The sequence below is a fragment of the Pseudomonas sp. C32 genome (assembly GCF_030417915.1).
Classification (GTDB): domain Bacteria; phylum Pseudomonadota; class Gammaproteobacteria; order Pseudomonadales; family Pseudomonadaceae; genus Aquipseudomonas.
The window spans coordinates 57,672-110,065 of sequence record NZ_JAUHUK010000022.1 but is presented as its reverse complement, the minus strand read 5'-3'; the positions used below and the strand labels follow the sequence as shown (position 1 = coordinate 110,065).

The 52,394-nt window shown below is 60.2% G+C and carries 33 protein-coding genes, 1 pseudogene and 2 riboswitches (1 of these 36 only partly in view); of the genes and pseudogenes, 11 read left to right on the top strand and 23 right to left on the bottom strand.

Translation table 11 applies throughout. The features are described from left to right. Positions 1 to 18 precede the first annotated feature (18 nt). Positions 19 to 513 (bottom strand): DUF934 domain-containing protein, encoded by a 495-nt coding sequence (locus tag QYH43_RS22620; RefSeq protein WP_053160900.1) that lies wholly within the window; start codon positions 511 to 513, stop codon positions 19 to 21. Beyond that, positions 497 to 2,155, bottom strand: a complete 1,659-nt coding sequence (locus QYH43_RS22615; protein WP_301158161.1) for a nitrite/sulfite reductase — start codon at positions 2,153 to 2,155, stop codon at positions 497 to 499. The genes QYH43_RS22620 and QYH43_RS22615 overlap by 17 nt, the downstream gene beginning before the upstream one ends. Positions 2,156 to 2,679: 524 nt before the next feature. Here QYH43_RS22615 and QYH43_RS22610 point away from each other — a divergent pair. Continuing rightward, complete coding sequence (locus QYH43_RS22610; RefSeq protein ID WP_301158160.1) at positions 2,680 to 3,765, top strand: ABC transporter substrate-binding protein; 1,086 nt, start codon at positions 2,680 to 2,682, stop codon at positions 3,763 to 3,765. 6 nt (positions 3,766 to 3,771) lie between these two features. On the opposite strand, the gene QYH43_RS22605 is transcribed toward QYH43_RS22610, so the two are convergent. Beyond that, on the bottom strand, positions 3,772 to 3,990 hold the full coding sequence (locus tag QYH43_RS22605) for a DUF2970 domain-containing protein (protein ID WP_095058558.1): 219 nt from the start codon (positions 3,988 to 3,990) through the stop codon (positions 3,772 to 3,774). A gap of 173 nt (positions 3,991 to 4,163) precedes the next feature. Between QYH43_RS22605 and QYH43_RS22600 the strand changes: the two genes are divergently transcribed. Then, the gene (locus QYH43_RS22600) at positions 4,164 to 10,829 is read left to right on the top strand and encodes an NEL-type E3 ubiquitin ligase domain-containing protein (RefSeq protein ID WP_301158159.1); all 6,666 of its coding nucleotides are present in this window, start codon (positions 4,164 to 4,166) and stop codon (positions 10,827 to 10,829) included. Between the two features lie 67 nt (positions 10,830 to 10,896). Here the strand turns inward: QYH43_RS22600 and metH are convergent, their stop codons facing one another. Beyond that, positions 10,897 to 14,607, bottom strand: coding sequence for a methionine synthase (metH, locus tag QYH43_RS22595; protein WP_301158158.1), 3,711 nt, complete (start codon positions 14,605 to 14,607; stop codon positions 10,897 to 10,899). Between the two features lie 156 nt (positions 14,608 to 14,763). Here metH and QYH43_RS22590 point away from each other — a divergent pair, with 156 nt between their 5' ends. Both QYH43_RS22590 and nfuA read left to right on the top strand, forming a co-directional pair. After that, on the top strand, positions 14,764 to 17,049 hold the full coding sequence (locus tag QYH43_RS22590) for a fatty acid cis/trans isomerase (protein WP_095058561.1): 2,286 nt from the start codon (positions 14,764 to 14,766) through the stop codon (positions 17,047 to 17,049). A gap of 197 nt (positions 17,050 to 17,246) precedes the next feature. Next, entirely contained in the window at positions 17,247 to 17,831 is a 585-nt protein-coding gene (nfuA, locus tag QYH43_RS22585; RefSeq protein WP_003225494.1) for a Fe-S biogenesis protein NfuA, read from the top strand. Positions 17,832 to 18,005: 174 nt separating this feature from the next. Here nfuA and cobM read toward each other — a convergent pair whose 3' ends face one another. The 4 genes from cobM to QYH43_RS22565 all read right to left on the bottom strand — a co-directional run bounded on the left by cobM (position 18,006) and on the right by QYH43_RS22565 (position 20,162). Beyond that, complete coding sequence (gene cobM / locus QYH43_RS22580) at positions 18,006 to 18,752, bottom strand: precorrin-4 C(11)-methyltransferase (protein ID WP_095058562.1); 747 nt, start codon at positions 18,750 to 18,752, stop codon at positions 18,006 to 18,008. A gap of 83 nt (positions 18,753 to 18,835) precedes the next feature. Further along, a complete protein-coding gene (locus tag QYH43_RS22575; protein ID WP_095058563.1) occupies positions 18,836 to 19,249 on the bottom strand; it encodes a cobalamin biosynthesis protein in 414 nt (137 codons plus the stop codon). After that, complete coding sequence (locus QYH43_RS22570; protein ID WP_095058564.1) at positions 19,246 to 19,959, bottom strand: CbtA family protein; 714 nt, start codon at positions 19,957 to 19,959, stop codon at positions 19,246 to 19,248. Before QYH43_RS22570 ends, QYH43_RS22575 begins: the two co-directional genes overlap by 4 nt. 11 nt (positions 19,960 to 19,970) lie before the next feature. Beyond that, on the bottom strand, positions 19,971 to 20,162 hold the full coding sequence (locus tag QYH43_RS22565; protein WP_095058565.1) for a CbtB-domain containing protein: 192 nt from the start codon (positions 20,160 to 20,162) through the stop codon (positions 19,971 to 19,973). A gap of 118 nt (positions 20,163 to 20,280) precedes the next feature. Next, a riboswitch (cobalamin riboswitch) is annotated at positions 20,281 to 20,508 on the bottom strand. Between the two features lie 220 nt (positions 20,509 to 20,728). Further along, positions 20,729 to 20,941, top strand: a riboswitch (cobalamin riboswitch). 99 nt (positions 20,942 to 21,040) lie between these two features. Between QYH43_RS22565 and cobW the strand changes: the two genes are divergently transcribed. The 4 genes from cobW (at position 21,041) to QYH43_RS22545 (ending at position 27,827) form a co-directional block, all read left to right on the top strand. Beyond that, positions 21,041 to 22,108 (top strand): cobalamin biosynthesis protein CobW, encoded by a 1,068-nt coding sequence (cobW, locus tag QYH43_RS22560; RefSeq protein WP_301158162.1) that lies wholly within the window; start codon positions 21,041 to 21,043, stop codon positions 22,106 to 22,108. Positions 22,109 to 22,110: 2 nt separating this feature from the next. Continuing rightward, on the top strand, positions 22,111 to 25,953 hold the full coding sequence (cobN, locus tag QYH43_RS22555) for a cobaltochelatase subunit CobN (RefSeq protein WP_301158157.1): 3,843 nt from the start codon (positions 22,111 to 22,113) through the stop codon (positions 25,951 to 25,953). Between the two features lie 204 nt (positions 25,954 to 26,157). After that, a complete protein-coding gene (locus tag QYH43_RS22550) occupies positions 26,158 to 27,162 on the top strand; it encodes an ATP-binding protein (protein ID WP_301158156.1) in 1,005 nt (334 codons plus the stop codon). 119 nt (positions 27,163 to 27,281) lie between these two features. Beyond that, positions 27,282 to 27,827 carry a VWA domain-containing protein gene (locus QYH43_RS22545; RefSeq protein ID WP_177408815.1) on the top strand — a complete coding sequence of 182 codons (546 nt, stop codon included), beginning with the start codon at positions 27,282 to 27,284 and terminating at the stop codon, positions 27,825 to 27,827. Positions 27,828 to 28,626: 799 nt separating this feature from the next. Here QYH43_RS22545 and QYH43_RS22540 read toward each other — a convergent pair. The 6 genes and pseudogenes from QYH43_RS22540 to wecB form a co-directional block, all read right to left on the bottom strand. Beyond that, the gene (locus QYH43_RS22540) at positions 28,627 to 29,850 is read right to left on the bottom strand and encodes an NADH:flavin oxidoreductase/NADH oxidase family protein (RefSeq protein ID WP_301158155.1); all 1,224 of its coding nucleotides are present in this window, start codon (positions 29,848 to 29,850) and stop codon (positions 28,627 to 28,629) included. Between the two features lie 53 nt (positions 29,851 to 29,903). Then, positions 29,904 to 30,226, bottom strand: a pseudogene (locus tag QYH43_RS22535) (diguanylate cyclase); the annotation flags it as partial. Continuing rightward, complete coding sequence (locus QYH43_RS22530) at positions 30,227 to 31,105, bottom strand: DUF4434 family protein (protein WP_301158154.1); 879 nt, start codon at positions 31,103 to 31,105, stop codon at positions 30,227 to 30,229. Beyond that, the gene (locus QYH43_RS22525) at positions 31,105 to 34,269 is read right to left on the bottom strand and encodes a phage receptor (RefSeq protein WP_301158153.1); all 3,165 of its coding nucleotides are present in this window, start codon (positions 34,267 to 34,269) and stop codon (positions 31,105 to 31,107) included. The genes QYH43_RS22530 and QYH43_RS22525 overlap by 1 nt, the downstream gene beginning before the upstream one ends. After that, positions 34,266 to 36,440, bottom strand: a complete 2,175-nt coding sequence (gene nrfB, locus QYH43_RS22520) for a cyclic di-3',5'-guanylate-activated glycosyltransferase NrfB (RefSeq protein WP_301158152.1) — start codon at positions 36,438 to 36,440, stop codon at positions 34,266 to 34,268. The genes QYH43_RS22525 and nrfB overlap by 4 nt, the downstream gene beginning before the upstream one ends. After that, entirely contained in the window at positions 36,437 to 37,591 is a 1,155-nt protein-coding gene (gene wecB, locus QYH43_RS22515) for a non-hydrolyzing UDP-N-acetylglucosamine 2-epimerase (RefSeq protein ID WP_301158151.1), read from the bottom strand. Before wecB ends, nrfB begins: the two co-directional genes overlap by 4 nt. A 333-nt stretch (positions 37,592 to 37,924) precedes the next feature. Between wecB and QYH43_RS22510 the strand changes: the two genes are divergently transcribed. From QYH43_RS22510 to QYH43_RS22500, 3 genes are all read left to right on the top strand, one after another. Further along, the gene (locus QYH43_RS22510) at positions 37,925 to 38,314 is read left to right on the top strand and encodes a RidA family protein (protein WP_301158150.1); all 390 of its coding nucleotides are present in this window, start codon (positions 37,925 to 37,927) and stop codon (positions 38,312 to 38,314) included. A 144-nt stretch (positions 38,315 to 38,458) separates the two neighbouring features. Further along, on the top strand, positions 38,459 to 39,223 hold the full coding sequence (locus QYH43_RS22505; protein WP_301158149.1) for an IclR family transcriptional regulator: 765 nt from the start codon (positions 38,459 to 38,461) through the stop codon (positions 39,221 to 39,223). Positions 39,224 to 39,262: 39 nt separating this feature from the next. Then, a complete protein-coding gene (locus QYH43_RS22500; RefSeq protein WP_301158148.1) occupies positions 39,263 to 40,480 on the top strand; it encodes an amino acid deaminase in 1,218 nt (405 codons plus the stop codon). A 97-nt stretch (positions 40,481 to 40,577) separates the two neighbouring features. Here the strand turns inward: QYH43_RS22500 and QYH43_RS22495 are convergent, their stop codons facing one another. The 9 genes from QYH43_RS22495 to QYH43_RS22455 form a co-directional block, all read right to left on the bottom strand. Continuing rightward, entirely contained in the window at positions 40,578 to 40,853 is a 276-nt protein-coding gene (locus tag QYH43_RS22495) for a peptidylprolyl isomerase (protein ID WP_007898282.1), read from the bottom strand. Positions 40,854 to 40,921: 68 nt separating this feature from the next. Next, complete coding sequence (locus QYH43_RS22490; RefSeq protein WP_301158147.1) at positions 40,922 to 43,459, bottom strand: PAS domain-containing protein; 2,538 nt, start codon at positions 43,457 to 43,459, stop codon at positions 40,922 to 40,924. 190 nt (positions 43,460 to 43,649) lie between these two features. After that, a complete protein-coding gene (locus tag QYH43_RS22485; protein ID WP_301158146.1) occupies positions 43,650 to 45,605 on the bottom strand; it encodes an acetoacetate--CoA ligase in 1,956 nt (651 codons plus the stop codon). 44 nt (positions 45,606 to 45,649) lie between these two features. Further along, positions 45,650 to 46,423, bottom strand: a complete 774-nt coding sequence (locus QYH43_RS22480; RefSeq protein ID WP_301158145.1) for a 3-hydroxybutyrate dehydrogenase — start codon at positions 46,421 to 46,423, stop codon at positions 45,650 to 45,652. A gap of 7 nt (positions 46,424 to 46,430) precedes the next feature. Beyond that, positions 46,431 to 47,822 (bottom strand): GntP family permease, encoded by a 1,392-nt coding sequence (locus tag QYH43_RS22475; RefSeq protein WP_301158144.1) that lies wholly within the window; start codon positions 47,820 to 47,822, stop codon positions 46,431 to 46,433. 286 nt (positions 47,823 to 48,108) lie between these two features. After that, positions 48,109 to 49,524 (bottom strand): sigma-54-dependent Fis family transcriptional regulator, encoded by a 1,416-nt coding sequence (locus QYH43_RS22470; RefSeq protein ID WP_095058114.1) that lies wholly within the window; start codon positions 49,522 to 49,524, stop codon positions 48,109 to 48,111. Between the two features lie 172 nt (positions 49,525 to 49,696). After that, entirely contained in the window at positions 49,697 to 51,274 is a 1,578-nt protein-coding gene (locus QYH43_RS22465; protein ID WP_301158143.1) for an ABC transporter ATP-binding protein, read from the bottom strand. Positions 51,275 to 51,288: 14 nt separating this feature from the next. Beyond that, the gene (locus QYH43_RS22460) at positions 51,289 to 52,311 is read right to left on the bottom strand and encodes an ABC transporter permease (protein WP_301158142.1); all 1,023 of its coding nucleotides are present in this window, start codon (positions 52,309 to 52,311) and stop codon (positions 51,289 to 51,291) included. Continuing rightward, a protein-coding gene (locus QYH43_RS22455; protein ID WP_301158141.1) for a microcin C ABC transporter permease YejB crosses the window boundary here: on the bottom strand, positions 52,311 to 52,394 show its 3' end. 978 nt of this gene lie beyond the right edge of the window; the window shows 84 of its 1,062 coding nt (coding positions 979-1,062); the start codon falls outside the window, past its right edge — the gene reads right to left on this strand; its stop codon occupies positions 52,311 to 52,313. The genes QYH43_RS22460 and QYH43_RS22455 overlap by 1 nt, the downstream gene beginning before the upstream one ends.

The window sequence follows — 52,394 nt, the reverse complement described above, 5'->3', positions numbered from 1 at the left end:
TTTTTTATGCGCTTTTGCTTAGCGGCGACGGAACAGCGGCAGCGGTTCGTCGGTAGCAGCCTGATAAGTCACCGAGAAGTCCTTCAAACCTTCGAGGGCTTCGTACGGGTCTTTATCCGGGCGAATTGCAAAGGCATCGAAACCGCAGCGATGCAGGTAGAACAGCTGATCGCGCAGTACATCACCAATCGCCCGCAATTCGCCTTTGAAACCGTAACGGTCGCGCAGCAGGCGGGCGTTGGAGTAGTTGCGGCCGTCGGTGAAGGCCGGGAAGTTCAGGGCGATGACCTGGAACTGCGCCACGTCTTCACTGATTTCCTCGGCTTCTTCATCGGCATCCAGCCAGATGCCCAAGCCGCCGTCGCGGGCCAGGAGCATGCGGCTGTGTTCGCGCCACAGCTGCAACGGGACAATGTAGTCGTCGCAGTTGGTGATCTCGTCGATGTTGAAATCCTTCGGCAGCAAGTGCCAGGTTTCGTCGACGACTTCGTTGTTCTTAATGATTCGCTGCATAGACGCGTTCCTTGAAGAGGTCGATGCCAATACGCTGGTAGGTGTCGATGAAACGCTCGTCTTCGGTACGTTGTTCGATGTACACGTCGATGAGTTTTTCGATCACGTCAGGCATGGCTTCCTGGGCAAAGGACGGGCCGAGGATCTTGCCCAGGCTGGCGTCACGGCTGGCGCTGCCGCCGAGGGACACCTGGTAGAACTCTTCGCCTTTCTTGTCCACCCCGAGGATGCCGATGTGGCCGACGTGGTGGTGACCACAGGCGTTCATGCAACCGGAGATGTTCAGGTCCAGCTCACCGATGTCGAACAGGTAATCCAGGTCATCGAAACGACGCTGGATCGATTCGGCGATCGGGATCGACTTGGCGTTCGCCAGGGAGCAGAAGTCACCGCCCGGGCAGCAGATGATGTCGGTCAGCAGGCCGATGTTCGGCGTGGCGAAACCTTGCTCGCGCAACTCGCCCCACAGGGTGAACAGCTTGTCCTGCTCGACGTCGGCCAGAATGATGTTCTGCTCGTGGGACGTGCGCAGCTGACCATAGCTGTAACGGTCGGCCAGATCGGCCACGGCGTCGAGCTGTTTGTCGGTGATGTCGCCCGGTGCAACGCCGGTCGGCTTCAGGGACAGGGTCACGGCGACATAGCCCGGCTTCTTGTGGGCCAGGGTGTTGCGCACGCGCCAGCGGGCGAAGCCCGGGTGCTGTTGGTCGAGCTCGGCCAGGGCGACGGACTGGTTGTCCAACGCCTTGTAGTCCGGGTCGACGAAGTGTTTGGCGACACGCTGCACTTCGGCTTCGGTCAATGTGGTCTGGCCACCGCGAAGGTGCTCCATTTCCGCGTCGACTTTTTGCGCGAAGACTTCAGGCGTCAGCGCTTTCACCAGGATCTTGATCCGCGCCTTGTACTTGTTGTCACGACGGCCATAGCGGTTGTAGACCCGCAGGATGGCGTCGAGGTAGCTCAACAGGTCTTGCCACGGCAGGAACTCATTGATGAACGCGCCTACCACCGGTGTACGGCCCAGGCCACCGCCGACCAGCACACGGAAGCCCAGTTCGCCAGCGGCGTTGTGCACCGGCTCAAGGCCGATGTCGTGGACTTCAATGGCGGCACGGTCGGAGGTCGACCCGTTGACGGCGATCTTGAACTTGCGCGGCAGGTAAGCGAATTCCGGGTGGAACGTGGTCCACTGGCGGACGATCTCGCACCATGGGCGCGGATCGATCAGCTCGTCGGCGGCGACACCGGCGAACTGGTCGGTGGTGACGTTGCGCAGGCAGTTGCCGCTGGTCTGGATCGCGTGCATCTGCACGGTCGCCAGTTCAGCGAGAATGTCCGGAATGTCTTCCACGGCAGGCCAGTTGAACTGCACGTTCTGCCGGGTACTGATGTGGGCGTAGCCCTTGTCGTAGTCGCGGGCGATCCTGGCCATCATTCGCATCTGGCGCGAAGTCAGTTGGCCATAAGGCACGGCGACCCGCAACATCGGGGCGAAACGCTGGATATAGAGGCCATTTTGCAGGCGCAGCGGGCGGAACTCTTCTTCGCTCAGCTCCCCTGCCAGATAGCGTCGGGTCTGATCACGGAACTGCTTGACGCGGTCCTCGATGATCCGCTGATCGTAATCGTCGTATACGTACATATAAGTCCTGTTCTCAGGCTTGGGTCGCTCGGATACAGCTGCGTTTTTGTGCTTGCCGGAGTCCGATAAAACCTCTGCAATTCTGCGCGCACGGCCGCGCACTCCCTACGGAGCCGGGGCAAGATACCAGTTTGCAGTTATGCGTAAAAGTGATGTTTGAGCATATGTAAAGAACCAAATCGCCTAATGAGAACCGTTGTTGCAAAGACCCTGTTTGTGGCGCGGGCAATCGTCGTCTTTACTGTGATCGAGTCTTTATGCAATCACCGATAAAACCGACAAGAGGCGATGCAATGAGCAACCCAACCAAAGCACAGAAAAGCGATAGCTCGGTCGATGCCTGGGCGATTTTGTTTTTGATCATTCTGGTCGTGGGGACGGCGATTTTCTGGGTCAGTCACCAGTAGGCGACCCAATCCGGGCCTTGTTCTGACGGTTGTCAGACAAAAACCGGAAAAGGCGGCGTTGTACCGGAGATTCGCTGGCTATAATGCGCGGCGAATTTCCGGGGGTTGCGTCGACACATGTTGAAGGTTCTGAGGGGCGTATTGCTGGCGTTGGGTCTGATCGGGGGACCTTGCGCGCAAGCGGCGTCGGTGTTGTTCCTGAATCCGGGAACCACTCAAGAAGCGTTCTGGGTCAGTTATTCGCAGTTCATGCAAGCCGCGGCCAAAGACCTTGGGATGGATTTGCGCATCCAGTATGCCGACCGCGTTCCTGAAAACATCATCAAGCAGGCCCGTGAAGCGCTCCAGGGACACAACCGTCCCGACTACCTGGTGTTCGTCAACGAGCAATCTGTGGCGCCCGAAGTCCTGCGTCTGGCGCAAGGCAGCGGCGTAAAGCTGTTTCTGGTCAACAACGCCCTGTCAGCAGATCAGGTGAACCTGCTCAGTGCGCAACCGGACAAATACCCTGATTGGGTGGGAAGCCTGGTGCCCAATGACGAGGAGGGCGGCTATCTGATGCTCAAGGAGCTGATCCGCCAACATCCTCCGGTACCCCCTGGACAGACAATCGAGCTGCTGGCCTTTTCCGGCTTGAAGATCACCCCGTCCGCACAACGGCGAGAAAAGGGCATGCGCCGGGCGCTGGCCGAGCATCCGCAAGTCCGGCTCCGGCAGTTGGTGTACGGCGGCTGGACGCGTCAACGCGCCTATGAGCAGGCCAGGCTGTTGTTCAAACGCTATCCCCACACTTCACTCGTTTGGGCGGCCAATGACGAGATGGCATTTGGCGTCATGCAGGCCTATGTCGAAACCGGGGGCGTTCCCGGTAACGGTGCACTGTTCGGCGCCTTCAATAACTCACCGGCCGCATTGCAGGCGCTGTTGGACAATCGCCTGAGCGTGTTGCTGGGTGGGCATTTCAGCCTCGGTGGCTGGGCGTTGGTGCAGTTGCACGACTATGACGAAGGCGTGGACATCAGCCAGTACGGTGGTCGGGATCGGCAGATTCCGTTGCTACAATTGATTGATCGCAAGCAAGCCAAGCGATTGCTGGCGATGAGCGTTACGCAGGATTTTGGCGTGGACTTTCACAAACTGTCGGCCAAAGGGCGGCCGACGTCCTGGCGCTACCCCTTCACCCTGCAGACCTTGATGCACTGAGCCGGATCAGACACCTGCCAGGTGCAGCACCAGCTTCACGATGCCGAACAGCGTCAACGCGAACACCGCCGTGAACACTATCCCCAACACCACAAAATGACTGGGTTTGCCGTGGGTGAAATCCCGGGCACGGTTTTTCCCGCTTTGTACCCCGAACGCCGCCGCCACGACGCTGTGCAGCATTTGCCAGAAGGTCGGCGGCTTGTTGTCGGCCGGATCGTCCATAAATTCCTCGCCTGAAAATAGCTCACCCAAGCATAGTCAATCCGGCGGTTCGCGCCTTGGTTCGCCTGCAATTGAAACTGTCGACATCAGTTGTTGCCATCGCGATAACTATGTACCGCAGGGAAACAGTCCTGAACTGGTGTCCTGATGCTCCATTTATCAGGAGCGAGCCCATGTCCACGTCCCCCCCGACTTCGTCGACCGAGGCGAATCAAAAAACACCATTGCATAAAACGTCGGCTGCCGGAAAAAGCAGCATCCACGCTGCGTTTCTTGAGCAAACGTCTCCCGACTGGCTGATCAATGCGACACCCGCAAGGCGGGCAGAGCTGAAAGCAGCCCCCGCTCACCTGCCGCACTGGTATCAGGAGGCGTCGGTTGAACAAAAACAAATTCTGCAGGAAAGCTTCGCTGCCCGCTTCAAGGCACAAACCCGTCTGGATAAAACCATGTCGGCACTGCTTGACGTTGAAATATTCGCTGCCCGGCTGTTGGTGAAAGCGCTGAAGGAGCAGTTCGCAGTTGAGGTCGATGTCAACAAAACGCTGGTATGCCTGAAGCGGCCGCTCGAAATCAGCGTACTTGAAATAGAGGTCGCAACATTCGAAGTGTTGAAGCTCTCTTTGCTGCAGGCGGCGCTCCATAACTTCGAGGCGTCGGAGTGCGAGCACGGGGCTTTTCACGAGGAGTCGAGTTTTATCGTAGAAACAACAACCCCGGACACCTTTCAAGTGGTCGATCTCAACATCACGATCAGGCAGTTCCTGTCCCTGTGTCGCACGTTGGATATCGGCGCGCAATATCAGGTCTATGTAAAGGCGTTCTTCCATCCTTCGGATGCCGATAAGGAAGCGACGCTCCGCCAGCAGTTTATTGCCAGTCAGAAGGCCGCACTTTTGTCCGCGGCCGCGGTGGCGTTGTTGAGGGTGGACATCGAACCAAATGATTACGAGATGATCCGTTCGCTCGTCGACGGCGAGATGGACCTTCGACTGGGCGGCAAGCAGGTATGGTTTTGTGATTTAGCCCTGATGAAGCGCAGGATGATTGGCTGCGCAGTGTTCCTTATCTCTGAAAAGTACCGCTACGGCACCGACGTCATTATTTATATTCCTGACGATCCTGTGCACCCGCTCAAGCGATACCCGTTGAAGCAGATGAAAGCAGAACTCGAACGACGGTTCACTGCCCGGGATGCACAACCGTCCAAAGACGATGGCCCGACAAAATATCAGCGATTTTTCAGTCAGTTCGTAGCGTATTCCGATCGACCGTATTACGTCAGCCAGTTCACCAAAGTGGCTGCAGATTCTCCCACCGATTTCGTGCATTCCACCGGGTTTACGATTCTTCGCAATCTTGCGCCACTCTCGCCCTTCTTGTTCATGAACGAGCTTCCTCCCGAGCGTCAGGTCAAGCGAGTGAGGGTTGAAAATCCCTATCTCGACCCTTCATGCCGGGTGCGCAAAGGTGACGGTTTGTGGTCTCTGAATACGGACTTCTGGACTTACCTCTTCGAACAGCACCGCGATAGGGTTATCGCCGACGCCCGTAGTCAGGCTGTCCCCACCGATGACGTCGATGCCAGAGTGCGGGCAGAAAGACTCAACCACTTGCTGGAAATCGGCATGCTGGGATTGAACCTCGTCTCAATGTTCGTGCCCGTACTCGGTGAGGTCATGATGATGGTGATGGTCGACCAACTCCTGTATGAGACGTTTGAAGGTGTGATCGAGTGGAGTGAAGGGGACCGCACCGCCGCCAAGGCGCATCTGATCGATGTCGCGGAAAACCTCGCATTCATTGCCGTCATGGCCGGTGCCGGTAAAGGACTGGCCAGACTGACTGCCGTGGCGCCGGAGCCTGTGGTCGAGGGGCTGGAGCAAATTCAGGGGGGCGATGGCAAAAAACGTCTATGGAAACCAGACTTGAGTGCCTATGAGCAACAGATTGTGCTCGATGGCAACGCGGGTCCGGATGCATTGGGGCAGTATTCGCTCAACGGTAAAAGCTACATTCGGCAGGCGGGCAAGGTTTATGAAACGAGGTTTGATCCATCGCTGAAAAAGTGGCGTATCAAACATCCGGCCGACACCAGCCTTTGGCAACCGATACTCGAGCACAACGGCCACGGCGCCTGGCGTCATACGCTGGAGCGCCCGCTCGAGTGGGATCGTCTGACACTGTTGCGGCGCATTGGCCACACGACAGAATGCTTTGCCGACAAGCAGTTGCTCAAGATCGCGCAGGCCAATGGCATCGGCGACGATGCCCTGCGCAAGATGCACATGGACCATCTTCCTCCACCTCCCGATTTGATGGATGCATTGAGCTTGTCCGATCCCGATCCGCAGGTGATCGGTTTGGAGCAAGGCCCTGTCGCGATGCTGCGCCGTGTTTGTCCGGGGCTCGGTGAGTCCGCTGCAAAGCGGGTGTTGATGGACGCCGATGCCGAAGAGCTCACGCGGTTTCAAACCACCCGACGAGTGCCACTGAGAATGTTGGAAGAGGCGCGCTGGTATGCGCAGCAAGGACGGGTGAGCCGCGCCTTTGTCGATCTGAATCTCGGGGAAATAATCACTGCGGACAGTCAGTCGCTGGCATTGCATTCGCTGGAAAAATTACCGGGCTGGTCCAATGACGTACGACTGGAAATCCGCGAGGGCCACGTCGACGGTCCACTGATCGATGGCATCGGCGGGGAAACAGCTGTAACCCGTAAATATCTGGTGAAAAACGGCCCGGGCTTCCAGGCTTTTGACGAGCGGGGTGAGGCACTCAACAGCGTGCCGCGGGACGGCAACAACTTCTTCGCCTCGATCATGCACGCCTTGCCCGATGAGGCTCGGCAGGCTTTAGGCGTCCCGCATACGTGGCAAAGTGGTGATTTGCAAAAGGCAATGACCGATTGCGCCAGTGAGCACCGCGCGGAGTTGGCACAACGGCTGGAACAGCGAAAGGGCAACCCTCGCAGGTTCAAGCCGCCCGTGCGTGTGAGGGAGCGTGTCATGGGCTACTACGCCAGCGGACGTGGGCAAGGCGTGAATCCTTCACTGGTTTCGCGGGTCCAGGTTATCTATCCAGCGCTCACTGACGCCCAGGCCAATGGATTTATCCTGGAGCAACTGCGGGCAGGAAAAACCGACCCGCAGATTTATGGTCTGCTGCAGGCGCGTTTGCGTGAATGGGAATTGCTGGAGTCGACACTCGACCAATGGGCCGGCGTAGCGTCGCCGGACACTGCCCTGCAATCAATGCTCGGAGGAAGGTCCTATGTCGCGCGAGCCATCAAACAATCCTGGCGCAACTCGCCACTGGCCGACTCACAGTTCATGAACAGTGCCCTCGATCTGACCTGTGATGATCCGCTTCCTGCGCTATCGGCAGATTTTTCCCATGTGCGTCACCTACAAATTCGCGGGCAATGCATCAATGACAGCAATGCCAATGCGCTTTTGCATAGCTTTCCTGGTTTGACGAGCCTGAGAATAACCGCGACCGACTATGAGTTCACCAATGTGCCCGAGGCGCTTGTCAGACTGGAAAATCTCAAAAGCTTGAGTCTGTACTCGGCGTCGCCTTTTGCAGCGGACATGCCGTCGAGGTTGAACGCACTGACCCGACTGGAGGCGTTGAGTGTCAGTGCGCCAATTTGGGGGCCAGAGGCATGGGACTTCAGTCGTTTGCGTCATCTGCGCCAGCTTCATCTCGGGGCTCCCTTGTTAGTGGAATGGCCTGCCGGGATACTTGAGCTGCCAAACCTTGAGCGCCTGAATCTCCGAGAGACCTCAATTCGAGCGCTTCCCGACGCCATCTATGAGGGGCATGAAAAACTGTGGTCGGGATTGTCGCTGGACTGGTCGAAAATCCCTCGCGAACACTTCAAGCCGGCTTACGAGTATGTCAAGAACCACCCGGATCACCTTGTCGATGTCGAGGAAATGGTCAGGGGATATTGCAAGACGCAAGTCAGACGCCTGGCGCAGGGGATGAATGAGCCGGTCGAGGGTTTGTTCAATCAGTTCGCCGCACAATGGCTGGGAGAACAGGCAAGGTTTCAGGCAGTGGAGGCGTTAAGCGAGGAGTACAGCGTTCTCGACCGAAGTCTCAAGCGCTGGTCCCATCGTCTGTCTAACGACGGAGCACCCATGCCAACCCATGAGGCGGTGGGACGAAGCATGGCTGACATGTCCATCAGGGCCTGCTGGCGCAATGGCACATTTAAACGCTATGGCGCAATGGCCGATGCTTCGAGGCTCGATTTGTCAAATATGGGGCTGAGCGAGCTTCCAGATCTGCCGCAGGGTGTGTTCCCGCATGTAAAAACGCTGGATTTGAGAGGGATGAAAGCGCCTGTGGAGCAAGTCCGCCATTTTGTTCGAGCGTTTAGCGAGGTTGAAAAACTCGACCTCAGTGCTAACCAATTGACGGACCTGCCTATCGTACCGGGCGACTTTGCAAAACTGACGAATCTGGACCTCTCCAGTAACCAGATCGCGGTAGACACAGCCGTGCAACAACGTTTTGATGGCCTTCAAACGCTTGAATATCTGAACTTGCGCAACAACCCGCTGGACGCGTTGGACGTGTCCGCGATGACGCAGCTCAAAGCCCTGAGCCTTGAGAGTACGGGGCTGCTCGACTGGCCGATTGGGGTTCAGGACCTGCCGGAATTGACTTGGCTTGATGTGCGCAGCAGCAAAATATCTTCACTGCCCAGCGCGGGCTTGTCCGATGAAATGTTGCTCAAAACCAATCTGGCGAACGCGCCGCTGGATGCGCAAGCCAGGACAGCCCTGAACTCAGCCCGCCAGCGATTCGAGAATGCCAGGGGATTGCCGCTCGGCACGCTGGAACGCTTCGCTCAAAGGGATGCGCTTCCAGGTTTTCCTCCCGTTTTTCCACCGACAGAAAGCGGGCTCACCATCGCACTGGATCTGTTGCCCCTGCCGCAAATACCTGTCGGTGAAGGCGTCGCGAACCTTGCCAAGCGCCTGCAGCGGATAAAACCGGCACTTGCGCAAGATGAGGCCTTGCAATGGGTCGAGCAGGCGCGTGCAAGTGCGGCCACTGACGCGCAGATCAGCGACCAGATAGGCGAATGGGAGCAGTCGTTCGAAACGCTGACACGACAATTGAATGGCTGGCTGTTTACGCGGGAGATCAATGGCCGGCGCTGGAAGATTTCGTCGGCCAATCGCAGGCTGGCTTCGCTACGAATCCTTGATTGTTGGAGCGAAGGACTGATCGGCGATAGGGGTGTTGTAAACCCTGCGTTGAGTCTCGATGGCTTACAACTGGGCGATCTTCCTGAATTGCCTGCGGTGTTCGCCCATGTACAAACGTTGGATTTGACCGGTGCAAGACTCTCTGCGCAAGGCTCCGACGGGTTTCTGAAGGCCTTTGTCGAACTCAAGGCATTGGCGCTCGCTGGCAATGATCTCGAGGCGATGCCCGAAGCGATCAAGAGTATGGCGCGTCTTGAACGGCTTGATCTTTCAGACAATCAATTCGATGACCCCGAGGTTTTGTACGCTTCGCTCAATCGCCTGGAAAACCTGCAATGGTTGAATCTGGGCTACAACAATCTGGGCCATTTCAATGCTGGCACGCTTGCGCGGTTGGAGACGCTGGATATACGAAACAATCAACTGAGCGAGTGGCCGGAAGGAGTGCTCGATAGCGATCGCCTCAGAGTGCTGAATCTGAGTGGCAATGACATCACGACCATTCCTTCGGCCGCCCTGGACGGTACCCATGAGGTGCTGATATCCGGCACAGACTTGAGCGACAACTACAATTTGTCGCGTGAGAGCCTGGAGGAACTCAGGGATTACTGTGAGACGGGTTCGCACGCTACAGCGTTGGGTTTCTCACGCGCTGAACTCGATGAGATGCTCGAGGTCATTTCCAATGACGGTGTCAGTGAAACTGAAAGCATGCAGTCCGACGAAGACCTTGCCGACTCGCAGCCCGATGTCGAACAACTGTCGCCATGGCTGGCGAATGCCTCGAAAGAGGAGATGGCAACGAGAACCGAGACCTGGAATCGACTGCTGGCGGAGCCGGACAATGCCGCTTTCTTCCACCTGCTTGCAGTCTTGCCGGATACTCGTGAATTCAGAGTGGCGAATGCCGATTTGACCCGAAGGGTGTGGGCCGTCATGGAAGCTGCCGAAAGCAACACCGAGCTTCGCACGACGCTGTTCGCCAATGCCGCCACCCACGGTACTTGTGTCGACGGCCGGATTCTCAGTTTCAGTGTCCTGGAAAGCAAAGTATTCCTGCATAACGCGTTGCTCGATCTTCCTGCCGGGCTGGCGGCAAAGGGCCGGGCATTACTGAAACTGTCCAGGCAGATGTTCCGCTTGGACAGGATCGATCTGAAGGCGATAGAAATCGCCAAGAAAACCCACTTCGATCAGGCACAAGTCCGTCTGGGCTACCGAATCGGCCTGACAAGTGGCTGGAGTGACGGCCTGGAGCTACCGGGACAACCCGGCCACATGACCTATGCCTCGGGTGTTACGCCAAAAGACCTGGCTGACGTTCGTCGTGAAGTCATGGATGCCGAACGATCCGACCTGTTTTTTCAGGACCTTATCCAGCGTGACTATTGGGAGGACTATCTAAAGGAAAAGTATCCGGAGGCGTTAAGGGAATTCGATGAGGTGGAGGAGTCGGAGGAGGGTGACTTCAACCTGGAGGAGGCTCAGCATCGGTATAACGAACGTCAGTTCGCGCGCAGCTTGAGGATGATCGACCTGTCTCGGCAGGAGACCGAAGCGATTGAACATCCCAGTGTGATAGCGCCGCAGCCGGGTCCTTCACACAGCTGATTGCTACTGTCGATAACCTTTGCAGCGCCGGGTTGCCCGACGCTGCAAAGTTGTTTTATCGACTGTCTCAGTTGTCGTAACCGAGGTTCGGCGCCAGCCAACGCTCGGTCACGCTCAATTCCTGACCTTTACGCGATGTGTAGCTCTGCACCTGATCCTTGTCGACCTTGCCCACGGCGAAGTATTGCGCCTGCGGGTGAGCGAAATACCAACCGCTGACCGCCGCTGCCGGGAACATCGCGTAGTGCTCGGTGAGGAACACACCGCTGCGGCCGGCGCGCATTTCCTGGGCTTCAGGATCGAGCAGGGCGAACAGTTGGGCTTTTTCGGTGTGATCCGGGCACGCCGGGTAACCTGGAGCAGGGCGGATACCGGTGTACTGCTCTTTGATCAGCGCCTCGTTATCGAGCGTTTCGTCTTTCGCGTAGCCCCAATGTTCTTTACGCACCTGCTGGTGCAGCCACTCGGCGCACGCCTCGGCCAAGCGGTCGGCCAGGGCCTTGACCATGATCGAGTTGTAATCGTCGCCAGCGTCCTGGTAGGCCTTGGCCACCTCTTCGGCGCCGATGCCGGCGGTGGTGATGAACCCACCGACGTAGTCGGTCACTTCACTGTCCTTCGGTGCGACAAAGTCGGCCAGGGAGAAGTTTGGCTTACCGTCGGTCTTGATGATCTGCTGGCGCAAGTGATGAAGCTTGGCCATTGGCTTGCCGTCGTCGCCGTACAGCTCGATGTCGTCGTCGTGCACCTGATTGGCCGGCCAGAAACCGAACACCGCACGGGCGCTGATCAGTTTCTCGTCGATCAGTTTGGTCAGCATCTCCCGAGCGTCTTTATAGAGTGAAGTTGCGGCTTCACCGACGACTTCGTCTTCGAGGATGCGCGGGAATTTACCGGCCAGGTCCCAGGAGATGAAGAACGGCGTCCAGTCGATGTACTCGGCCAGAACGTTGAGGTCGATGTTGTCCAGCACTCGGGTACCGGTAAAGGTCGGTTTGACCGGCGTGTAGCTGGCCCAATCGAACTGCGGCTTCTTGGCGATGGCCGCGCCGTAGCTCAGGCGTTCGGTGCGGGCGCTGCGGTTGGCGGTGCGCTCGCGGACGTCGATGTATTCCAGGCGGGTTTTCTCGACGAAACCGGCCTTGAGTTCCTTGGACAGCAACTGGGTCGCGACACCCACAGCGCGTGAGGCGTCGGTGACGTAGATCACCGCGTCATTGCTGTACTTGGGTTCGATCTTCACCGCTGTGTGCGCTTTGGAGGTGGTCGCGCCACCGATCATCAACGGCAGGTGGAAGTCCTGGCGCTGCATCTCGCGGGCCACATGCACCATTTCATCCAGCGACGGAGTGATCAGGCCGGACAGGCCGATGATGTCGCACTTCTGCTCTTTGGCCACTTGCAGGATCTTTTCTGCCGGGACCATCACGCCGAGGTCGACGATGTCGTAGCCGTTGCAACCGAGCACCACGCCGACGATGTTCTTGCCGATGTCGTGCACGTCGCCTTTCACCGTGGCCATGAGAATCTTGCCCTTGGCTTCCGGCTTGTCGCCTTTTTCCAGTTCGATGAACGGGATCAGGTGCGCCACGGCCTGTTTCATTACGCGGGCGGATTTCACCACCTGGGGCAGGAACATTTTACCGGCGCCGAACAGGTCGCCGACGATGTTCATGCCGGACATCAGCGGGCCTTCGATCACTTCGATCGGACGGGCGAACGACTGACGGGACTCTTCGGTGTCTTCGACGATGTGCGTGGTGATGCCCTTGACCAGCGCATGTTCCAGACGCTTGTTGACGTCCCAGCTGCGCCACTCTTCGGTCTCGGCTTCCTTGACGCTGCCGTCGCCCTTGTACTTGTCGGCGATGGCGAGGAGGGCGTCGGTGCCTTCCGGCGTGCGGTTGAGGATCACGTCTTCCACGGCGTCGCGCAGTTCCACCGGGATCTGGTCGTAGATCTCCAGCTGACCGGCGTTGACGATGCCCATGGTCAGCCCTGAGCGGATTGCGTACAGCAGGAATACCGAGTGGATCGCTTCACGCACCGGGTTGTTGCCACGGAACGAGAACGACACGTTGGACACGCCGCCCGAGGTCAGCGCATACGGCAGCTCGTCGCGGATGTAAGCGCAGGCGTTAATGAAGTCGACGGCGTAGTTGTTGTGTTCTTCGATGCCGGTGGCGACGGCGAAGATGTTCGGGTCGAAGATGATGTCTTCCGGCGGGAAGCCCACGTCGTTGACCAGAATGTCGTAGGAACGTTTGCAGATTTCTTTCTTGCGCGCTTCGGTGTCGGCCTGGCCGGCTTCGTCGAAGGCCATCACCACCACGGCGGCGCCGTAGCGCTTGCACAGTTTGGCGTGGTGAATGAACTGCTCGACGCCTTCTTTCATGCTGATCGAGTTGACGATGCCCTTGCCCTGGATGCACTTGAGGCCGGCTTCAATCACTTCCCACTTGGAGGAGTCGATCATGATCGGTACGCGGGAGATGTCCGGTTCACCGGCAATCAGATTGAGGAAGGTCACCATGGCCTTCTTCGAATCGAGCATCCCTTCGTCCATGTTGATGTCGATCACTTGGGCACCGGCCTCGACCTGTTGCAGGGCGACTTCCAGGGCTTCGGTGTAGTTGTCTTCGCGAATCAGACGGGCGAACTTGGCGGAACCGGTGATGTTGGTCCGCTCGCCGACGTTGACGAACAGCGAGTTGCGATCGATCGTGAACGGCTCCAGGCCCGAGAGGCGGCAAGCCTTCGGGATGTCCGGAATCTGGCGCGGTGCGTAACCGGCCACGGCGTTGGCGATGGCTTCGATGTGGCCCGGCGTGGTGCCGCAGCAGCCGCCGACGATGTTCAGGAAGCCGCTTTGGGCGAACTCTTCGATGACCTTGGCGGTTTGCGACGGCAGTTCGTCGTACTCACCGAACTCGTTCGGCAGGCCGGCGTTGGGGTGCGCGGAAACGTGGGTGTTGGCCTTGTTCGACAGTTCTTCGAGGTACGGGCGCAGTTCGCTGGCGCCGAGGGCGCAGTTCAGGCCGACCGAGATCGGCTTGGCGTGGGCCACGGAGTTCCAGAACGCTTCGGTGGTCTGGCCCGACAGCGTGCGGCCCGAGGCATCGGTGATGGTGCCGGAAATCATGATCGGCAACTCGATGCCCAATTCTTCGAACACGCCTTGCACGGCGAAGATCGCTGCCTTGGCGTTCAGGGTATCGAAGATGGTTTCGATCAGGATCAGGTCGGCGCCGCCCTCGATCAGGCCTTTGGTGGACTCGGTGTAGTTTTCCACCAGCTCATCGAAGGTCACGTTGCGATAGCCGGGGTTGTTCACGTCCGGGGACAGCGAGCAGGTACGGCTGGTCGGGCCAAGCACGCCGGCGACGAAGCGTGGTTTATCCGGGGTTTCGAGGGTCTTGGCGTCGGCCACTTTGCGGGCCAGGCGTGCGCCTTCTACGTTTAACTCATACGCCAGGCCCTGCATGCCGTAGTCGGCCAGGGAAATCTGGGTGGCGTTGAAGGTGTTGGTTTCCAGAATGTCCGCGCCGGCATCCAGGTAGGCTTTTTCGATGCCGCCAATCACGTCCGGGCGCGTCAGCACCAACAGGTCGTTGTTGCCTTTGACATCGCTTGGCCAGTCGGCGAAGCGTTTGCCACGGTAATCCTGTTCCTCGAGCTTGTAGCTCTGGATCATCGTGCCCATGCCGCCATCGAGAATCAGGATGCGCTCTTTGAGGGCGTGCTTGAGAGCTTGAAGGCGAACACTGCGATCGGACATTTGGACTACTCGGAAAGACCATTACGAAGGGCCGGGATCATAACAAACTTGTGCGCTTTTAGAGCATGGACGGGTTTAGCATGAATATCGCTCATGTTGAGAGGTGCGTCAGCGCTGTAGAATCGCGGCGTTTTTTAAAGGATCGGGATCAGGGACATGTCGTATCGCTTCGTCATCAGCGCTGTGCTGTTGTTTTCAAGCTGGGGCGCTGCGGCGCAGGGATCGGCGATTTCCTACAGTCGCGACATCCAACCGATCTTCACTGAAAAGTGCGTGGCCTGCCACGCCTGCAATGATGCGGCCTGCCAGCTCAATCTCGGTAGTGGCGAAGGCACAGCGCGCGGTGCGACGAAAATCCCGGTCTATGATGGTGACCGCAGCAAAGCGCAGGCACCGACACGGCTGTTTCTGGACGCCTCCGGAAAAACCGCCTGGCAGCAAAAAGGCTTCTATTCGGTGCTCGACGCGCAGGGCAGTCAGGCGGCACTGATGGCGCGCATGCTTGAACTGGGCCACAGAACCCCTTTGCAGCCCAACGCCAAACTGCCGCAAGACATCGTCCTGGGCCTGAACCGGGAAAACATGTGCGCCATGCCGGCGGAATTTGACGGTTATGCCCAAAAACATCCCAAAGAAGGTATGCCACTGGCGGTGACCGGCCTGACCCTTCAGCAATACCAGACGCTGCAACGCTGGCTGGCCTCCGGTGCACCCATCGATGAGCAGGGCCTGGTCCCCAGCGCCAAAGAAGCGTTGCAAGTGGTGCAGTGGGAAAAACTGCTGAACTCGCCCGGCGCCAAGGAGAGTCTGGTGGGGCGCTGGCTGTACGAGCACTGGTTCCTTGCGCATCTCTATTTCAAGGATGGCGAGCCCGGGCATTTCTTCCAGTGGGTGCGTTCGCGCACACCGACCGGCCAGCCGATCGACCTGATCAACAGCCGTCGCCCGAACGACGATCCGGGTACCGAGTTTTACTACCGTTTGTGGCCGGTGCAGGGCGTGATTGTGCACAAGACCCACATCAGTTATCCGCTGAGTGCGGCGCAAATGGCCCGGGTTAAAAGCCTGTTCTACAACGGCAGCTGGCAGGTCAACGCTTTACCGGGTTATGGGCCGCAGAGCCGGGCCAATCCGTTTGCCACATTTGAGGCGATCCCGGCCCAGGCGCGTTATCAGTTCATGCTCGATAACGCCGAATACTTCGTTCGGACCTTTATTCGCGGGCCGGTGTGCCGCGGCCAGATCGCCACGGACGTGATCCGCGACAACTTCTGGGCGCTGTTCCAGGCGCCGGAGCACGACCTTTATGTCACCGATCCGAATTACCGCGGCCAGGCTACGCCACTGCTGGCGATGCCGGGGCAGAACGATGACGTCGGCAGTGTCCTGAGCCTGTGGCACGACTACCGGGACAAGCGAAACGAATACGAGGCCTTGCGCCGCGACAGTTATGCCGATGAGCCAGCGCCGAGCTGGTCGACGCTGTGGGCCGGCAACGACAACGCGCTGCTGAGCATTTTCCGTCATTTCGACAGCGCCTCGGTGACCAAAGGCCTGATTGGCGAACTACCGCAAACGATGTGGCTGTTCGACTATCCGCTTCTGGAGCGCACCTACTACCAGTTGGCCGTTAATTTCGATGTGTTCGGCAACGTTTCCCATCAAGCCCAGACGCGCCTGTATTTCGACCTGATCCGCAACGGTGCGGAGCAGAACTTCCTGCGTTTGATGCCTGCTGATTCTCGCGATGGTTACCTTAATGACTGGTATCAGAACAGCGGCCAACTGAAGTTGTGGATGGACTACGAGTCCATCGACAACGACAAGCCGACCGCACTGAAGCTTGACGAGGCAGATCCCAAGCGCGATTTCGCCAGGCAATTGCTGGCCCGTTATGGCGACCTTAATGCGCAGCCCGATCCCATCAACCGCTGCGAGGGGGCCTATTGCTCCCGACCAAACATCGATCCGGAATTGCAGGGCGCTGAGCAAGCCTTCAGCCGCTTGGCATCGCGCCCGGCAGCCGGGTTGAAAGTCATTGATCAGTTGCCCGAAGCCACAATGCTGCGCGTCGAGACGGCGAGCGGTAAACGTGTGGTCTACAGCCTGTTGCGCAACCGCGCGCACAGCAACGTGGCGTTCATGATGGGCGAATCGAGGCGCTATCAACCGGGGCTCGATACCTTGACCATTTTCCCGGGTGTGCTCAGCAGCTATCCGAACTTCATGTTCAACATTCCGGCCGATCAAGTGCCTGAGTTTGTGGACGCGATGGAAGGCGCAAAAGACGCTGCCAGTTTCGAGAAAATCGTCGAACGTTGGGGCATTCGTCGCAGTCATCCGCAATTCTGGCAGTATTTTCATGATTCCAGCCGCTATATCCACGAGACCGATCCGGTGGAAGAGGGCGTGCTGGACATGAATCGCTACGAGAACCTTTGATCCACCACAATCCCCGTAGGAGCTGGCTTGCCAGCGATGAGGGCAAGACATTCAATATAAATGTCAACTGACCTGACGCCTTCGCCGGCAAGCCAGCTCCTACAGGGTATGAAAAGATCTTTTCCTGACAAAAATACTAGGACTTTGTCCGGCGCGTTGATTGGCGTAAACTGCGCGCAAGCCTGCGAGGAGTTTCCATGACCGCTATTACCATCACTGACGCCGCCCACGATTACCTGGCTGATCTGCTCTCCAAGCAGAACACCCCGGGCATCGGCATCCGCGTCTTCATTACCCAGCCCGGCACCCAGTACGCCGAAACCTGCATTGCCTATTGCAAGCCGGGCGAAGAAAAACCCGAAGACACCGCGCTGGGGCTAAAAAGCTTCACCGCCTACATCGATTCGTTCAGCGAAGCTTTCCTGGATGACGCGGTCGTCGATTACGCCACCGACCGCATGGGCGGCCAGTTGACCATCAAGGCGCCAAACGCCAAAGTCCCGATGGTCAACGCCGACAGCCCGGTCAACGAGCGCATCAATTATTACCTGCAAACCGAGATCAACCCGGGGCTGGCCAGCCACGGCGGTCAGGTCAGCCTGATCGATGTGGTCGAGGACGGCATCGCCGTTCTGCAGTTCGGCGGCGGTTGCCAGGGCTGCGGCCAGGCCGACGTGACGCTGAAGGAAGGCATCGAGCGCACCTTGCTCGAGCGTATCCCGGAGCTCAAAGGTGTTCGGGACGTGACCGACCACACGCAGAAAGAAAACGCCTACTACTAAGTAAGGTGTTCGCTGCGGCATAAAAAAAACGGCGCTGTGGCGAGGGAGCTTGCTCCCGCTCGACTGCGAAGCAGTCGCAAGACAGTCAGTGCATTTTCCCGTGATGAATGTATTGACTGATGTTGGGACCGCTTCGCGGTCCAGCGGGAGCAAGCTCCCTCGCCACAGGTGCTTTCAGGGCCTGTAGAGATGCGCATGCCCCGCACGATACAGCGATGACTCGCTGAAGTGATCACTGCCCAACACCCGTCCAACCAGAATCAACGCCGTACGCCGAAACCCCTTCGCTTCGACCTTCTCGACAATATCTGCCAGCGTCCCAACCACCCAATCCTGATCCGGCCAACTCGCTCGGTGCACCACCGCAATCGGGCAATCCGCGCCGTAATGCGGCACGAGTTCCTCGACAATCTTTGTCAGATGATTAACCCCCAAATGAATCGCCATGGTCGCGCCATGCTGCGCCAGGCTGGAGAACTCTTCGCCCGGTGGCATGGCGGTCTTGTCGGCGTAGCGGGTCAGGATCACGCTTTGTGACACGTCCGGCAGGGTCAACTCCGCGCCCAGGAGTGCCGCGCAGGCGGCTGTTGCGGTGACGCCGGGCACGATTTCAAAAGGAATGTCGAGCTCACGCAAGTAGCGAATCTGCTCGCCAATCGCGCCATACAGGCTCGGATCGCCGGAGTGCACGCGTGCCACATCCTGACCGTTGGCATCGGCAGCTTTAATCAGCTCGATGATCTGTTCCAAGTGGAGTTCGGCGCTGTTGACCACCTGTTCGGCACAATGACCTTCCAGCACCGCAGCGGGCACCAGTGAACCGGCGTAGATGATCACCGGGCAGCTGCGAATCAGTCGTTGGCCTTTGACGGTGATCAGTTCGGGGTCGCCGGGACCAGCGCCAATAAAGTAGACGGTCATCGTCGGTTCCTGTGGGGAAAAGGGGCTGAACAGGGCTTCAGATGAAGAATGTTCATGATCGAGAGCGGGGATTATCGGTGTTTTCAGGCCGCGCCGGCCAATGCCAGGGTTGCCTGGGCATACTTTTGTCGCGGGATCAGCAGTTTTGCCGGGCCTTGGGCCAGTTGTTCAGCCAGAGCCAGCGCGGCGCTTTCCGCCACCCCGTAGCAACCGGTGCGTTCAAAGGCAATTTGCGATTGATGACTGAGTTGCGGTTCATAAGCGGCCAGCTGTTCACTGCTGAAATACTTTAATTCCAGGCCAAGCTGCTGTGCCAGCTCAATCAACGCAGGTTCGTCGCGCTTCAAATCGATGCTGGCCAGCGCCTTGATTTGATGACGTGCAATCTGGTGCGCCGCCAACGCTTGGTCGAGCAGCGCCAGCAACGTGCTGACGGGGCAGCCGCGCTGGCAACCCAGGCCGACTACAAACGTCGGCGCTGCGCTGTTTTCAGTCATGCGTGGTATTGACCATCGCTTTTGCGGCGGAACAACCAGGCGCTGATCAGGCCCAGGGCCAGCCAGAACGCAACGTTGGTCAACTGCGAAGCGATGTTGAACTGGGCTGCCAGCGCCTCTGGCGCAAGCATCGAATGCACTTCCGGTTGCGGTGCGCCAATCACATGGGGAACGGCGAGAATCGCCACACCCAGGACTTTCATCAGCCAGTGACGGCCGAAGACGATGAGGGCGATACCGACAGCCGTAGAAGCCGCAGTGCCGATCCACCACATCTGCCGTTGCGCCAGATCAGCCGCCGCTGTACCCGGCAGTTCCGGCGGCAGGCCGAGCGTCGGGGCAAGCACGAAGGTGGCATAACCGGCCAGGCCCCAGAGCAGGCCCTGAGATGTTTTGGTCGGTGCGCGCAAGGTGTACAGGCCGGCCAGCATCAGGGCGAAACCGACAGCTACCACCAGGTTGCCGCCGGTGGTCGACAGCACGCGCTGCCAGCCGTCTTCGGGTTCCCACGCTTCGGCATTGTGAGTGTGCGCGGCGACGGCGCCCTCGGTGTGCGCATGTTCGTGGACTTCAACAGCGACCGGTTCGGATTTTTCGTAGGTCTCGGCCTGCTGAATCAGCGGTGAGACCCAGAAGCTTTGCAGCAGGGTCAGCAGCAGGGCCGCCAGCAGACCGGTGAAACCTGCGGTTTGGGCAATACGCTTGATCATGTCGGCAGGTCTCAATGGCACGGGAACGCGGCGCTGTGGCGGGTATCGTGCGCGGCATTGTGGACCGCTTCGATGTGCGAGAAACCGGCGAAATACACAAGGCAGGCACCGAGGATCGACGCGCAGATGGCTGCGGTCAGACGTTGGGTCAGGGTTGAAGTGCTGCTCGCGCTGGTGTGTTCGGCACTGCTGATGATCGACATGGCATTTCCCTCTAGTCTGTCAGCGGGGAATAAGGGCGCATGCAAAACCCCGCACGAACGGGCGCGCAGGGTTCAAACAGCGCCCGCCCACCGCGGGTTTGTTGTTCAGTGGCCGTACTGGTCACTTTGTGTTGCGGGCCGGTCTCCGGGCTCACGAGGGGCGCAAGGCATTTGCCTGAACCTGCAAGCATCACCTTCCCATGCCACATTGGCACAGTGGATCTGACGCTTCGCTCGCTTACCGTTGCGGGGGCAGCACCGGACTGACATGGCTTTGGAGTAAAGCACATGATTCACCGGTTTCCCGTTTCACCCTGTGAAGGGCACCCGTAACAAGGCGTGTAGGAGAGCATGGGCGAGGCGTTGGCGTCAATTGGCAGCGGTTCTTGTTTGGGCTTTGCACAAAACCCTGTGGCGAGGGGGCTTGCCCCCGTCGGGCTGCGAAGCGACCCCTTACATTTTTACAGACACACCTCTACTCAGAATCTGCGACGGCTTCGCCGCCGAACGGGGGCAAGCCCCCTCGCCACAGGGATCGCAAGCATTGACCCGCCCCAATACGATGCGTAGCCTTGCGCATTCGAGGTTCTTCGGCATTTGTCGAAGCTAAGAAGGGAACGCGGTCAATGCCGCGGCTGCCCCCGCAACTGTGAACGGTGATGTTCGCTGCCACGCCACTGCAGGCTCAACCTTGAGCCCGCGGGAAGGCGCAGCGAATGCCTGGCCCCAAGGCCGGCACACCGTCAGCCAGGAGACCTGCCTCGATACAGATTCTCACTACAACCGGGCGGGGTGATCCGGTGGCGAACGCTTCCGGCGCGTGTGCGCGTGGCCGGTTCTCGTCCCGTATGCCCGCCACCAAAGCCAAAGGGCATCCGATGAAAACACTGGCCAAACTTCCCGTCACCATCGTCACCGGTTTCCTCGGCTCGGGCAAAACCACCTTGCTGCGGCACATGCTCGACAACGCTCAGGGTCGCCGCATCGCGGTGATCGTCAACGAGTTCGGCGAGTTGGGTATCGACGGCGAAATCCTCAAACAGTGCTCCATCGGTTGCACCGAAGAAGAAGCCAACGGCCGCGTCTACGAATTGGCCAACGGCTGCCTGTGCTGCACCGTCCAGGAAGAATTCTTCCCGGTGATGCGCGAACTGGTCGCCCGTCGCGGCGATCTTGATCACATCCTCATCGAAACCTCGGGCCTGGCCCTGCCAAAACCGCTGGTGCAAGCCTTCCAGTGGCCGGAAATCCGCAGCGCCTGCACCGTCGACGCGGTGATCACCGTGGTCGATAGCCCGGCCGTCGCGGCTGGCACGTTCGCCGCGTTCCCGGATCAGGTCGACGCCCAGCGCAAACTCGATCCGAACCTGGACCACGAATCGCCGCTGCACGAACTGTTTGCAGACCAATTGGCCAGCGCCGACCTGGTGATCCTCAACAAAGCCGACCTGATCAACCCGCAAGACCTGGCCCGCGTGCGCGCGGAAGTCGCCGAAGAGCTCCCGCCCGCAGTGAAAATCATCGAAGCCAGCAGCGGTCGTTTGCCGCTGGACGTGCTGATCGGCCTCGGCGCCGGTTCCGAAGAACACATCGACAGCCGTCACAGCCACCACGATCACCATCACGACGGCGATGATCATGACGACCACGATCACGACGCCTTCGATTCGATCTCCATCGAACTGCCGCAAGCGGACGAAAGCCTGCTGATGGATGCGCTGACCCAACTGGTGGTTCAGCACGGCATCTTGCGCGTCAAAGGTTTCGCTGCGATCCCGAACAAACCGATGCGCCTGCTGATCCAGGGCGTGGGCACGCGTTTCGACAAGCACTTCGATCGCCAGTGGGGCGCCGACGAGGCCCGCACCACTCGCTTGGTGCTGATCGGTCAGGCGCTGGATGCTGTGACTCTCGAAGCGCAATTGCGCGCCGCGCTCAGCGTGTAACCATGCACCTGCTCAGGACCCAGCCCGGCGGTTTTGTGTCGGAAGACAACATTGCCGACCTCGGACAAACCCCCGCCGAACTGGTGATCCTGTGCAGCGGCGACTCCAGCCTGGCGCTGCTCGCCGAAGCGGCGCAGCAGTTGCCCGATGACTACCCAAGCGTGCGCCTGGCCAACCCGATGCAGGTGCAGAATCATGCCTCGGTGGATCTGTACGTCGATGAAGTGCTGCGTCACGCCAAGGTGATTCTGATTTCATTGCACGGCGGCATTGCCTACTGGCGATACGGTATCGAGCGTTTGGTTGAATTGTCGCAGCGCGGCGTGCAGTTGATTCTGGTACCGGGCGATGATCGGCCGGATCCGGAACTCAGTGACCTGAGCACCGTGACCCCTGAAGACCGCGACCGGCTCTGGCATTTCCTGCGCCAGGGCGGCATGGCCAATGCGCTGGAGCTGTTTCGCTGCCTGGCCAGTCGCTGGCTGGGTCGCGATTACCCTTGGTCCGAACCGCAGACGCTGCCGCGCACAGCGATCTATCACCCGAAAAAAAGCCCGGCCACTCTGAGCGATTGGCATGCCGACTGGCAGCCTGATCAACCGGTGGCGGCGGTGCTGTTTTATCGCTCGCATTTACAGGCGGCGAACACCGGTTTCATCGATGTTTTCTGCCAGCGCTTGCAGGCCGCGGGGTTGAACCCGTTGCCGATTGCGCTGGCCAGTTTGAAAGAGCCCGGTTGCCTCTCGGTGGTTGAGGACTGGCTGGATGAAGTCGAGGCCGGGGTGATTTTGAACACCACCGGTTTCGCCCAATCCAGCCCTGAAGCGCCGCACCTGCGGCCGTTTCGCCGCAATATCCCGGTGATCCAGGCGATTTGCGCCCAGGACAATGAACCGGGCTGGCGCGCCAGCGAACAAGGCCTTGGCCCGCGGGATCTGGCGATGCACATTGCGTTGCCGGAACTGGACGGGCGCATCATCAGTCGGCCGATCAGCTTCAAGGATCTGGCGTGGCGCAGCGAGCGCAGCCAATCGGATGTGGTCTGCTATCGGCCTGCACCCGAGCGCATGGATTTCGTCGCCGAACTGGCGCGGCGCTGGATCGATCTGGCGCGGGTGCCGAACAGTGAGAAACGCATCGCGCTGATTCTGGCCAATTACCCGACTCGCGACGGTCGCATCGGTAACGGCGTGGGGCTCGATACCCCGGCCGCTGCGCTGAACATCCTGCGCGCCCTGCACACCAACGGTTATCCGCTACCGTCCGAACTGCCGGACAGCGGCACTGCGCTGATCCAGCAATTGCTCGGCGGTGTCAGCAACGACCTGGACACCCTCGACCAGCGCCCATGCCAGCAAAGCCTGGCGATGGATGATTACTGGCAGATGTTCAACGCGCTGCCGCAGGCCAATCGTCAGGCAGTGCTGGAGCGTTGGGGTACACCCGATACCGACCCGATGTGCCGCAACGGCCGGATGATGATCGCGGGTCTACGTTTCGGCCTGACCTTCGTCGGCATTCAACCGGCGCGGGGCTATCAAGTCGATCCGAGCACGGTGTATCACGACCCGGATCTGGTGCCGCCCCACGCTTACCTGGCGTTCTACTTCTGGCTGCGCAATACCTACGGCGCTCACGGCGTGATCCATGTCGGCAAGCACGGCAACCTCGAATGGCTGCCGGGCAAAGGTGTGGGACTGTCGGAAAACTGCTGGCCGGATGCGTTACTCGGACCGATGCCGAACATCTATCCTTTTATCGTCAACGATCCGGGTGAGGGCGCCCAGGCCAAACGCCGTACTCAGGCGGTGATCATTGATCACTTGATGCCGCCGCTGACGCGTGCCGAAACCTACGGCCCGTTGCGCAACCTTGAGCTGTTGGCCGACGAATATTACGAAGCGCAACTGCTCGATCCGCGCCGCGCCCGTGAGTTGCAACGGGACATTCTGCAACTGGTGCGCGACACCCACATCGACCGTGAATTGCAGTTGGATGAAAAACTCGACAGCGATGCCGATGCGGCCATCTGGTTGCCGCGACTGGACACCTATCTGTGTGACCTGAAGGAATCGCAGATTCGCGACGGACTGCATGTGTTCGGCGAGTCGCCGACCGGTCGTTTGCGCATCGATACATTGCTGGCGCTGCTACGCATCCCAAGGGGTGATGGCCGTGGCGCGCAATCGAGCCTGCTGCGGGCGCTGGCCAAGGCATTTGGACTGGGGTTCGATCCGCTTGATTGTGCCTTGGCCGAGCCGTGGACCGGGCCGCGGCCGATTGAATTGAAAACGGTTTGTGAAGAAACCTGGCGCACGGCGGGCGATACCCGCGAACGCCTGGAGTTATTCGCCACACAGTTGATTTCGGACGTATTGAATAGCCCCTGTGGGAGCGAGCCTGCTCGCGATGGTGTGTCAGTCGACACTAGTTCCTCTGATACACCATCGCGAGCAGGCTCGCTCCTACAAGGGGAGGCGTGGAGCGAGGTGCGAGCCATTCTCGACGGTTTGCGTGACGTCATCGCCCCGCGTCTGGACGCCTGCGGTCCCGCAGAAATGCGCGGCCTGCTCGACGCCCTGTGTGGTCGCTTCGTTCCGGCCGGCCCCAGCGGCGCACCGAGTCGCGGTCGGCTGGACGTGCTGCCCACCGGGCGCAATTTCTATTCGGTGGACGTGCGCAACCTGCCGACCACCACCGCGTGGCGCATCGGCTTCCAGTCGGCCAACCTGATTCTTGAACGTCATCTGCAAGATCACGGCGATCATTTGCGTCAGCTCGGTTTGTCGGTCTGGGGCACGGCGACCATGCGTACCGGCGGCGACGACATCGCCCAGGCCATGGCACTGATGGGCGTGCGCCCGGTGTGGGCCACCGGCAGCCAGCGGGTCGACGATTTCGAGATTCTGCCGCTGAGCCTGCTGGACCGTCCTCGGGTTGACGTGACGCTGCGTGTTTCAGGTTTTTTCCGTGACGCCTTCGCCAACCTGATCCGCCTGTTCGACGCGGCTGTGCAAGCGGTCGCGGAACTGGACGAGCCGGACGATCTCAACCCGTTGGCCGCCAAAGTGCGCGCCGAACGAGCATCGCTGTTGCACGCGGGGCTGGACGAAGACGCGGCGCGGCGTCAGGCCGGTTGGCGTATTTTCGGTGCCAAGCCGGGGGCCTACGGCGCAGGCGTGCAGGGCGCGATTGACGGGCGTCTGTGGCAAAGCCGCGAGGATCTGGCCGAGGTTTATTTGAACTGGGGCGGCTACGCTTACGGCGGTTCCGACGAAGGCACTGCCGCCCGCGATCAGTTCGCCCAACGGCTCGGCCAGGTTCAAGCGGTGCTGCAAAACCAGGACAACCGCGAACACGATTTGCTCGATTCCAACGATTACTACCAGTTCCAGGGCGGCATGCTCGCGGCGGTCGAAAGCCTTAGCGGCGCCGCGGCGGCCAGCTATCATGGCGATCACAGTCAACCGGACCTGCCGAAAATCCGCACCTTGAAGGAAGAGCTGAACCGGGTGATCCGTTCCCGGGCAGCGAACCCGAAGTGGCTCGACGGCGTCAGGCGTCACGGCTACAAAGGTGCGTTTGAGATGGCGGCGACGGTCGATAACCTGTTCGCTTTCGATGCGACCACGCAATTGATCGACGATCACCAGTACGCGTTGTTGGCCGATGCGTATCTGCTTGATCCGGCAACCCGTGATTTTGTTCGCGAACACAACCCTCATGCCTTGCGCGACATGACCGAGCGGATGCTCGAAGCGCAGCAACGCGGGATGTGGAAGGAGCCCGGCGACTACCGTGAGGCACTGGAAAACCTGCTGCTGGATATAGAAGAAGATGGCTGACGCATAGACGCGGATAAACGCAACCCTGTGGCGAGGGAGCTTGCTCCCGCTGGGGCGCGAAGCGGCCCCGGTTTTTTGCAGTCACATCAAAAAGACTGTATTGCGACTGCTGCGCAGCCGAGCGGGAGCAAGCTCCCTCGCCACAGACATTGAGTGTGTTCTTGAGATTGTTTTTCGCTCCCCGACCATGACTGAGTATTTACGATGACCGACACCCCGCATTTCCCGCTCTGCGCCGTGGTCGGCGCCGACGATTTGAAGCTCGCGCTGTGCCTCACCGCCATCGACCCGAAAATCGGCGGCGTGCTGATTGAAGGCCCGCGTGGGATGGCCAAATCGACCCTGGCCCGTGGCCTCGCAGACCTGCTGGCCAGCGGTCAGTTTGTCACCTTGCCCCTGGGCGCGACCGAAGAACGGCTGGTGGGCACCCTCGACCTCGACGCCGCGTTGAGCGAAGGTCGCGCACAGTTTTCTCCCGGTGTTCTGGCCAAGGCTGACGGCGGCGTGCTCTATGTCGACGAGGTCAATCTGTTGCCCGATCACCTCGTTGATCTGCTGCTCGATGTGGCGGCCAGCGGCACCAACCTGATCGAGCGCGATGGCATCTCCCATCGGCATTCGGCGAAGTTTGTGCTGATCGGCACCATGAACCCGGAAGAGGGTGAATTGCGTCCGCAGTTGCTTGACCGCTTCGGATTGAACGTGGCGCTCGCCGGTCACACCGCACCGACCGAGCGGGGGCAGATCATCCGGCGGCGTCTGGATTTCGACAGCGATCCCCAAGGTTTCTGCGCCGCATGGGAAGTCCAGCAAGCGACGCTGCGTGAACGTTGCCAAGCGGCACGCAGCGCATTAGCGAATATTCCCCTCGACGATGCCGCGTTGGGACAGATCACCGAACGCTGCTTTGCCGCGGGGGTCGATGGCTTGCGCGCTGATCTGGTCTGGCTGCGCGCCGCTCGCGCCCATGCGGCCTGGCGCGGAGCAGACGCGATCACCGAGGACGATATCGATGCGGTCGCCGAGTTCGCCTTGCGCCATCGTCGTCGCGAGCATTCAGCGCCTGCACCGCAAAACGCTCATACCCCACAGTCGTCCGCGCCAGACACCCACACGAACGAAGGGCAGGGCCAATGGGGTGAAATGCCCGCTCAATCATTACCGGTCGGCCCCCGGCGTGAAGTGCCGAGCTGGCCAAAAAAGCCCTAGGCATTCGCCCTCGTTCTGACGCGGGGGCGAATGCCAGACCTCGCGCCGGACGGCTGGACCACGGCAAACAAGGCAAGCGTCACGCCGCCCGAAGTGGCTCGGTCAATTGGCCGGGTACTTTGCTCAACGGCCGGCCACGTCAGCGCGATGAGCTGTTGTTCCATCTGCGTACCCGTTCACCCCATGAGCTGTGGCTGGTGATTGTCGACGCCTCGGCCTCGACCCGTCGCCATCAGGCATTGAGTGACGCCAAAGGTTTGCTGGCGCAATTGCTCGATGACGCCTATCGCCAACGTGCGCGCCTGGCACTGCTGACCGCCAGCGGTGCCACGCCAAAGTGGCAGGTGCAGGGTTTGAAAGCATCGACGAGTTTGCGCGGTTGGCTTGATGGGTTGGGTGCGGGTGGCGGGACGCCGTTATTGGCCGCGTTGGGTGAGGCGGGGCACTGGCTGGCAGCGCGGCAGAAGCGCTTTCCGGCGGAACAGCAACGGTTGTTGCTGGTGACGGATGGGCGATTGAAGGACTGGCCGATTCTGTCGGAGCTGGCGTGTCCGGGGTTGTTGATTGATATCGAGCGTGGGCCAATTCGGCTGGGGCGCAGCAAGGTGTTGGCGGCGCAGTTGCAGGCTGAATACCGGCATATCGATGAGCTGCTTCAGGGCTGAGTTGGAGGTTGCCTGCACTGGCCTCATCGCGAGCAAGCTTGCTCCCACAGGTTGGGTGCCGTGCGAATAATTTGTGTTCGACGCAAAAACTGTAGGAGCTGGCTTGCCAGCGATAGCGGCCTGTCAGTCAACATCGATGTTGGATGGTATGGCCTCATCGCGAGCAACCTTGCTCCTACAGGTTGGGTGCCGTGCGAATAATTTGTGTTCGACGCAAAACCTGTAGGGGCTGGCTTGCCAGCGATAGCGGCCTGTCCGCCAACATCGATGTTGGATGTACCTGCCTCATCGCGAGCAAGCTCGCTCCTACAGGTTGGGTGCCGTGCGAATAATTTGTGTGCGACGCAAAACCTGTAGGAGCTGGCTTGCCAGCGATAGCGGTCTGTCAGTCAACATCGATGTTGGATGGTCTGGCCTCATCGCGAGCAAGCTTGTTCCTACAGGTTGGGTGCCGTGCGAATAATTTGTGTTCGACGCAAAAACTGTAGGAGCTGGCTTGCCAGCGATGGCAGCCTGTCAGTCAACATCGATGTTGGATGGTCTGGCCTCATCGCGAGCAAGCTTGCTCCTACAGGTCGGGTGCCGTGCGAATAATTTGTGTTCGACGCAAAAACTGTAGGAGCTGGCTTGCCAGCGATAGCGGCCTGTCCGCCAACATCGATGTTGGATGTACCGGCCTCATCGCGAGCAAGCTCGCTCCTACAGGTTGGGTGCCGTGCGAATAATTTGTGTTCGACGCAAAAACTGTAGGAGCTGGCTTGCCAGCGATGGCGGCCTGTCAGTCACTATCAATGTTGAATCATTTGCCCATCGCCTGCCGATACTGCTTCGTGCGCCTGGCAATATATAAACGATCCAGAATCAACGCCCAAATCGCTGAAACCTGCGGTTGGGTCGTGCGGCCTCGGCTCAAGCGCTGTAGCTGGAACTTCACCACGGCCATGCTCGCCAGCGCTGCCAGGGGTTTGCGTTTCCAGCGGATCGGCGGTAATTGCGGATGGCTGTTCTGACCTTCACGCCAGTGCTTGACCAACAGCGGTTCAACGGCCAGTGCCGTGCCGATCCCGGCCATGTCGATGCCGCTGTCGAGCACCTGTTCGACAATCGGCAAACGTCGAATCCCACCCGTCACCATCACCGGCATGTTTGCCACACTGGCCAGTTCGCCGGCCATTTCCAGAAAGTACGCTTCACGGGCCAAGGTCCGGCCATCCCGTGCTTCGCCCTGCATGGCCGGTGCTTCGTAGCTGCCACCGGACAGTTCCAGCAGGTCGATGTGTTGATCGTTGAGCCATTCGATCACTTGCCGGGCGTCGTCGGCGTCGAACCCACCGCGCTGGAAATCCGCCGAGTTGAGCTTCACCGCGACACAGAATTGAGGCGACACAGCCTTGCGCACGGCGCGGACTACGTCCAACAGCAAACGCGCACGATTCTCCAGCGTGCCGCCCCAGCGGTCCGTGCGGCGATTGGTCAACGGCGAGAGAAACTGGCTGATCAGGTAGCCGTGGGCCGCGTGAATCTGCACACCGGTGAATCCGGCTTTTTCCGCCAGTGCAGCGCTGGTGGCGAAACGTCGGATCACATCTTCGATGTCGTCCTCGGTCATCGGCTTCGGTTCGGCAAACATCTTCGAGAACGATCCCAGATCCAGCGCCACCGCCGACGGCGCCAGGGCCTGTTGGCCAAGGTTGGCCATGGTCTGGCGGCCGGGATGATTGAGCTGCATCCAGAACTGCGCACCACCGGCCCGGCCGATGTCGGCCCACTGACGGAAACGTTGCAGGTGACGTTCATCTTCCAGCACCACGCCACCGGGGCCGGTCATGGCGCGGCGGTCGATCATCACGTTGCCGGTCAACAGCAATCCCGCTTCACCCTCGGCCCAGGCTTGATACAGGCGAAACAACGCGCGGTCAGGCGAATGGTCGGCGTCGGCGAGGTTTTCCTCCATCGCGGCTTTGGCGATGCGATTGCCGATGGTCTGGCCGTTGGGCAATTTCAATGTCTGGAAGGGTGACATGCTTGGCTCCTCGAAGTGATGAGTGGAGCCTAAGCTTAAAGTCAACTTTAATGTCAAGCAGGCAATTGAGCGCCCTGCAGTGACTGATGAAACGTAAACCGATCCTTCCCCGTATGTTTTGACGCATACAAAGCCTCGTCGGCCTTGACCAACGCCTGGTTCAAGGTGTCGCCATCGAGTACCTGTGCCAAACCGATGCTGATGGTCACCGGGTGCTGTGCCGGTTGCTCGCGGACTACCCGACAAAGCTTCCCGGCCAACGCCTCGACTTCTTCGCGGCGGACCCGGGCAAGTAGATCGCAAATTCTTCGCCGCCCAACCGCGGATATTCGAAGTCAGCCATCACCGACCGGATGTCCAGGGCAACGATCCGTATTCAATGGTTTTGAACATCGTTGCCCTTGTTGTTGTGTTGGTTATTGAGAATTACCTGACCCCAAGGGCGATAGCGAAGGGAAAAGACTGCTGTTGGATGACATCCCGATGCTGACATTTGCGGGGTAGCCGGTTGAGCCCTGAAGGGTTGCCCGACAGCACTCACCTGGCGGAACGCTTCCCGGACGATGCCGATGGAGCAGGGCAGTGCATCGGCATAACTCCGTTGAACCAACGAAGGTAAACGCCCGGTGCCCGCGCCGTCCTGCCACCAGACTTGAATGCCCACACTCGCCAGTTCACCCAGCCACTGCCCATTCACCAGCGGCGCCAGTTTGCCGGCACTGAAGACGCTGACATGCAACGGTGCATCCAGTTTGGCGGCAAGGTCCTTGAGCTGGCGGTGCAGGGTTTGCCGTCGATCGACTGGCAGGAAGTGCAGATCATCCAGCTCCATCGGCAGATACCAGCCGCTGACGGGTAGCTTCCAGTCTTTGCGTAGCGCCTTCTGTTGCGCCAGCGACTGCCCCAATTGCGCCTGCCAATAGCTCGCCAATCCCGCACTGTCCAGCTCGTCGATGCGTTGGTAGTAGGCTGGGTCCATGCGCAGCCCCAGTACCAGTTTCAGGCCTTGGGCCTGGGCCAGTTTGAGGCTGTTGGCGAGCCAGCCCTGGGCGCCGCCGAAGTCCGAGTCGCCATAGGCCGTCCACTGCACGATCACGGTGTGAGTGCCTTGTTTGGCAGTGTCCTGCCAGATCCGTTGCCATTGCGCCTGGCTCAGGCTGGCATCGGCGTTGAGCGGCTGATAGAAAATCCGCTGGTCCGCGCAAGCCATCGCGGCGCTCAACAACAGACCCACAGCCAATAAAAATCGCCTCATCAGAAATTCAACTCCACGCCCAGCAGCACGCCGTCGCCGCCTTCATACAAATTGCCACCCAGCGATTGCTGGTACTCGGTACGCACTGACAGGTGAGCGCGGTAGGCGTTGTAGGTGTCGTCGTGGAACCACCATTGCCAGCGCAGGCCGAGACCGGTGCGCAGATCCTGGCGCCAGTCGTTGCTCGGGTCCTGGCTGGCGAATTCGAGAAAACCGTATGGCATGAGGGTTTGTGCGCCGTTGAACGGCAGCTTCCAGGTGTGCCCCTGCTGGAAGCGTGACAGCCATTGATGGTCACCGGCCTTGGTCCACCACGCGGCATCGAGATAGAGAAAGCGTTCTTCCCAATCGCTTTCGTCGACCCGCCAATCGTTGCGGAATCGACCCTGATTGAGGAACGACGCGGTGGCGCGCAGCAGGTAGTCGGTGGTGGTGTTACCGTCTTCACGATGATCTTCGGCCTGATCGGATACCTTGTCGGGGATCAGCATTTGGCCGAGGCTCAAACCGTGGTTGTCCTGATCGTCGAACTGGCTCTGCTTGTAGACCTCACCGTAGAAATTGATGTTTGCCGTGCCCCAAGGCTTGTAGCGCAGGCCCACGCCAGTGGCGATGGACTCGGCATAGCTCGAGCGACTCTGGCCGCCGAGCAGCACCCGTCCGTAGGCCGACAGCGAACTGCCGGCACGGCTGGGTTCTTCGCCGAGCGCATGGTCCCACATCGCCAATTGCACGTTCTGTGACGTTGAGCGCCGTTGCGAGCCAGTGCTCTCGTCAGGGCGCACGAAGTCGTTGGTCGAGACCCCGGCCGGTGACCAGGTGCTGGCGAAGGTGAGGGTATCGCGGCGGGACAAAGACTCGTGAGCACGACGCTGTCGATAACGCCGCGCTTCCATGCTGCCATCCTCGTCGTCGGCCGCGACCGGGTGTTGTTCCAGGTCGATCACGCGCCGCAGCTCCTTGCGGGCCGAGGCGCTGTCTTCGACTTCGTCATAGCGCCAGGCGAGGGTTTCGCCGAGTTGGTAGTCCTCAGGGAAATCCTGGGTGGCGGCTTGCAGATAGGGGATGGCGCGGGCACGTTCCTCCTTGGTGTCGGCGCCGGCCAGACGCATGCCGTAGTCGGCGCGAAAGCGTGGGTTGTTCGGTTCACGGCGCACGGCCTCGGCCAGCCATGCGCTGCTTTGTGGCAGGTCGCCGGCCTTTTGCGCGGTGACCGAAGCGGCGTAAAAATGCCCGGCATCGGGAGCCTGTTGCAGGGCGGAGCGCTGGCGCTGTAATGCGAGCGCGTGATCGCCCCGGGCATCGGCAATCGCAGCACCCAAGGCCCATTCATTGGCGCCACGACTGCGGCTTTGTTGCCAGTAGCGTTCGGCAGTCTGAGGGTCGCCTGCATTGAGTGCGCTGCGGCTGGCCGTGAGGCGGGCGTTGTCGCTGAGTTCGGCGTCTGGAAGGCTGCGCCAGATGGCCAGTGCACCAGCAGAATCCCCGGCAGCTTCCAGGGCGTAGGCCAACGCCAGGCGACTGTTTTTGTCGCCGAGTTTGGCGGCTTCCTGGTAATACACCACCGCTTCACCGGGGCGTTCCGGCATGGCGCATCGACCGAGGGCGCGATAGTCACCGGCGCTTTGCGGATGACTGCCGATGGCCTGTTGCACCGCATCGCACTGACCGTTTTCCGCCAGTTGCGCCAGCAGCTGCCCGCGTGTGGCGGGGTCGACACGATTGACCAGTGTGGTCATGCGTTGCTGCTGCGCCGCAGTCGGTGTCGATGAGGCATACAGTCCCGCCAGCCGTTGCAAGAGGGCTGTGGGTAACTGGCCGTTGTGGCGGTCGTAAGCGTTTTCGAGCAACCGTTGCGCGTGATCACGCTGGCCCGCATTCACCAGCAAGTACGTCGCCTGGTTGAGCGAATCGAGGTTGCCGGTCTGCTGGTAATGACGCTCCCACAGCGTCGCCGCTTCAGCCGTGCGCCCGGATGCCTGAGTCAGATCGGCCCGGCGTTTGACCACGTCGGCGGTTTGCGGCTGAGCGGCGAGATAAGCCATGACTTTGTCGCTGCGTCCTTCGGCCTGCCAGACGTCCAGCAGTCGATCACGCCGTCGAGAATCCCACGGTTCCGGCAAGCGGGTGCTCTGCAGCAATTCGGTGGCTTGCAGGCGTTGAGCGAGAATCAGCCAGGCTTGCGGATCTGCATCGGGTGGGCAACGTTGCAGCTGACTGAGCGCGGCTTGCGGGTCGTGGTGGGACAGCCAGTCGACTGTCTCAAGGCACGGTCGCTGCAACTCGCCACTCAAGCGTTCTACCGTTGCGCTGTCGCCGGTTTGCCGTGCCAGTTCCCACAGGCGCTGGCGCTGGGCCGGATCGGCCAGGTCGGCGGGTGGCAGCGATTGCATCCAGCGTTGTGCCTGCTCGTGATGTCCCATGGCAATTGCCCGGTCGACCATGGCCAATCGCGCCTTGCGTGCCGCTTCCGGGCTTGGCGCGGTTTGCAACAATTGTTGCAAGGGTTGCTCGTCGAGGCGTTGCACATAGGCGTTGGCCAGGCGTTGCCAGCCTTGGGCATCGAGTTGTTTGCTCGCGGCCAGTGGGGCCAACTCTTTGATGGTGCCGTCCCAGTCGCGCAACTGCTCGGACCAATTGGCCCGCGCCAGGTGCAGAACGCGCTCATCACCCTTGGGCGGCAGTTGCGCCAGCCAGTTATGGGCCCGGGCCGCGCCACCGAATTTGGCCAGGCTCAAACTGTAGGCCTGCCACAGGCGCACGCGCTGGTTCAGGTTGCTGGTGGCGATCCATTGCTCCACCTGTTCGCTGCCCGGCGGGTCCTGTTCGATCCAGGTCAGGCGCAGGTTGAGCAGCGCCTCGCTGTTGGCCGGGTTAGCCGGTAGTGCTTGCGCGGCATCCTTGTAACGCCGTTGTTTGGCCAGCGATTGCACCAGCAGCGCCCGCGCTTCATCGTTTTTCGGCACCTTGGTCAGCAGGTGGCGCATCAGTCGTTCGACTTCCTTCCAGTTGCCTTTTTTCGCTTCGCGGTAGCTGCGGTCCATGTAGGGGAAACTGCGGAACTGCTCAAAGTCGGTCAACGGTTCGGCTTGCACCCAAGCCGTAGTGCTCAGGCTGAGCAGCAGACTTCCGACCAGCAAGGTTCGACGGTGGGCAGGCTTCATGCGACCTCCCGTGTAATGCGGTAGGCGGCTTGTTGTTCGCTGGCCTGATCGGCCAGGGCTTGTTCGAGGATCTCCTGGGTGATCATGCCGCGGTCAATCAAGTGCTCGCCCAACGACATTTTTTCCGCATCGAAATCGATCAGCGCCTGATTGAACAGGGTGGGCGGTACCATGCCGCGCACTTGCAACAGATTGCCCAGCAGTATCTGGTGATGGCTGACGCGCTCGATCAAATCTTCGTCGTCCTGATGTTGCTCAAGCACGCGCAGCATGTCGCGAACTTCCTGGCTTTGACGAGGGCTGGGGTACCAGTAGCGGATGCCGAGTGTCACCCGGCCTTGGGGTGCGAGGCGGCAGCGCACCGGGCGTTTCAGTTGGCGGCTGATTGCACCGAGGGACACCTGGCTCACCGGGCCTTCGGAGGCCAGCACCAAAGTTTCGCCTTCCTCGGCGACCGGCAGCACGCCGTAGTGCGTAGCGATTTTGCGTGGTACGGCGTCGATCAGGCGTTTGTCGAGTTTGAACGGATTGAGTGGCGCCCATTCCAGGTCCAGTTGCTGGGCCAGGGTCTGCACCAGTTGGGTGGTGTTGATGTGACCGCGCAGCAGCAGTTCCTGACCCAGACGTCGGCGGAGCGGGTTGGTGATGATGTCTTCGAGTTGTTCTTCGGTGAGCAAGCCTTTTTCCACCAGACGATGACCCAGCGGGGTGCGCTGGGCCTGGGCCAGCGCTGGAAATTCGTGAGTGGTCTTGTCCCAGGCGACGCGGCGCGAATCGCCCATTTCCATCACTTGACGCAGCGCTCGCAGGTTGGCGAAGAAGTTGACGAAGTTGCTCCACATCATCCGCGGCGCCGACAGCAATCCTTCGGCCAGACCGTAATAGCGGGTGACAAACCAGCCGCGTTGAAACAGCCGATTGAGCAGCATGAAGCCGTTGAGCCACAGCAAGGTCGCCAACAAACTGCTGTCGGCGAGGAACGACGGGTAGCGCCAGGCGTTCGGCGCGATCACTGTCACCAGCCACATCGCCAGCAGGACCAAAAAAAGCAGGTTCACCAGGAAGCTCAACAGGTACGCGATCAAGCCGCGGCGGTCGCGCCACAGAAAATAATTGAGCAAACCCTTGGGGCTCCAGCCGAGATTCTTGGTGCCCTGGAACACAATGCCGACGATCCAGCGTGATTTCTGGCGGATGGCGTGTTGCAAGTCCCGGGGAAAGTGCTCGCGCACGCAGATCACCTGGGAAAACGCGCGGTTCATCCCGAACGCCCAAGGCTGTTCGAGCGCCAGTTTCGGGTCGGTGACCGAGTAGCGGGCGAAGATGCACTTCATGCCTTTTTGCTTGAGGCGGAACCCGATGTCGTAGTCTTCGGTGAGACTCTGTACATCGAAGGCAATGCCGTCGCCATCCTCCAGCAGCGCGCTGATGGCCTTGCGACTGAAGCAGGTGCCAACCCCGGCGCTCGGCACTTGCCCGGTCAGGGCTTCGCGAACGATGACATCCTTGCCGTGGTTTTCGGCGAACTCGTCGACATAGTGCCCGGCGGTGAACCCTTTCCATTCCGGCGCGTAGGGATAGACCGGAATCTGGATCAGGTCCTTGCTCGGCAGCAGGTAGTTGAACAGGCGCAATTCCATCGGCGAAATCACGTCCTCGGCATCGTGCAGGATGAAACCGGCGAACTGGATTTTCGCATCGCTTTCAAAACGCAGGATCGCGTCGATCACGTTGTTCAGGCAGTCGGCCTTGCTGGTGGGGCCGGGGCGGGCGCACACCACTTTGTGCACGTTGGGGTAGTGCAGGCAGACCGCATCGACATCGGCCTGGGTCTCGGCGTCGTTGGGGTAGGTGCCGACGAAAATCTGATAGTTCTCGTAGTCGATGGTCGAAGCAGCCAGGCGCGCCATCTCTCCGACCACGCCGACTTCGTTCCAGGCCGGAACCATGATCGCCAGGGGCTTTTCGGCGATGGAGTACAGCCGCTTCTCATCGGCACGGCTGAATTTTTCATAGACCCGCCAGCGCCGGATCAGTTTGCGGCCCCAGTACATGACGTCGATGAACAGGTCATCGAGCCCGAGGATGAACATCAGCAGGGCCAGGATGATCGCGAGGTATTTGAGTCCGAACAGCACATAGGCAAAAAAGTCGACAAACAGCAGGCTCATACCGCTTTCCCTGCGGCCGCACGGTGTTTGAGCCAGACACCAAGGCGATTGGCGATACGTTCGCTGGCGTGCCCGTCGCCATAAGGGCTGTGGACCCGGCTCATGCGCTGGAAGGTGGCGTCATCATCGAGCAACAGACTGGATTCCTTGACGATGCGGTCAGTGTCGGTCCCCACCAGCAACACCGTTCCACCTTCGAGCACCGACGGCCGTTCGGTGACATCGCGCAGCACCAACAGTGGTTTGCCAATGGCCGGGGCTTCCTCTTGAATGCCGCCGGAATCGGTCAGTATGAAATACGCGCGTCCCATCAGCCAGACGAAATGCTGGTAATCCTGGGGCGCCACCAGATAGATGTTGGATTTGCCCGAGAGCACACTGTAAACAGCTTTTTGCACCTGCGGATTGAGGTGCACCGGGTAGACGAACTGCACGTCCGGGTAACGTTCGGCGAGGGTGGCCAGGGCCAGGCAAATGTTGCGGAAACCACCGCCGAAGTTCTCGCGGCGATGTCCGGTGATCAGCACCATGCGCCGGTTGTCGTCGAGCACCGCCAGCGGTGAGTCGGCGGCCGGGTGCCAGTGGCTTTCCCGTTGGTGATCGCGCATCCACACCAGCGCATCGATCACCGTGTTCCCCGTGACCTCGATGTTGGCCTTGGGCACACCTTCGCGCAGCAGGTTGTCTTCGCTCTTGGTGGTCGGTGCGAAATGCAGGTCGGCGATGACGCCGGTCAGGTGCCGGTTCGCTTCCTCCGGCCAAGGCGCACGCAAGTTACCGGTGCGCAAACCGGCCTCGACGTGGCCGATGGGTAACTGACGATTGAAGGCGGCGAGGGCGGCAATGAAACTGGTGGTGGTGTCGCCATGCACCAGCACGATGTCCGGTTGCACGCGTTCATAGGCTTTGTCGAGGTGCGCCAGCAGTTGTTCAGAGAGCCCGTTGAGGGTTTGGCCCTGGGTCATGACCTGCAAGTCTTCATCGACCGCCAGTTCGAACGAGTCGAGCACCTGCTTGAGCATTTCCCGATGCTGACCGGTAGAGCAGATGTTCAGGTTGATGCCGGGCCAGTTACGCAGAACCCGCGCCAGGGGTGCCATCTTGATGGCTTCAGGTCTTGTGCCGAAAACCATCATGACTTTAAAGGACATGAACCCTCCAGGGACTGCACACGCCGTCGTGACGCGGCTATCGAGACCGGTTATCACTTGTGCATTGAATAAAGCAGTCGGATGGGGGGTTGTCCAATGGGCTGCGACGACTCGGAAATTTCTGACAGCGTTGCTATGCACATCGCCACTACGCAAAAAACGCTTCCCTATTCCCAACTTTTCCATGGCGTCCCGTGGCACACTTTCTTTCGTTTATTCCGCTACTCGATACCATCTTCCGCTATAGCGGAATTTCTATTGTCCTGGAGTGCTTGCCATGCATCGCCAACAGCAACCGCTTTTAACCCCTACTATCAATCTGGAGAAGCACCCATGAGCATCACTCGTTACGGCACCGGCAGCACCGCCGCGGGCGGTCAACCTCGCCCTTTCGCCCGCGCCGTTGAAGCCGATGGCTGGCTGTATGTTTCCGGGCAGGTGCCGGCGTTGGACGGGGAGATCATTATTGGCGGCATTGTTGAACAGACGCACCAGACCATGAAGAACCTGATCGCGATTCTGGAAGAAGCCGGTTATGGCCTGGAGGACGTGGTGCGTGCGGGTGTATGGCTGGAGGATCCGCGGGATTTCACGAGTTTCAACAAGGTCTTCTCCGAGTACTTCAAACCCGAGCACGCCCCGGCTCGCGCCTGTGTACAGGCGAATATGATGGTCGACTGCAAGGTCGAGATTGACTGCGTGGCATACAAGAAAAATGCTTGAACCGAGGTGGCTTCATCGCTAGCAGGCTAGCTCCCACAGGGGAACGCATTCCAAATGTGGGAGCTAGCCTGCTAGCGATGACGACCTGACGGTCGTCGACGCACTCTAGGTAAACCCCTGGCACTTTGAAGGGAAACCCATGAAATGACCGAAGACACCATCAAGCGCCGGGCACGCGGGCTGGACCGGGCGTTCGATATCCTAGATTTCCTCAAGGAGATCGGCCAGCCCCTGCGCCCGAATGACATCGCCAATGGCATCGGCAGCCCAAAATCCACGGTCTACGAACTGGTGGCTTCGTTGCTGGAACGGCGGATTCTGGAGCCGGTGGGCAAGGACGGCCATGTCTATCTCGGGCGTCAACTGTACTTCCTCGGGCAGGCGCATCTGCGTCACTTCGACCTGACCCGCGAGGCCGATCACGCCTTGCAGGACATCGTCAGCCAGACCCGTGAAACCGCGCAGATGTGCGTGCTCAACGGGCGCAAATACACTGTGGCGTTGATGAAAGAAGGCGAGCGGCATTTCCGGATTTCCTCGGACATCGGCGAGAACGCACCGATTCCCTGGACCGCTTCCGGACGGTTGCTGCTGGCGCACTTGAGTGACCAGGAAATCGCTGACCTTATCGACCCCGACGACTTCATCTTGCCCGATGGCGAACGCTTGCCGCTGGAGCAGTTTCTCAAGGAAATCCGTCAGGCCGGCATCGACGGTTTTTTCTCTTTCGATAGCGTTGCCGACACCTTTACCCATTGCTTCGCCGCCCCGGTCAAAGACCCCAGCGGCGTGGCCATCGCGACCCTGTGCATCGTCGCACCACGGGTCGATGCGAAGAAAAACTACAGTGACTATCGTCGGGTGCTGATCGACAGCGCAAACAACCTGGCCCGACGCATCAACGAATAACAGCGGCTGCCTGCTGCCGCGATTGTGAGGAGTTCGACCATGTCTACTGCCAAAAACACTGCTGCCGTGGAAAAAGGCTTTGCCCAGACTGGTGCCCATTTGGTCCGTGACGTCAGTCTGCCGGCACTGGTGCTGCACCGCGAGGCGTTGGAACACAACATTCGCTGGATGCAGAACTTCGTCAGCAACAGCGGCGCAGAACTCGCGCCCCACGGCAAAACCAGCATGATCCCGGCGCTGTTTCGTCGGCAAATGGACGCCGGCGCCTGGGGCATCACCCTGGCTAGCGCCACGCAAACCCGAGCGGCCTACGTTCATGGCGTGCGTCGGGTGCTGATGGCCAACCAACTGGTCGGTACACCGAACATGGCGCTGATCGCCGACCTGCTGGCCGACCCGACGTTCGACTTCTATTGCATGGTCGATCACCCGGACAACGTCGCTGACCTCGGCGCGTATTTCGCCTCGCGCGGAGTGCGCCTGAACGTGATGATCGAATACGGCGTGGTGGGTGGGCGTTGCGGTTGCCGCAGCGAACAGGAAGTGCTGGATCTGGCCAAGGCTATCGCGGCGCAGCCGGCATTGGCGCTGACGGGCATCGAAGGTTATGAAGGCGTGATCCACGGGGATCATGCGGTGAGCGGCATTCGTGATTTCGCTTCGTCATTGGTGCGTCTGGCGGTGCAGTTGCAGGACAGCGGCGCATTCGCCATTGCTAAACCGATCATCACCGCGTCGGGTTCGGCCTGGTATGACCTGATTGCCGAGTCCTTCGAAGCGCAGAACGCGGCCGGGCGTTTTCTTAGCGTGCTGCGCCCCGGCAGTTACGTGGCGCATGACCATGGCATCTACAAGGAAGCGCAATGCTGCGTGCTCGACCGCCGCAGTGACTTGCACGAAGGCCTGCGTCCGGCGCTGGAAGTCTGGGCGCACGTGCAGTCGTTGCCGGAACCGGGCTTTGCGGTGATTGCCCTGGGCAAGCGCGACGTGGCCTACGACGCCGGGCTACCGGTGCCGTTGCTGCGTTACAAGGCGGGTGTGGTGCCGGCCAAGGGTGACGATGTCGGCGCCTGCAAGGTGACGGCGGTGATGGATCAGCATGCGTTCATGACCGTGGCGCCGGGTGTGGATTTGCGCGTGGGCGACATCATTTCCTTCGGCACTTCGCATCCGTGCCTGACGTTTGACAAGTGGCGCGTGGGCTGTCTGGTGGATGACCAGTTGAATGTCATCGAGACCATGGAAACCTGTTTCTAAGGGTTCAAGACCACGGCGCGGCCAAGGAACGCATATCAATGTGTGGGGGTGTCGGCTGGCGAGTCGGGTGATTCAAGTGCCGGAATCCCGGGGGCTCTCAATCCCGGTAAAACACCTGCACCAGGTGATAACCAAACTTGCTCTTGATCGGCCCGTGCACCACCCGCAGCGGTTTCTTGAAAATGACCGCATCGATCACACCGACCATCTGGCCCGGTCGCACTTCACCCAAATCACCCCCGCGCTTGCCGGACGGGCAGGTCGAGTATTTCTTGGCCAGTACATCGAACGCTTCACCCTTGGCGATGCGTTGTTTGAGCTGCTCGGCTTCTTCCGAGGTTTTCACCAGAATGTGGCGGGCTTGAGCTTTCATGGTGCGGTTACCTTGTAGCGGTGGTGGCTATGTGGGTGCCAGCTGGGGGCGCGCGATTATGCCTCAAGTCAGCCCGGTTGACTGATCATCGTACGAATCTTGTTGGCCAGCAGGTCGATGGAGAACGGCTTGGCGACCATGTCCATGCCGTCCTCCAGGAAACCCTGGCGTTCGGCGGCGATTTCCGCATAACCGGTCATGAACAGCACTTTCAGTCCCGGACGGTGCTGGCGGGCGATTTCTGCCAGTTGCCGGCCATTCATGCCCGGCAGCCCGACATCGGTGACCAACAGGTCCAGACGCAACCCGGACTCAAGCACGGGCAGTGCACCTTTGGCGTCTTCGGCGGCGTGGGCGCGGTAACCGAGCTCGTTCAGCAGATCGAGGACCAGCATGCGCACCGCCGGATCGTCCTCGACCAGCATCACGGTTTCACCGGCAATCGCCGCGGGTGCTTCGCTAACGACCGGTGCAGGTTCTTTTTCTTCCTCGGTCGAATGCAGGCGGGGCAGGTACAACCGCACGCTGGTTCCCCGGCCCGGCAGGCTGAACAGGCTGACATGGCCACCCGATTGTTGGGCAAAGCCGTAGATCATCGACAGGCCCAGACCGGTGCCCTGGCCGATGGGTTTGGTGGTGAAGAACGGATCGAAAGCCTTGGCCAGCACCGAAGGCGTCATGCCGGTACCGTTATCGCTGACTGCGATCATCACGTAGTCCCCGGCATTGACCGGTTCCAGGGTGGTGATTTCACTGCCGTCGAGATAGGCGTTGGCGGTTTCGATGCGCAGTTCGCCGCCATCGGGCATGGCGTCCCGGGCGTTGATCACCAGGTTGAGCAGCGCATTCTCCAGTTGGCTGACGTCGGTGTTGACCCGCCAGATATTCTCGGCCAGTTGCAATTGGAGTTCGATGTGATTGCCCTTGGTCCTGCTGAGCAGGTCTTCCAGCGAATGGATCAAATCATTGGCGTTGAGCGGTTTGCGGTTGAGCGACTGACGCCTTGAGAACGCCAGCAACCGATGGGTGAGGGCGGCGGCGCGGTTGGCCGAGGACATCGCCGCCTCGGTAAAACGGCCGATCTCTTCGGTTCGCCCTTCGGCAATGAAGCGTTGCATCAGGTCGAGGCTGCCGAGGATGCCGGTGAGCATGTTGTTGAAGTCATGGGCGATACCGCCGGTGAGCTGGCCGACCGCTTCCATTTTCTGCGCGTGGCGCAAGGCGTCTTCGGCGCGCTCGCGTTCGAACATTTCGCTCTGCAGTCGCTCGTTCGCTTCGGCGAGTTGCCGGGTGCGGGCGGCGACCCGCTCCTCGAGGGTTTCGTTAAGAATACGCAGCGCTTCTTCGGTTTTTTTGCGCTCGGTTTCGTCGATCACGAAAATATAGAAACCGTTCACGGCGCCGTCGGCACCGTGGCGCGGCAGGTAATTCATCAAGGCCTGACGAATACTGCCGTCGCGGTGTGGCGTGCTGATGCTGAAGCAACCGGGCCTGCCGCACAGGGCTTCGGCGATGTGCGGGGCGCGCAGCGCGTAGGCTTCTTCACCCAGTACTTCAAGAATGGTGCGACCGTAGAGCTCCTGCGGGGTCAGGCCGTACCAGTCGAGGTACGCGGCGTTGTTCAGGCGAAAACGTTCTTCGCGGTCGACGTAACTGATCAGGATCGGCATGGCGTTGATGATCAGTTGCAGCTCGGTCTGGCTCTGGCGCAGCGCCTGTTCGGTGTGTTTGCGCTCGGTCAGGTCCAGGGCGGCACCGAGAAAACGGATCGGTCGGCCATGGTGGTCCTTGTAGCAACGCCCTCGGGCAAACACCCAGCGCAACTGACCGTCGGGTTGCAGCAGGCGGTATTCCTCGGCGTACTCGGTGCCGTGGGTGATGCAGTGCTTGATGCTGCGGGCGATCAGGGCACGGTCTTCGGGGTGCACGCCGTGCAGGTACTCACTGATCGGCAACTGGCCGGCCATGGTCGGGTCGATGCCGTGCAACTGGGCAAAATGCGCGTCAGCGATAAAGCGGTCCTCGCCAATGTCCCAATCCCAGGTGCCGACCGCGTCGGTGGCGGCGAGGGCCAGTTGCAGACGTTCCTCGGTTTCGCGCTGGGCCTTGAGACTAGCCGCAGAGCGCTGCTCGAGTTCGAGGGCGATGCGTCGGCGCTCATTGGTTTCGATGGCCGTGACCAGAATGCCCGCGACTTGTGCGCTCTCGTCGCGAATGGGGCTGTAGGTCAGGTCAAGCCAGAAGTCGGAATCCTGGCCCTCACGCTGCAAAGTGAATCGTTGCTCGCTGTAAGTTCGCACCTGGCCTTGCAGGACCGCGCTATAGATCGGATCGGTGAAGTCTTTCAACTCGGGCCAAGTCTGGTGCGTCGGCTGGCCGAACGCGTGGGGATGTTTGCTCCCGGCCAGCAGGGCGAAGCCGTCGTTGTAGATCTGCGTGAGTTGCGGCCCCCACAGCAACAGCATCGGCATCGGCGAGTGAATCACGATGTCCACGGCGGTTCGCAGGCTCTGCGGCCAGGTGCTTGCCGCACCCAGTGGACCGATCGCCCAGTCCAGTCGGGCGATCAAGGCTTGGGCGTCGCTGCCGGTTGGTGTTGCTTTCATCAAAGTGTCCTGCGCATGAGTCGCTTTGGCTGGGGCTATTCTTGCACAGGTGACAGGCGCGGGTTGATTCAGAGGCTTGAGCGGTCAATGTAGGCGTGAGCTTGCTCGCGATGGCGTCGGATCAAATTACATTGATGTCAACTGACACTCCGCTATCGCGAGCAAGCTTGCTCCTACATGTAATCCCATTTCAATCCATCAGTTCAGGTCGGTCACGGAATTGCTCCAGCGCTTCGGGATTGGCCAGGGCGTCGGTGTTTTTCACCTTTTGCCCATGCACCACATTGCGCACCGCCAACTCCACGACCTTGCCGCTGATGGTTCGGGGAACGTCCGTCACCGCGACGATTTTCGCCGGCACGTGGCGTGGTGTGGTGTTGGCGCGAATGACCTGGCGAATCTGCTGTTGCAGTTGCTCATCGAGTTCCACGCCGCCTCGCAACTGCACAAACAGCACCACACGCACGTCATCCTGCCATTGCTGACCAATGGCGACGCTGTCGAGCACTTGCGGGACTTTTTCCACCTGGCGGTAGATTTCCGCCGTACCGATGCGCACGCCACCGGGGTTGAGCACGGCGTCGGAGCGTCCGTGGATCATCATCGCGCCGTGGGACAATTGTTCCGCGTAGTCGCCTTGGGCCCAGACGCCGGGGAACTGGCTGAAATAGGACGTCCGCAGTTTCTCTCCATCCGGATCATTCCACAGCCCGATCGGCATCGCCGGGAAGTGCCGGGTGCACACCAACTCACCTTTCTCGCCGATCACCGGGTGCCCGTCGTCGTTCCACACTTCGACGGCCATGCCCAGGCTCTTGCCCTGTATTTCGCCACGGCGCACCGGTTGCAACGGATTGCCGTTCACGAAGCATGAAACGATGTCGGTGCCCCCCGACATCGACGCCAGGCACAGGTCGGGCTTGAAGTCGCGGTAGACGTAATCGTAACTCTGCGGCGACAGCGCGGAGCCCGTGCACAGCAAAGTTTTCAGGCTGCTCAGGTCGTGGCTTTCCCTGGGCTTCACACCGCTGCTTTCCAGGGTCGCGAGAAACTTGGGGCTGGTGCCGAAGACAGTAATTCGCTCGTCATCGATCAGGTCGACCAGACGCTGCGGGTCAGGCTGGAACGGCGAGCCGTCGTACAGCACCACGGCGCTGCCTACCGCCAGCGCCGAGACCAGCCAGTTCCACATCATCCAGCCGCAGGTGGTGTAGTAGAACAACCGTTCGCCGGGGCCAAGATCGGCATGCAGACCGTGTTCCTTGACGTGTTGCAGCAGCACGCCGCCGGTACTGTGAATGATGCATTTGGGCACACCGGTGGTACCGCTGGAGTAGAGGATGTACAGCGGATGGGCGAACGGCACCGGGACGAAATCCGGTTCGCCGCCGGCCACATAGAAGTCGTCCCACAGCGTGACATTGGCCGTTGTGTGGAAGTCTTCGATGTGCGCTTCCGGCCGTGCGTAAGGCACAACGACCAATTGCCGCAACGACGGCAGGCGTTCGAGGATTTCGTTGACCTTGGCGGTCTGGTCGACGTCGTTGCCGGCATAGCGGTAGCCGGCGCAGGTCAGCAGCACTTTCGGTTCGATCTGGCCGAAACGGTCAACCACGCCCTGGGTGCCGAAGTCCGGAGACGAGCAAGACCAGATCGCACCGAGGCTGGTGGTCGCGAGCATGGCCACCAGGGTCTGCCAGGTGTTGGGCATGCACGCCGCGACCCGGTCGCCCACACGAACACCGGCAGCGATCAAACCGTTTTGAAAACCGGCGACATGTTCCGCCAGCTCGGCCCAGGTCAAGTGTTCGCGTTGGCCGTTCTCACCGACGGCCACCACCGCCACGGCATCGTCGCGACGCCGCAGCAGGTGTTCGGCGAAATTCAGGGTGGCACCGGGAAACCACTCGGCGCTGGGCATCTGCGGCCCTTCGAGCAGCACCGCGTCGGGTTGTTGGTGAAAGCGGATGTCGAAGAAGTCGACGATGGCTTGCCAGAAGTCCCGCCGCTGATCGATGGACCATTGGTGCAGGGCGGGATAGTCGTCGATGTGCAGGCGATGGCGCTGATTGATGAAGCGCCGAAAGGTCTCCATGCGGGTCTTGCCGATGCGTTCGGCGCTGGGTTGCCAGAGGATGTCGGACATGGAATGCCTCTTCTTTTTTATGCCTTCACACAGGCTTGCGGCAGTTACTGCGCCAACCACCCACCATCAATATTCCACGCCACACCGCGCACCTGACTCCCCGCATCACTGCACAGGAACAGCACCAGTTCACCCAATTGTGGCGGTGTCACGAATTCCAGCGAGGGCTGCTTTTCGGCCAGTAAATCGTGCTGCGCCTGCTGCGGATCAATCCCGGTCGCGGCGCGGTCATCGATCTGCTTCTGCACCAGCGGCGTCAGCACCCAGCCCGGGCAAATCGCATTGCAGGTGACCTGGGTGGTGGCCGTTTCCAGTGCGACCACTTTGGTCAGACCGATCACCCCATGCTTGGCGGCGACGTAAGCTGCTTTGCCCACCGAACCGACCATCCCATGCACTGAGGCAATGTTGATCACCCGACCCCAACCCTTGGCACGCATACCCGGCAGGCTCAGCCGGGTACTGTGGAACACCGATGACAGGTTGATCGCAATGATCGAATCCCAGCGTTCCACCGGAAACTCATCGACGGGCGCGACGTGCTGAATGCCGGCGTTGTTGACCAGAATGTCGATGCCGCCGAACTCGCGCTCGGCGTAGGCGATCATGTCGGCGATTTGCGCGGGGTCGCTGACGTCGGCCGGATGGTGGCCGACCTTGCCGCCGAACTGTGCCACGTCGGCAATCACTTTGGATGCATCGCCGAACCCGTTGAGGATCAGGTTGGCCCCAGCCTTGGCCAGGCTGAGGGCAATCCCCAGGCCGATGCCGCTGGTGGAGCCGGTGACCAGTGCGGTCTTGCCCGAAAGAGTCGTCATGAATACCTCACACAATGCCAGTGGCGTAGAAGGTGCCGATCACCACGAAAACCGCCAGGGTCTTGATCAGCGTAATACAGAAAATGTCTTTGTAAGCCTCGCGGTGGGTCAGGCCGGTGACCGCCAGCAAGGTAATCACCGCGCCATTGTGCGGCAGGGTGTCCATGCCGCCGCTGGCCATCGACGCCACCCGGTGCATCACTTCCAGGGGAATGTTCGCAGCGTGGGCGGCGCTGATGAATTGTTCGGACATCGCCGCCAGCGCGATGCTCATGCCGCCCGATGCCGAACCGGTGATACCGGCCAACAGGGTCACGGTAATCGCTTCATTGACCAGCGGATTGGGAATGCCCTTGAGCCAATCGGCCAGCACCAGGAAGCCTGGCAGCGAGGCGATCACCGCACCGAAGCCGTATTCCGAGGCAGTGTTCATCGCCGCGAGCAGTGCACCGCTGACCGCACTTTTACTGCCTTCAGCCAGTTTGCTGCGAATCGCCTGGAAACCAAACGCGAGCACCATGAGGATGCCCACCAGCAACGCCGCCTGAACCGCCCAGATCGCGGTGAGCTTGGCGATTTCGGTGGTGACCGGCGTGGTCATGCCCGGCAGCGCCAGGCTGTGGGTCTTGCCGTACCACAGCGGAATCCACTGGGTGAAGAGCAGGTTCATGATGCCCACCGCGAGCAACGGCGACAGGGCGAGCCATGGGTTGGGCAGCTTGATGTCGGCGGCGGTTTCCGGTTCGTTGCGCAGGTCCGAGCCATAGCCTTCACCGCTGCGTTGGGCCTTGTTGCGCTGGCGCTGGAGAAACAGCATGCCGGCGCTGAACACGAAGATCGTACCGATCACACCCAGCCACGGCGCCGCCCACGCGGTGGTGTTGAAGAAGGTGCTGGGAATGATGTTCTGGATCTGCGGCGTGCCGGGCAGGGCGTCCATGGTGAACGAGAACGCGCCGAGGGCGATGGTCGCCGGGATCAGGCGCTTGGGAATGTTGCTTTGGCGGAACATCTCGGCAGCAAATGGATAGACCGCGAAGACCACCACGAACAGCGAGACGCCGCCGTAGGTCAGCAGGGCGCAGACCAGCACGATCACCAGCATGGCCTGACGCGTGCCGAGCAGGCGAATCGCGGCGGCAACGATGGAACGCGAGAACCCCGACAACTCGATCAACTTGCCGAACACCGCACCGAGCAGGAACACCGGGAAATACAGTTTGATGAAGCCGACCATTTTCTCCATGAACACGCCGGTGAAGGCGGGCGCGACGGCAGAAGGGTCGGTGAGCAGGACGGCGCCAAGGGCGGCAATCGGGGCGAAAAGGATAACGCTGTAGCCACGGTAAGCAGCCAGCATCAGCAGCGCGAGGGCTGCCAAGGCAATGATCACACTCATGGTGTGTCTCCTGGGTTGTTATTTTTGTAGGGTGGATCTTTGTAGGAAGGGTGTGTAGCGACTTTCGTGCCAGATAGCTAAGGCGTTGAAATATAAGGATATAGCTGTTTGTTTTGAGGTGAGTGAGGATAGTTTGTCTCAAGATTGAGACTTTTGGCGGGGGTGAGGACCTCATCGCGAGCAAGCTCGCTCCTACAGTGGTCCGCGCTCCCACATAAAGCTCCGTCTTCCTGTAGGAGCGAGCTTGTTTGCGATGGATTGTCCAATAGTTGAGATTTATGTCTCATTAATGAGATTCGGCAATCCCCAACGCCACCATCTTCTTGTACAACGTCGACCGTCCCAGCCCCAGTCGCGCCGCTGCTTGAACCACCTTTCCCCCGCATTGCGCGAGGGTGGATTCAATCAATTGCCGGTCAAACCGTTCCCGCGCTGCACTGAATGTCTCATAAGCAACCGCTTCGAAGGGCGGCGGAGACAGACGTTCAACGGGTGTGAATGTGCCAATGGCTGCCCGCAGATCCGTGGCTGTCAGGCGCAAGTCATCGCTGAGCAGGGCGGCGCGTTCCAGCACGTTGCGCAGCTCACGGATGTTTCCCGGCCAGGCATGCTGGCTCAGCAGCGCCAGGGCTTCGTGGTGCAGTTCATGCTGGCTGCGCAGTTCCTCCAGAATCGCTTCGCTCAGGGCCGGCAGGTCGTCAAGACGGTCGCGCAGGGGCGGTACCTGGATCGGCAAGACGTTGAGGCGGTAGTACAAATCGGCACGAAACTCACCGCGTTTGATCGCGGCTTCGAGGTCGGTGGAGGTTGCGGCAATCACCCGCACATCGCTCTGGATCACTTCATTGGAGCCGACGGGTTCGAACTCCTTTTCCTGCAACACCCGCAGCAGTTTGCTTTGCAGGGGCAGCGGCATGTCGCCGATTTCATCGAGAAACAAGGTGCCGCCCTGGGCGATTTGCAGTTTGCCGGCACGCCCCTTGCGGTCGGCGCCGGTAAAGGCGCCGGGCGCCGTGCCGAAAAATTCGGCTTCCAGCAATGATTCCGGAATAGCCGCGCTGTTGATGCTGACAAACGCCTTGTGCGCCCGCGGCGACGCATTGTGGATCGCCTGGGCCAGCAATTCCTTGCCGGTACCGGTTTCGCCGAGCAGCAACACAGGCGATTCCGTACTCGCACTACGACGTGCCCGACGTTTGACTTCCAGGCTGGCGGCGCTGGTGCCAATGAAATGAGCGAAGTTGTATTTGGTTTGCCGCGCGCGCAGCAGTGAACGGGTAGAGGCCAGTTCTTCCTGCATGCTCATGTAGCGCTTGAGCATCGGCGACAGGCTGCGCAATTCGTCGAACAGGGCGAAGCCGATGGCGCCGATCACCACGCCGGCATCGTCATGAATCGGCAGGCGCATGACCACCAGTGGTTCTTTGGAGGTGTCTTGCATGTCGAGCAAAATCGGCCGGCCGGTGCGCACCACTTCGCGCAACAGGCTGCCGGGGATCACGCTTTCGCAGGCCTTGCCGATCGCGCTTTCAGCCGACTCCAGGCCGAAGCGCCGGGCGTAGCGCTCGTTCATCCAGACGATGTTGGCGTCACGGTCGACGATCACCGTGCCTTCACTCGACTGCTCGATGATCTCGAACAATGAGCGGATCGCCAGCAGGCGCACGCGCTGGTAGTCCTTAAGGCTTTCGGTGGTGTTCATCGGTATTGATCCTTGTTTCTCGTTGACTGTTCGGGCCCCATCGTCGGAACGCCGCCCGGGGCAAGCCCGCTCCTACAGGATTTGAGGTTGCCACCGATTTTGGGCGCGACAGATACCCTGTGGGAGCGGCTTGCACGCGATGGCTGCGACACGCTTCAACTGCCAGGCGCGATTATGCCTGCCCCAACATCGCCGCTGCCATTAGCTCTTTGGTGTACGGGTGCTGCGGCGAATCGAACACATCATGGCTGGCGCCGCGTTCCACCACTTTGCCGTCCTTGATCACGATCATGTCGTGGGCAAGCGCGCGCACCACTGCCAGGTCATGGCTGATGAACAGGTAGGTCAAACCGTATTTTTCCTGAAGCTGGCGAAGCAGGGCGACGACCTGTTTTTGCACGGTGCGGTCCAGCGCTGAGGTCGGCTCGTCGAGCAGGATCAATGCCGGTTTCAGCACCAGCGCCCGGGCAATGGCGATGCGCTGACGTTGGCCGCCGGAAAATTCGTGGGGGTAGCGATGGCGGCTTTGCGGGTCGAGCCCGACTTCCTGCAACGCTCGGATCACTTCGGCGTTGCATTGCTCCGTCGTCAACTGGCTGTGCACTTCAAGGCCTTCGCTGATGATTTGCGCCACCGACATGCGCGGGCTGAGGCTGCCAAACGGATCCTGGAACACCACCTGCATCTTCTTGCGCCATGGGCGCAGCTGCTTTTGCGTCAGCTCCTCCAGCGCTTCGCCCTGAAAGCGAATGCCGCCTTCGGAGTCGAGCAGGCGCAGGATCGCCTGACCCAGCGTGGACTTTCCGGAGCCGGATTCACCGACAATACCCAGCGTCTTGCCGCGCTGAATGTTCAGGCTGATGCCATCCACGGCGCGCAGATAGGTTTTGCGCTGAAACAGTCCGCCACTGACCGGAAACTGCACCCGCAAATCATCCACCTCCAGCACGTTTTCGCGTTCGTCCCGGGGCAGGGCTTCGCCCTCCGGTTCGGCGTTCAGCAGCACGCAGCTGTAAGGGTGTTTCGGTTCGGTGAACAGGGTTTCGCACGACGCCTGTTCGACGATTTCCCCGGCCTTCATCACGCACACGCGCTGGGCGATGCTGCGCACCAGATTGAGGTCGTGACTGATCAGCAGCAGCGACATGCCCAGCCGTTGCTGCAAGGATTTGAGAAGCAGCAGGATTTTGCGCTGCACCGTCACATCAAGCGCCGTGGTGGGTTCGTCGGCGATCAACAGTTCCGGCTCGCAGGCCAGGGCCATGGCAATCATCACCCGCTGGCGCTGCCCGCCGGACAGTTGATGGGGATAGGCTTTCAGTCGCTCCTGGGGTTTTTGGATGCCCACCAGCTGCAGCAATTCAAGAATCCGCGCCTGCGCCGCTTTCCCGGCCATGCCTTTGTGCACCAGCAGCGTTTCACCGATCTGCTTTTCGATGCTGTGCAGCGGGTTGAGCGAAGTCATCGGCTCCTGAAAGATCATTGCGATGCGGTCGCCGCGCAGTTTGCGCAATTTTCCGGCATCGGCCCCTACCAGTTCCTGGCCGCGATAGCGGATGCTGCCGGTTGTCTCGGTGCCGCATTCGGGCAGCAATTGCAGGATCGAATGGGCCGTGACGGACTTGCCCGAGCCGGACTCGCCCACCAGCGCGAGGCATTCGCCGGGGCGGATGTCCAGGCACAGGTTGCGCACCACGGTCTGGCCGCTGAAGGCGACGCTGAGGTCCCGGATTTCGATCAGGTTGGTCATATCAAGTTTCCGCTTCAAGAGCGCGGGTCAAAGGCATCGCGCAAGGCTTCGCCAATAAACACCAGTAAAGAAAGAATCAGCGCCAGGGTGAAAAACGCCGTCAGGCCCAGCCATGGCGCTTGCAGGTTCTGCTTGCCTTGGCCGATCAGTTCGCCCAGCGAAGCACTGCCCGCCGGCATGCCGAACCCGAGGAAGTCCAGCGCTGTCAGGGTCGAAATGGCACCGGTCAGAATGAAAGGCAAATAACTCAGCGTCGCATTCATGGCGTTGGGCAGGATGTGTCGCACGATCACTTTTCGGTCGCTCAGGCCAAGTGCCCGTGCGGCTTTGACGTATTCCAGATTGCGCCCGCGCAGGAACTCGGCGCGCACCACGTCCACCAGGGCCAGCCAGGAAAACAGCGCCATGATCCCCAGCAGCCACCAGAAATTCGGCTCGACAAAACCGGACAAAATGATCAGCAGGTACAGCACCGGCAACCCGGACCAGACTTCCAGCAATCGTTGACCCAGCAGATCGACCCAGCCGCCGTAATACCCTTGCAGGGCACCGGCGGCGATACCGATCAGGGCGCTGACAAACGTCAACATCAAGGCAAACAGAATCGACACCCGCGCACCGAAAATCACCCGGGCCAGCACGTCCCGTGACTGGTCATCGGTGCCCAGCCAGTTCACGCTGGTCGGCGGGCTCGGGGCGGGTTTGATCAAGTCGTAATTCGGCGTGTCGTCGCTGAACGGAATCGGCGGAAACAGCAGCCAGCCGCCATCCTTTTTAATCAGCTGCTGTACGTAATCACTGCGGTAGTCGGCCTGGAATGGCAGTTGCCCGCCGAACTCCTGCTCGGTGTAGCGCTTGAGCGCCGGGAAATACCACTGACCCTGATAACTGACGATCAGCGGTTTGTCGTTGGCGATCAGTTCGCCGCCGAGGGTCAGTGCGAACAGACCGATAAACAGCCACAGCGACCACCAGCCACGACGGTTTTTCTTGAAACGCTCGAATCGACGACGCGCCAATGGGGAAAGCGTGAGCATCAGGCGTTCCTCGCGGCAAAGTCGATACGCGGGTCGACCAGGGTGTAGCAGAGGTCGCCGACGAGTTTTATCAGAAGCCCGAA

Bases quoted from the DNA above. Each gene is read 5' to 3' on its own strand.
- QYH43_RS22620 (WP_053160900.1), bottom strand. From the start codon at position 513: ATGCAGCGAATCATTAAGAACAACGAAGTCGTCGACGAAACCTGGCAC.
- QYH43_RS22615 (WP_301158161.1), bottom strand. From the start codon at position 2,155: ATGTACGTATACGACGATTACGATCAGCGGATCATCGAGGACCGCGTC.
- QYH43_RS22610 (WP_301158160.1), top strand. From the start codon at position 2,680: ATGTTGAAGGTTCTGAGGGGCGTATTGCTGGCGTTGGGTCTGATCGGG.
- QYH43_RS22605 (WP_095058558.1), bottom strand. From the start codon at position 3,990: ATGGACGATCCGGCCGACAACAAGCCGCCGACCTTCTGGCAAATGCTG.
- QYH43_RS22600 (WP_301158159.1), top strand. From the start codon at position 4,164: ATGTCCACGTCCCCCCCGACTTCGTCGACCGAGGCGAATCAAAAAACA.
- metH (WP_301158158.1), bottom strand. From the start codon at position 14,607: ATGTCCGATCGCAGTGTTCGCCTTCAAGCTCTCAAGCACGCCCTCAAA.
- QYH43_RS22590 (WP_095058561.1), top strand. From the start codon at position 14,764: ATGTCGTATCGCTTCGTCATCAGCGCTGTGCTGTTGTTTTCAAGCTGG.
- nfuA (WP_003225494.1), top strand. From the start codon at position 17,247: ATGACCGCTATTACCATCACTGACGCCGCCCACGATTACCTGGCTGAT.
- cobM (WP_095058562.1), bottom strand. From the start codon at position 18,752: ATGACCGTCTACTTTATTGGCGCTGGTCCCGGCGACCCCGAACTGATC.
- QYH43_RS22575 (WP_095058563.1), bottom strand. From the start codon at position 19,249: ATGACTGAAAACAGCGCAGCGCCGACGTTTGTAGTCGGCCTGGGTTGC.
- QYH43_RS22570 (WP_095058564.1), bottom strand. From the start codon at position 19,959: ATGATCAAGCGTATTGCCCAAACCGCAGGTTTCACCGGTCTGCTGGCG.
- QYH43_RS22565 (WP_095058565.1), bottom strand. From the start codon at position 20,162: ATGTCGATCATCAGCAGTGCCGAACACACCAGCGCGAGCAGCACTTCA.
- cobW (WP_301158162.1), top strand. From the start codon at position 21,041: ATGAAAACACTGGCCAAACTTCCCGTCACCATCGTCACCGGTTTCCTC.
- cobN (WP_301158157.1), top strand. From the start codon at position 22,111: ATGCACCTGCTCAGGACCCAGCCCGGCGGTTTTGTGTCGGAAGACAAC.
- QYH43_RS22550 (WP_301158156.1), top strand. From the start codon at position 26,158: ATGACCGACACCCCGCATTTCCCGCTCTGCGCCGTGGTCGGCGCCGAC.
- QYH43_RS22540 (WP_301158155.1), bottom strand. From the start codon at position 29,850: ATGTCACCCTTCCAGACATTGAAATTGCCCAACGGCCAGACCATCGGC.
- QYH43_RS22530 (WP_301158154.1), bottom strand. From the start codon at position 31,105: ATGAGGCGATTTTTATTGGCTGTGGGTCTGTTGTTGAGCGCCGCGATG.
- QYH43_RS22525 (WP_301158153.1), bottom strand. From the start codon at position 34,269: ATGAAGCCTGCCCACCGTCGAACCTTGCTGGTCGGAAGTCTGCTGCTC.
- nrfB (WP_301158152.1), bottom strand. From the start codon at position 36,440: ATGAGCCTGCTGTTTGTCGACTTTTTTGCCTATGTGCTGTTCGGACTC.
- wecB (WP_301158151.1), bottom strand. From the start codon at position 37,591: ATGTCCTTTAAAGTCATGATGGTTTTCGGCACAAGACCTGAAGCCATC.
- QYH43_RS22510 (WP_301158150.1), top strand. From the start codon at position 37,925: ATGAGCATCACTCGTTACGGCACCGGCAGCACCGCCGCGGGCGGTCAA.
- QYH43_RS22505 (WP_301158149.1), top strand. From the start codon at position 38,459: ATGACCGAAGACACCATCAAGCGCCGGGCACGCGGGCTGGACCGGGCG.
- QYH43_RS22500 (WP_301158148.1), top strand. From the start codon at position 39,263: ATGTCTACTGCCAAAAACACTGCTGCCGTGGAAAAAGGCTTTGCCCAG.
- QYH43_RS22495 (WP_007898282.1), bottom strand. From the start codon at position 40,853: ATGAAAGCTCAAGCCCGCCACATTCTGGTGAAAACCTCGGAAGAAGCC.
- QYH43_RS22490 (WP_301158147.1), bottom strand. From the start codon at position 43,459: ATGAAAGCAACACCAACCGGCAGCGACGCCCAAGCCTTGATCGCCCGA.
- QYH43_RS22485 (WP_301158146.1), bottom strand. From the start codon at position 45,605: ATGTCCGACATCCTCTGGCAACCCAGCGCCGAACGCATCGGCAAGACC.
- QYH43_RS22480 (WP_301158145.1), bottom strand. From the start codon at position 46,423: ATGACGACTCTTTCGGGCAAGACCGCACTGGTCACCGGCTCCACCAGC.
- QYH43_RS22475 (WP_301158144.1), bottom strand. From the start codon at position 47,822: ATGAGTGTGATCATTGCCTTGGCAGCCCTCGCGCTGCTGATGCTGGCT.
- QYH43_RS22470 (WP_095058114.1), bottom strand. From the start codon at position 49,524: ATGAACACCACCGAAAGCCTTAAGGACTACCAGCGCGTGCGCCTGCTG.
- QYH43_RS22465 (WP_301158143.1), bottom strand. From the start codon at position 51,274: ATGACCAACCTGATCGAAATCCGGGACCTCAGCGTCGCCTTCAGCGGC.
- QYH43_RS22460 (WP_301158142.1), bottom strand. From the start codon at position 52,311: ATGCTCACGCTTTCCCCATTGGCGCGTCGTCGATTCGAGCGTTTCAAG.